At 71.8% G+C, this 43103-nt stretch carries 38 protein-coding genes and 3 pseudogenes; 30 read left to right on the forward strand and 11 right to left on the reverse strand.

The window, feature by feature from the left end; genetic code table 11:
• Positions 1 to 243: 243 nt before the first annotated feature.
• From ACWCXB_RS05995 to ACWCXB_RS06025, 7 genes are all read left to right on the forward strand, one after another.
• Positions 244 to 2592 (forward strand): MFS transporter, encoded by a 2349-nt coding sequence (locus ACWCXB_RS05995; protein ID WP_450719545.1) that lies wholly within the window; start codon positions 244 to 246, stop codon positions 2590 to 2592.
• A 148-nt stretch (positions 2593 to 2740) separates the two neighbouring features.
• Entirely contained in the window at positions 2741 to 5194 is a 2454-nt protein-coding gene (locus ACWCXB_RS06000) for a SpoIIE family protein phosphatase (protein ID WP_450719440.1), read from the forward strand.
• Positions 5195 to 5302: 108 nt separating this feature from the next.
• Positions 5303 to 6028, forward strand: a complete 726-nt coding sequence (locus ACWCXB_RS06005) for a class I SAM-dependent methyltransferase (RefSeq protein ID WP_450719442.1) — start codon at positions 5303 to 5305, stop codon at positions 6026 to 6028.
• Between the two features lie 117 nt (positions 6029 to 6145).
• Entirely contained in the window at positions 6146 to 6979 is an 834-nt protein-coding gene (locus ACWCXB_RS06010) for a M55 family metallopeptidase (RefSeq protein ID WP_450719444.1), read from the forward strand.
• A complete protein-coding gene (locus ACWCXB_RS06015; RefSeq protein ID WP_450719446.1) occupies positions 6972 to 8318 on the forward strand; it encodes a M20/M25/M40 family metallo-hydrolase in 1347 nt (448 codons plus the stop codon). The genes ACWCXB_RS06010 and ACWCXB_RS06015 overlap by 8 nt, the downstream gene beginning before the upstream one ends.
• 13 nt (positions 8319 to 8331) lie before the next feature.
• Positions 8332 to 10350 carry a prolyl oligopeptidase family serine peptidase gene (locus ACWCXB_RS06020; RefSeq protein WP_450719448.1) on the forward strand — a complete coding sequence of 673 codons (2019 nt, stop codon included), beginning with the start codon at positions 8332 to 8334 and terminating at the stop codon, positions 10348 to 10350.
• 21 nt (positions 10351 to 10371) lie between these two features.
• Positions 10372 to 11334, forward strand: a complete 963-nt coding sequence (locus ACWCXB_RS06025; RefSeq protein WP_450719450.1) for a S66 peptidase family protein — start codon at positions 10372 to 10374, stop codon at positions 11332 to 11334.
• Between the two features lie 87 nt (positions 11335 to 11421).
• Here the strand turns inward: ACWCXB_RS06025 and ACWCXB_RS06030 are convergent, their stop codons facing one another.
• Positions 11422 to 12540, reverse strand: a complete 1119-nt coding sequence (locus ACWCXB_RS06030) for an adenosine deaminase (protein ID WP_450719452.1) — start codon at positions 12538 to 12540, stop codon at positions 11422 to 11424.
• A 127-nt stretch (positions 12541 to 12667) separates the two neighbouring features.
• Positions 12668 to 13426 (reverse strand): GntR family transcriptional regulator, encoded by a 759-nt coding sequence (locus ACWCXB_RS06035; protein ID WP_450719454.1) that lies wholly within the window; start codon positions 13424 to 13426, stop codon positions 12668 to 12670.
• Positions 13427 to 13693: 267 nt separating this feature from the next.
• Between ACWCXB_RS06035 and ACWCXB_RS06040 the strand changes: the two genes are divergently transcribed.
• From ACWCXB_RS06040 to ACWCXB_RS06060, 5 genes and pseudogenes are all read left to right on the forward strand, one after another.
• A complete protein-coding gene (locus ACWCXB_RS06040; RefSeq protein ID WP_450719456.1) occupies positions 13694 to 14008 on the forward strand; it encodes a DUF1049 domain-containing protein in 315 nt (104 codons plus the stop codon).
• Positions 14009 to 14027: 19 nt separating this feature from the next.
• Positions 14028 to 14621: a GNAT family N-acetyltransferase gene (locus ACWCXB_RS06045; protein ID WP_450719458.1), complete on the forward strand. Its 594-nt coding sequence runs from the start codon at positions 14028 to 14030 to the stop codon at positions 14619 to 14621.
• Between the two features lie 33 nt (positions 14622 to 14654).
• Positions 14655 to 14845 (forward strand): annotated as a pseudogene (locus ACWCXB_RS06050) (arginase family protein); the annotation flags it as partial.
• 309 nt (positions 14846 to 15154) lie between these two features.
• The gene (locus tag ACWCXB_RS06055; RefSeq protein ID WP_450719460.1) at positions 15155 to 17128 is read left to right on the forward strand and encodes a DUF5107 domain-containing protein; all 1974 of its coding nucleotides are present in this window, start codon (positions 15155 to 15157) and stop codon (positions 17126 to 17128) included.
• 21 nt (positions 17129 to 17149) lie between these two features.
• Positions 17150 to 17470, forward strand: a complete 321-nt coding sequence (locus ACWCXB_RS06060; protein ID WP_450719462.1) for a hypothetical protein — start codon at positions 17150 to 17152, stop codon at positions 17468 to 17470.
• Here ACWCXB_RS06060 and ACWCXB_RS06065 read toward each other — a convergent pair.
• Both ACWCXB_RS06065 and ACWCXB_RS06070 read right to left on the reverse strand, forming a co-directional pair.
• Positions 17433 to 18242, reverse strand: coding sequence for a class I SAM-dependent methyltransferase (locus ACWCXB_RS06065; RefSeq protein ID WP_450719463.1), 810 nt, complete (start codon positions 18240 to 18242; stop codon positions 17433 to 17435). The two genes, ACWCXB_RS06060 and ACWCXB_RS06065, sit on opposite strands and share 38 nt — an antisense overlap.
• 84 nt (positions 18243 to 18326) lie before the next feature.
• Complete coding sequence (locus ACWCXB_RS06070; protein ID WP_450719547.1) at positions 18327 to 19859, reverse strand: phosphatase PAP2 family protein; 1533 nt, start codon at positions 19857 to 19859, stop codon at positions 18327 to 18329.
• A gap of 310 nt (positions 19860 to 20169) precedes the next feature.
• On the opposite strand from ACWCXB_RS06070, the gene ACWCXB_RS06075 reads away from it, so the two are divergent.
• From ACWCXB_RS06075 to ACWCXB_RS06085, 3 genes are all read left to right on the forward strand, one after another.
• Positions 20170 to 20742 (forward strand): TIGR03086 family metal-binding protein, encoded by a 573-nt coding sequence (locus tag ACWCXB_RS06075; protein ID WP_450719465.1) that lies wholly within the window; start codon positions 20170 to 20172, stop codon positions 20740 to 20742.
• Between the two features lie 112 nt (positions 20743 to 20854).
• Positions 20855 to 22075: an aminotransferase class I/II-fold pyridoxal phosphate-dependent enzyme gene (locus ACWCXB_RS06080; protein ID WP_450719467.1), complete on the forward strand. Its 1221-nt coding sequence runs from the start codon at positions 20855 to 20857 to the stop codon at positions 22073 to 22075.
• Between the two features lie 815 nt (positions 22076 to 22890).
• Entirely contained in the window at positions 22891 to 23934 is a 1044-nt protein-coding gene (locus ACWCXB_RS06085; RefSeq protein ID WP_450719469.1) for an MBL fold metallo-hydrolase, read from the forward strand.
• Between the two features lie 33 nt (positions 23935 to 23967).
• Here the strand turns inward: ACWCXB_RS06085 and ACWCXB_RS06090 are convergent, their stop codons facing one another.
• Positions 23968 to 24624: a DedA family protein gene (locus ACWCXB_RS06090; protein WP_450719471.1), complete on the reverse strand. Its 657-nt coding sequence runs from the start codon at positions 24622 to 24624 to the stop codon at positions 23968 to 23970.
• On the reverse strand, positions 24621 to 25394 hold the full coding sequence (locus ACWCXB_RS06095) for an MBL fold metallo-hydrolase (protein WP_450719473.1): 774 nt from the start codon (positions 25392 to 25394) through the stop codon (positions 24621 to 24623). Before ACWCXB_RS06095 ends, ACWCXB_RS06090 begins: the two co-directional genes overlap by 4 nt.
• A 190-nt stretch (positions 25395 to 25584) precedes the next feature.
• Between ACWCXB_RS06095 and ACWCXB_RS06100 the strand changes: the two genes are divergently transcribed.
• The 10 genes from ACWCXB_RS06100 to ACWCXB_RS06145 all read left to right on the forward strand — a co-directional run bounded on the left by ACWCXB_RS06100 (position 25585) and on the right by ACWCXB_RS06145 (position 36431).
• Complete coding sequence (locus ACWCXB_RS06100) at positions 25585 to 26013, forward strand: hypothetical protein (protein ID WP_450719475.1); 429 nt, start codon at positions 25585 to 25587, stop codon at positions 26011 to 26013.
• 109 nt (positions 26014 to 26122) lie between these two features.
• Positions 26123 to 28276, forward strand: coding sequence for an alkaline phosphatase family protein (locus ACWCXB_RS06105; RefSeq protein WP_450719477.1), 2154 nt, complete (start codon positions 26123 to 26125; stop codon positions 28274 to 28276).
• Positions 28277 to 28341: 65 nt separating this feature from the next.
• The gene (locus tag ACWCXB_RS06110; RefSeq protein ID WP_450719479.1) at positions 28342 to 29841 is read left to right on the forward strand and encodes an amino acid permease; all 1500 of its coding nucleotides are present in this window, start codon (positions 28342 to 28344) and stop codon (positions 29839 to 29841) included.
• 99 nt (positions 29842 to 29940) lie between these two features.
• Complete coding sequence (locus ACWCXB_RS06115; protein WP_450719481.1) at positions 29941 to 30303, forward strand: hypothetical protein; 363 nt, start codon at positions 29941 to 29943, stop codon at positions 30301 to 30303.
• A gap of 92 nt (positions 30304 to 30395) precedes the next feature.
• The gene (locus ACWCXB_RS06120; protein WP_450719483.1) at positions 30396 to 30566 is read left to right on the forward strand and encodes a hypothetical protein; all 171 of its coding nucleotides are present in this window, start codon (positions 30396 to 30398) and stop codon (positions 30564 to 30566) included.
• Positions 30567 to 31967: 1401 nt separating this feature from the next.
• Positions 31968 to 32786 (forward strand): CPBP family intramembrane glutamic endopeptidase, encoded by an 819-nt coding sequence (locus ACWCXB_RS06125; RefSeq protein ID WP_450719485.1) that lies wholly within the window; start codon positions 31968 to 31970, stop codon positions 32784 to 32786.
• The gene (locus tag ACWCXB_RS06130) at positions 32776 to 34050 is read left to right on the forward strand and encodes a sensor histidine kinase (protein ID WP_450719487.1); all 1275 of its coding nucleotides are present in this window, start codon (positions 32776 to 32778) and stop codon (positions 34048 to 34050) included. Before ACWCXB_RS06125 ends, ACWCXB_RS06130 begins: the two co-directional genes overlap by 11 nt.
• Positions 34014 to 34664: a response regulator transcription factor gene (locus ACWCXB_RS06135; RefSeq protein WP_450719489.1), complete on the forward strand. Its 651-nt coding sequence runs from the start codon at positions 34014 to 34016 to the stop codon at positions 34662 to 34664. Before ACWCXB_RS06130 ends, ACWCXB_RS06135 begins: the two co-directional genes overlap by 37 nt.
• 400 nt (positions 34665 to 35064) lie before the next feature.
• On the forward strand, positions 35065 to 35538 hold the full coding sequence (locus ACWCXB_RS06140) for a glyoxalase (protein ID WP_450719491.1): 474 nt from the start codon (positions 35065 to 35067) through the stop codon (positions 35536 to 35538).
• A gap of 131 nt (positions 35539 to 35669) precedes the next feature.
• On the forward strand, positions 35670 to 36431 hold the full coding sequence (locus ACWCXB_RS06145; RefSeq protein WP_450719493.1) for an SDR family oxidoreductase: 762 nt from the start codon (positions 35670 to 35672) through the stop codon (positions 36429 to 36431).
• 103 nt (positions 36432 to 36534) lie between these two features.
• Here ACWCXB_RS06145 and ACWCXB_RS06150 read toward each other — a convergent pair whose 3' ends face one another.
• From ACWCXB_RS06150 to ACWCXB_RS06160, 3 genes are all read right to left on the reverse strand, one after another.
• Positions 36535 to 37029, reverse strand: coding sequence for a DUF6650 family protein (locus ACWCXB_RS06150; RefSeq protein ID WP_450719495.1), 495 nt, complete (start codon positions 37027 to 37029; stop codon positions 36535 to 36537).
• A 301-nt stretch (positions 37030 to 37330) separates the two neighbouring features.
• On the reverse strand, positions 37331 to 37765 hold the full coding sequence (locus ACWCXB_RS06155) for a hypothetical protein (RefSeq protein WP_450719497.1): 435 nt from the start codon (positions 37763 to 37765) through the stop codon (positions 37331 to 37333).
• Between the two features lie 260 nt (positions 37766 to 38025).
• Complete coding sequence (locus tag ACWCXB_RS06160; RefSeq protein ID WP_450719499.1) at positions 38026 to 38235, reverse strand: hypothetical protein; 210 nt, start codon at positions 38233 to 38235, stop codon at positions 38026 to 38028.
• Positions 38236 to 38839: 604 nt separating this feature from the next.
• Between ACWCXB_RS06160 and ACWCXB_RS06165 the strand changes: the two genes are divergently transcribed.
• Positions 38840 to 39505 (forward strand): hypothetical protein, encoded by a 666-nt coding sequence (locus ACWCXB_RS06165; protein ID WP_450719501.1) that lies wholly within the window; start codon positions 38840 to 38842, stop codon positions 39503 to 39505.
• A gap of 95 nt (positions 39506 to 39600) precedes the next feature.
• Here the strand turns inward: ACWCXB_RS06165 and ACWCXB_RS06170 are convergent, their stop codons facing one another.
• Positions 39601 to 39954 (reverse strand): VOC family protein, encoded by a 354-nt coding sequence (locus ACWCXB_RS06170; RefSeq protein WP_450719503.1) that lies wholly within the window; start codon positions 39952 to 39954, stop codon positions 39601 to 39603.
• A 143-nt stretch (positions 39955 to 40097) separates the two neighbouring features.
• Here ACWCXB_RS06170 and ACWCXB_RS06175 point away from each other — a divergent pair, with 143 nt between their 5' ends.
• The 4 genes and pseudogenes from ACWCXB_RS06175 to ACWCXB_RS06190 all read left to right on the forward strand — a co-directional run bounded on the left by ACWCXB_RS06175 (position 40098) and on the right by ACWCXB_RS06190 (position 41883).
• Complete coding sequence (locus ACWCXB_RS06175; protein WP_450719549.1) at positions 40098 to 40436, forward strand: RRQRL motif-containing zinc-binding protein; 339 nt, start codon at positions 40098 to 40100, stop codon at positions 40434 to 40436.
• Between the two features lie 5 nt (positions 40437 to 40441).
• Positions 40442 to 40860, forward strand: a pseudogene (locus ACWCXB_RS06180) (cell division protein FtsK); the annotation flags it as partial.
• Positions 40855 to 41123, forward strand: a pseudogene (locus tag ACWCXB_RS06185) (transposase); the annotation flags it as partial. The pseudogenes ACWCXB_RS06180 and ACWCXB_RS06185, both read left to right, overlap by 6 nt.
• Before the next feature lie 211 nt (positions 41124 to 41334).
• Positions 41335 to 41883 carry a DUF1062 domain-containing protein gene (locus ACWCXB_RS06190; RefSeq protein ID WP_450719505.1) on the forward strand — a complete coding sequence of 183 codons (549 nt, stop codon included), beginning with the start codon at positions 41335 to 41337 and terminating at the stop codon, positions 41881 to 41883.
• Positions 41884 to 42207: 324 nt separating this feature from the next.
• Here the strand turns inward: ACWCXB_RS06190 and ACWCXB_RS06195 are convergent, their stop codons facing one another.
• A complete protein-coding gene (locus tag ACWCXB_RS06195) occupies positions 42208 to 42753 on the reverse strand; it encodes a GNAT family N-acetyltransferase (RefSeq protein ID WP_450719507.1) in 546 nt (181 codons plus the stop codon).
• Positions 42754 to 43103 lie beyond the last annotated feature (350 nt).

A 43103-nucleotide genomic window follows, 5' to 3' on the forward strand; every position in this document is an offset into this window, starting at 1 on the left:
GCGCCCGTGGTGCGCCCCGCGTGAACCCGGTCCGCCCACCGCCGCACCTTCTCCCGGTAACGTCCCGCTTGCTCCTTCTTGGCGCGTAATGCGAAGAATGGCGCCGCGCAGCCGCGACGAGGGGAGCAGTACGTGGGCGGGATCACGCTGGTGAAGGACGGTCAGGCCGACGGGGCGGCGGCCGGACCCCGGGACGCCAACCCCGCCGACGCGGACACCGCGGACAGCCCCCGGCCGGCCGATATCCCGGCCGAGGGGGCGCCGGCCCCGGCTCTCAGCCCCCGCCGCGTACGCCTCGTCTTCTTCGGCCTCATGCTCGCGCTGCTGCTCGCCGCGCTGGAGCAGATGATCGTCGCCACCGCCCTGCCGAAGATCGTCGGTGAACTCCAGGGCCTGGACCGGATGCCCTGGGCGATCACCGCCTATCTCCTCACCGCCACCATCGGCCTGCCCATCTACGGAAAGCTCGGCGATCTCTACGGCCGCAAGGGGGTCTTCCAGTTCGCCATCGTCGTCTTCGTCATCGGCTCCGCCCTCGCCGGCTGGTCGCGCACGATGGACGAGCTCATCGCCTTCCGCGCCATCCAGGGCATCGGCGCGGGCGGCCTCATGATCGGCGTGCAGGCGATCATCGCCGACATCGTCCCGGCCAGGGAGCGCGGCCGCTTCATGGGGCTGATCGGCGCCGCGTTCGGACTCGCGTCGGTCGCGGGCCCGCTGCTCGGCGGCTTCTTCACCGACCACGTCTCGTGGCGCTGGTGCTTCTACTTCAACGTGCCGTTCGGCCTCATCACGCTCGCCGTCGTCGCCGTCGTCCTCGAACTGCCGAAGCCGGCGGCGCGGGCGCGCTTCGACGTCCTCGGCGCCTTCTTCCTCACCGCCGCCTCGACCTGCCTGGTCCTGCTGACCAGTTGGGGCGGTACGGAGTACGCGTGGGACTCACGCGTCATCCTCGGACTCGCCGCGGGCGCCGCCGGAACCACCCTGCTCTTCCTGGTCGTCGAGCACTACGCGCCCGAACCGGTCATCCCCCTGCGGCTGTTCCGCGATTCGGTCTTCAACGTCACGAGCCTGGTCGGGGCCGTCGTCGGCGTCGCCCTCTTCGGCGCTGCCAGCTATCTGCCCACCTTCCTTCAGATGGTCGACGGCGCCAGCGCCACCGAGTCGGGGCTGCTGATGCTCCCCATGATGGGCGGCATCGTCGCCGCCTCGATCGCCTCCGGGCAGCTCATCAGCCGCACCGGCACCTACAAGGTGTACCCGGTGCTCGGCACCGCCGTCTCGGCCGTCGGCATGTGGCTGCTGTCGCGCCTGGAAAGCGACACCACGCGGCTCGAGTACTCGGTCTGGCAGGCGGTCCTCGGCATCGGCATCGGCCTCGTGATGCCCGTCCTCATCCTGGCCGTCCAGAACGCCGTGCCGCCCGCCGACCTCGGCACCGCCACCAGCGCCAACAACTACTTCCGGCAGATCGGCGGCAGCGTCGGCGCCGCCGTCTTCGGCACCCTCTTCGCCGACCGCCTCACCGACTCCCTCGCCGATCGGCTCCCGGCCGGAGCGGGGCTGCCCGCCCCGGAATCCATCACCCCACAGCTCGTCCATGCCATGCCGCCCGCAGTGCGCGACGGCTACATCCAGGCGTACGCGGACGCGATGCCGCGGATCTTCCTCTACCTCGTGCCGGTGCTCGTCCTCGGCCTCGTCCTCGCCTTCTTCCTCAAGGAGAAACCGCTGGTGTCCCACAACGCCCCCGCCACCGCCGAGCCCACGTCCGTACCGCACGCCCGGACCGGGCACCGGGTCCCCGCCCCCGCGCCCGCCCCGGCCTGCAACGCCGGAGTGCCCGTCTGCGGCACCGTCCAGCACCACGACGGCACCACCGTTCCGCGCGCAGCCCTCACCCTCATCGATGTGTACGGGCAGCAGGTCGGGCGCGGCGCGAGCGGGGAGGACGGGCGGTACGCGCTCAGCGTCCCCGGCTCCGGCTCGTACGTCCTCATCGCCGCGGCCGGCGGCCACCAGCCACAGGCCGTCTCGGTCACCGTCGGCGAACGGCCCGTCGAGCTCGATGTCGTCCTCGGCGGCGCCGGGCGGCTCGCCGGCAGCGTCGTGACCGCCGACGGCAGCCCGGTGCGCGACGCCGCGGTGACCCTCACCGACGTACGCGGCGAGGTCGTCGCCAGTACCCGCAGCGGACGCGAGGGCGGCTATGTGATCTCCGAGCTGGTGGCGGGGGAGTACACGCTCGCCGCGAGCGCCCCCGCCTTCCGCCCCGCCGCGCTCCCCGTGAGCGTCCAGGCTTCCCGCGAGACCCGGCAGGACATCGAACTCGCGGGCGGCGCCGTGCTGCGCGGCACCGTGAGGGCCGGGGGCGGACGGCCCGTCGAGGACGCGCGCGTGACGCTGCTCGACGCGGCCGGCAATGTCGTCGACACCCTCACCACGGGACCCGACGGAACCTTCCGCTTCGTCGACCTGTCCTCGGGCGAGTACACGGTCATCGCTGCAGGTTACCCGCCGGTCGCCACCGTGCTGCAGGTCGCAGGCGGTGGACGCACGGAGCGCGATCTCCAGCTGGGCCACGAGGACTGACGTTCCGTCGGCGGGTCCGCCCGGTCCGCGGTTCCGTGCGCGGGCGCACGACCGATTCCGTCGATGCCCGGCGCACCGCGGGCCCAGGGGCCTACCGTGGTGTAGGAAGCCGCACAGCCCGGGCGGCAGGGGAAGGAGCCTCCCACCCATGGACAGTGGCGTTCCGCCGCAGGTGCCACGGCAGTACGCCGCGGCCGGTCGGATTCCGCTCGCCGTGGTCGTCGTCGACAGTGACGGACTGGTGTCCCACTGGTCGACAGGTGCGCGGCGGCTGTTCGGCCACCCGAAGGAGGACGCGGTCGGCAGGCCCGCCGTCGAGTTACTCCCGGTCTCCGGCGCGCTCGCGGAGGACGGCCCTTACGAGTCGTACGAGAGCTACGGCGGCCTCGGCCCCGGGCTCAACGCCTCGATCAGCGGCCTGACTTCCTACCCGGCGGCCGGGCGCGCCCGGCTCTCCGTCGGCGGCGCTCCGGACCGGACCGACGTGGTGTGGTGGGCGTACCCCCTGGTGGGTCCAGGGCACGAGCGGCTGCTGGTGCTCGCCGCGGACGCCGCGCAGTTCGACCCGGGCGAGGGCGTGCCGGGCCCCGACGCGAGCGTGGAGCGCATCGCCCCCGGCTTCGCGCTGCACACCGAGTTCCCAGGCTCCGACGAACTGGCGCGCCGGTTCCCCGAGATCCTGCCGAGCATGAGCGTCCAGGAGTCCAGCCGGATCGTGGGCCAGGTCCTCGAACTGGGCTACCCCGTCCTTGAGTTCAGCCACCACGACCGGGTGCCGGTCACCCCCGACTGGGGCGTGCCCAAGCGCGCCGAGCGCAGGGAGCGCCGGCAGGCCGCGCGGGAGGCGGCGGCCGCGGGCCGTGCCATCGAGCCGGACGCGGCCGATCTCGAGGAGGACCTCGAATACGCCGCCGTGCGCGAGCGCCTCGAGTTCCTCAACGAAGTGAGCGGCCGCATCGGTTCCTCGCTCGACCTCGCCCGTACGATCCAGGAGGTCAGCGCGGCCGTCGTCCCCCGGTTCACGGACGTCGCGGGCACCTATCTGCGCGAGCAGGTCATCGCGGGCGAGGGCTTCCCGGACGGGCCGCCGGACGCGACCACGATGTGGCACCGCGTCGCCGTCGAGCACGTCGACGAGCCCGGCCGCTGGGACGATGTCGTTCCGGTCGGCGAGTCCATGCCGTTCCCCGAGCACACCCCGTTCTTCCAGTGCATGACCACCGGCGAGCCGGTCCTCGTGCCGCGCATCAGCGAACAGATGGGCACGGCCATCGCCTCCCAGTTCGAGAAGCGGGACATCCGGCCGTTGATCAACGGCCGGTCGATGCTGGTCGTGCCGCTCAAGGCGCGCCATGTGGTGCTGGGCTTCATGATCCTTCTGCGCCACCCGGAGCGCGCCCTGTTCAACGACATGGACCGGGTGACGGGCGCCGAACTCGCGGCCCGCGCGGGGCTCGTCCTCGACAACGCGCGGATGTACACGTACCAGGAGAACGTCGCCGAGACCCTGCAGGACTCGATGCTGCCGCAGATCACCCCGCGTATGGCGGGCTGCGACACGGCGACCCGCTATCTGCCCGGCACCCTTCTGGGCCGGGTCGGCGGTGACTGGTTCGACTCCATCAAACTGCCCGGCTCGCGCACCGCCCTGGTCGTCGGCGACGTGATGGGCCACGGCCTCAACTCTGCCGCGATGATGGGCCAGCTGCGCACGGCCGTCCAGACCATGGCCGCGCTCGACCTGCCGCCGGACCAGCTGCTGCGCAACCTCGACGACCTGGCGCAGCGGCTCGGCGAGCACTACCTGGCGACCTGTCTGTACGCCGTGTACGACCCGATCGCCGGTGAGCTGCAGCTGGCGAACGCGGGCCATGTCCCGCCGGTTGTGGTGCGCGCGGCGGACGGGCGCAGCGAGCTGCTCGATCTGCCGACCGGGGCGCCGATCGGGGTCGGCGGAGTGCCCTTCGAGACCGTGCGGATCGACGTCGAACCCGGCGACCGGCTCGTCATGTGCACGGACGGGCTCGTCGAGGTGCGCGGCGAGGACATCGGCGTCGGGCTCGCGACCCTCTGCGAATCGGCCGCGCACCCGGCGGCCTCGATGGACGACGCCTGCGACACCATCATCCGGTCCCTCAACACACGCGGCGGGCGCAAGGACGACGTCGCCCTGCTCATGGCCCGGCTGAACGGCATAGCGGCCGAGGACGTCGCCCGGTGGCAGCTCGCGCCGGAGCCGAGCGAGGTGCGCCGCGCCCGTCGGCTCGCACGCGAGCAGCTGGCGGCCTGGGGGCTGGACGAGCCCGCCGAGACGCTGGAACTGCTGGTGAGCGAGCTCGTGACCAATGCGGTACGGCACACGGCGGGCGGCGGCGGCCGGATCGAGCTGCGGCTCGTACGGAGCGACGCCCTGCTCTGCGAGGTCGCGGACGACGGGCACACGCTGCCCACGCTGCTCAGCGCCGGTCCCGGCGACGAGTCGGGGCGCGGGCTGCGGGTGGTCAGCAGCCTGGCGCGGGAGTGGGGCACGAGCCGGTCGGGCAGCGGCAAGTCGGTGTGGTTCGAACTGCCGCTGCCGCGCGCGAGGTCGAACGCCAGGTGAACGAATGCACCGGGGTTCTTGCCGCCGTAACCTCGGGGCGATAGACCGATCATGACGCGGCATCAGATGCCGGTGCCGCGCGTTTCCTTTTGCCCTGGGGAGCAGGTCATGAGCGTGACGAGCCGGTACAAGGACGCCTGGGAGGGCTTCTGGCGGGAGGCGCCGGACGAGCCGGGCGCGGTCTTCTGGGACGCCGAGCCGTCCGTCACCGCGGGCGTTCACCTCGCCCTCTTCGAGTCGCACCTGGCAGCGCCCGAGCTGCCACTGCTGGACCTCGGCTGTGGCAACGGCACGCAGACGCGCTACCTCGCGGAGCGCTTCCCCCAGGTGCTCGGCGTGGACCTCGCGGAGGCCGCGGTCGACCACGCCCGGCAGCAGGACAAGGGCGGCGAGGTGCGCTACCGCACCGTCGACGCGGTGGACGGGGCCGCGGTGGAGCAGCTGCACGCGGAGCTCGGCGACGCCAATGTGTACATGCGGGGCGTGCTGCACCAGTGCGAGGCCCAGGACCGTGGCGCTCTCGCCCGGTCCATCGCCACGCTCGTGGGAGACGGCGGGCGGGCCTTCGTGGTCGAGCTCGCGGAGGCGGCCGGGCGAGTCCTCATGGGCCTCGCCCAGGACCCGTCGGGCCCCCCGGCGAAGCTCCAGCCGGTCTTCCGCCACGGCATCGCACCGGGCGCGGTCGCCGACGCCGAGATGCCCGAGTACTTCCGCGCGGCCGGACTCGACGTGCTGGCGACCGGCGAACTGCCGCTCGCCACGACCGAGTACACGGCCGACGGCTCACGCCTCGAACTGCCGTCGACGTGGCTGGTCGTGGGGCGGAACGGGTGACTCGGTAGGGCCGGCGCGCAGGCTCCTGCGCCGCCCGGCCGGGGTCCGGGGCTGCCCTCCGGACACGTTGTCCACAGGGGTGGTGGGGGCGTCGGGCGGCGCGTACGGTTTCGAGGCATGAAGATCCTCATCAGCGCCGACATGGAAGGCGCCACGGGTGTCACCTGGCCCGCCGACGTGCTGCCCGGCACACCCCAGTGGGAGCGCTGCCGAGCGATGTTCACCTCCGACGTGAATGCGGCCGTGCTCGGCTTCTTCGACGGCGGCGCCGATGAGGTGCTCATCAACGAAGCGCACTGGACCATGCGCAATCTCCTGCTGGAGCGGCTGGACGACCGGGCCGAGATGCTCACGGGACGGCACAAGTCGCTGTCCATGGTGGAGGGCGTGCAGCACGGCGACGTGGACGGCATCGCCTTCGTCGGCTACCACACGGGCGCGGGCGCGGAGGGCGTGCTCGCGCACACGTACCTCGCGAACTCCATCACCGGCGTCTGGCTCAACGGCGAGCGGGCGAGCGAGGGCCTGCTCAACGCCCATGTGGTTGCGGAGTACGGTGTCCCGGTCATCCTGGTCACCGGAGATGACCTGACCTGCGAGGACGCCCTCGGCTACGCGCCGGGGGCCCGCAAGGTCGCGGTCAAGGACCATGTCTCGCGGTACGCGGCGGTGTGCCGCACCCCGGCCCGTACCGCCGCCGAGATCCGTGCCGCCGCCAAGGAGGCCACGGAGCTCGCCGTCCGCCACGAGCCGGTGCGGGGCGGGCCGTTCACCGTGGAGCTGGAGTTCGACGCCGAGCATCTCGCCGCGGCGGCGACGGTCGTTCCGGGCGCCGCCCGCAGCGGCGAACGGCGCGTCGCCCACACGAGCGCGACGATGTATGAGGCAATCCGCACCTTCAAGGCGGTCACGACGATCGTCTCCGCCGCGGTGGAGGAGCAGTATGGCTGACGTGACAGCTACCGAACATCCGGGCATCGACGCGATCGCCCTCGACGAAGTCGTGACCTTCACCTCCGAGCTGATCCGGATCGACACCACCAACCGCGGCGGCGGTGACTGCCGCGAGCGGCCCGCCGCGGAGTACGTCGCCGAGCGGCTCGCCGGAGCCGGCCTGGAGCCGCTCCTCCTGGAGCGCACCGCCGGCCGTACGAACGTGGTGGCCAGGATCGAGGGCACCGACCCCAGCGCGGACGCCCTGCTCGTCCACGGCCATCTCGACGTGGTCCCCGCCGAGCCCGCCGACTGGACCGTCCACCCCTTCTCCGGTGAGGTCCGCGACGGTGTCGTCTGGGGCCGCGGGGCGGTCGACATGAAGAACATGGACGCGATGGTCCTCGCGGTCGTACGGGCCTGGCAGCGCGCGGGGATCAGACCCCGCCGGGACATCGTCATCGCGTACACGGCGGACGAGGAGGCCAGCGCGATCGACGGCGCCGGCTTCCTCGCCGACCGGCACCCGGAGCTGTTCGAGGGCTGCACCGAAGGCATCAGCGAATCCGGGGCTTTCACGTTCCACGCCGGGCCCGGCATGGCGCTGTATCCGATCGGGGCGGGGGAGCGCGGGACCGCCTGGCTGAAGCTCACCGCCCACGGCAGGGCGGGCCACGGCTCCAAGGTCAACCGGGCCAACGCGGTGACCCGGCTCGCCGAGGCCATCGCCAGGATCGGCGCACACGAGTGGCCGGTGCGGCTCACCCCGACCGTGCGGGCGGCCCTGACCGAGCTGGCCGCGCTGCACGGCATCGCCGCCGATCCCGACGCGCCCGGCTTCGACGTGGACGCGCTGATGGACAAGCTGGGCCGGGCGGCCCTGCTGGTCGAGCCCGTCGTGCGCAACAGCACCAACCCGACCATGCTGGACGCCGGTTACAAGGTCAACGTCATCCCCGGACACGCCACCGCCTTCGTCGACGGGCGGATGCTGCCCGGCGGCGAGGACGAGTTCCGCGACACCCTCGACCGGCTCACCGGACCGGACGTCGACTGGGAGTTCCACCACCGGGAGACCGCCCTGGAAGCGCCCGTCGACTCCCCGACGTTCGCCAAGCTCCGCGCGGCCGTCGAGCGGTTCGACCCCGACGGTCACGTCGTCCCCTTCTGCATGTCCGGCGGCACGGACGCCAAGCAGTTCTCCCGGCTCGGCATCACGGGCTACGGCTTCTCACCGCTGAAGCTGCCCGAAGGCTTCGACTACGGCGCCATGTTCCACGGCGTCGACGAACGCGTCCCCGTCGAGGCGCTGCACTTCGGCGTCCGGGTACTCGACCACTATCTGAAGTCCGCATAGGGGGGAATGGGCAATGGCACCCACGGGGGCCTACGGGACCTGGCCGTCGCCGATCGATGCCGAGCTCGCCGCCTCGCACGACGGCCGTCCGGAATACGTGGGCACGGTCGGCGACGAGGTGTGGTGGACCGCTCCGCGCCCCGCCGAGGGCGGCAGGCGCGCCCTGATGCGGCGGCGGGCCGACGGCGTCGAGGAATCGGTGCTGCCCGCGCCGTGGAACGTCCGCAGCAGGGTCATCGAGTACGGTGGCCGCCCCTGGGCCGGGGTGCCGCGTGCCGCTGCCGGCCCGCTCGTGGTCTTCGTGCACCACCCCGACCAGCGGCTGTACGCATACGAGCCGGACGGCGGGGGCGAGCCCCGGCCGCTCACCCCGGTGTCCCGGGTCGGCGGCGGGCTGCGCTGGGTGGATCCGGTCGTCCGCGCCGACCGGGGCGAGGTCTGGTGCGTGCTGGAGGAGTTCACCGGACCGGCTGCGACCGATGTGCGACGGGTGATCGCGGCGGTGCCGCTGGACGGTTCGGCGGCCGACGACCGCGGCGCCGTACGGGAGCTCACCGACGACCGGCACCGCTTCGTCACCGGGCCCCGGCTGTCCCCCGACGGGCGGCACGCCGCATGGATCGCCTGGGACCATCCGCGTATGCCGTGGGACGGCACGACCGTGCTGCTCGGCGAGGTGGCCGAGGACGGCCCCTTCCGCGCGGTGCGGGCGGTCGCCGGGGGCGCCGACGAGTCGGTCCCCCAGGCCGACTGGGCCCCGGACGGTTCGCTGCTGTACGTCTCCGACCGGAGCAACTGGTGGGAATTGCAGCGCATCCGGCCCGATGACCTCGACGGCCTCGCCGGCCTCGAGGGTGGTGATGTGCCCGTCACGGGCCTCTGCACGGGCCGCGGCGAGGAGTTCGGCGGCCCGCTGTGGAAGATCGGACTCACCTGGTTCCAGCCGCTGGAGAACGGGCTGATCGCCGTCATCCACGGCAAGGGCGCCACCGCTCTCGGCATACTCGACCCGGAGACGGGCGAGCTCGTGGACGCCGCGGGCCCCTGGACCGAGTGGGCGTCGACGCTCGCGGTGCACGGCACCCGGGTCGTCGGAGTCGCGGCGAGCCCGCGCAGCGGTTACGAGATCGTGGAGCTCGACACCTGCACGGGCAGGACCCGCGTCATCGGCTCGGCCCACGACGACCCGGTCGACCCCGCCTACTACCCCGAGCCGCAGATCCGCACCTTCACCGGGCCCGACAACCGCGAGATCCACGCGCATGTCTATCCGCCCCACAACCCGGACCGCATCGCGCCGGGCGACGAACTGCCCCCCTACGTGGTGTGGGCCCACGGCGGCCCCACCGGCCACGCCCCGCTCGTCCTCGACCTGGAGATCGCCTACTTCACCTCGCGCGGAATCGGCGTCGCCGAGGTCAACTACGGCGGCTCGACCGGCTACGGCAGGGAGTACCGCAACCGGCTGCGCGAGCATTGGGGCGTCGTCGACGTCGAGGACTGCGCGGCGGTCGCCCAGGCCCTCGCCGCCGAAGGCACCGCCGATCCGCAGCGCCTCGCGATCCGCGGCGGCAGCGCCGGCGGATGGACCGCCGCCGCGTCCCTCACCGGCACCGACGTCTACGCCTGCGGCACGATCATCTACCCCATCCTCGATCTCCTGGGCTGGGCCACCGACGAGACCCATGACTTCGAGTCCCAGTACCTGGAGTCGCTGATCGGGCCGCTCGCCGAGGTCCCCGCCCGCTACCGGGAGCGGTCGCCGATCGAGCACGTGGACCGGATCACCTCCCCGTTCCTGCTGCTCCAGGGCCTGGACGACCCGATCTGTCCGCCCGCGCAGAGCGAGCGCTTCCTGGCGCGGATGGCGGGCCGCGGCATCCCCCACGCCTACATCGGCTTCGAGGGGGAGAGCCACGGCTTCCGCCGCGCCGGCACCCTGGTCCGCGCGCTGGAGGCCGAACTGTCCCTGTATGCCCGGACGTTCGGCGTCACCCGCACCGATGTCCCCTTGCTCGAACTGAAGAAGTGACACGCTCGCACTGAAGATGACATGCACGAGTTGAACCGGGAGCCCGAGACCGTGACCCTCACGCCCCTGACCCGGCCCGCGCGACTGCGGCCGGGCGCCAGGATCGCCGTCGTCGCCCCCAGCGGCCCCGTTCCGGCGGAACGGCTCGAAGCGGGACTGGACATCCTGCGCGGCTGGGAGCTGGAGCCGGTCGTGATGCCCCATGTCCTCGACGAGCACCCGCGGCTCGGCCATCTCGCGGGAGAGGACGCGGCCCGCGCCCGGGACCTCCAGGTGGCATGGTGCGACCCCTCGGTCTCCGCCGTGATGTGCGCCCGCGGAGGCTACGGCGCCCAGCGCATGGTCGACCTCGTCGACTGGGCGGCGATACGCGCGGCGGGACCGAAGGTCTTCGTCGGCTACAGCGATGTGACCGCGCTCCACGAGGCCTTCGCCGTACGGACCGGGCTGTCCACGCTGCACGGCCCGATGTCCGCGGCGGTGACCTTCCTCAAGGATCCACGCACCCAGGAGTCGCTGCGCGCCACACTCTTCGAGCCCGAGTCCGTCCGCACCCTCGGCCTGGAGACGGCCGGGCCGCTGGTGCCCGGCCGCGCGAGCGGCATCACCCTCGGCGGCTGTGTCAGCCTCCTCGCCGCCGACCTGGGCACCCCGCACGCCCGGCCCTCCGCCCGGGGCGGGCTGCTGCTCATCGAGGACGTCGGCGAGGAGCCGTACCGCCTGGACCGGATCCTCACCCAGCTGCTGCGCTCGGGCTGGCTGGACGGGGTCGCCGGCGTGGCCCTCGGCTCCTGGGCGGAGTGCGGCCCGTACGAGGAGGTCCGGGCCCTGCTCCAGGACCGGCTCGGCGGACTCGGCGTTCCGGTCGTGGAGGAGCTGGGCTTCGGGCACAGCCCGACGGCACTGACGATGCCGCTGGGGATCCCGGCGGTGCTGGACGCGGACGAGGGAACGCTGACGCTCGACGTGCCCGCACTGAGCTGACGCCTTCGGCCTGAGCCGGTGCGCTCTCCGGCCGGCCCGCCGCGCCCTCAGCCTGGGCCGATGCCCTCCGGCCGAGTGGTCGTACGGTCAGCGCAGGCCGAGGGCCGCGTAACCCGGCCGGATGACCTCGTCGATGATGCGGCGGCGTTCCGGCAGCGGCAGGAAGGCCGACTCGACGGCGGCGGCCGTGAACTGCTCGAAGACCTCGGGGCCGTAACCGAAGGCGTCCACCATGTGCTGGAACTCGCGGCTCATGGTGGTACCCGAGACCAGGCGGTTGTCGGTGTTGAGGGTGATCCGGAAGCCGAGGCGCCGCAGCAGGTCGATCGGGTGCGTGGCGTAGTCCTTCGCGGCGCCCGTCTGGAGGTTGGACGTCGGGCAGACCTCCAGCGCGATGCGGTTGTCGCGGACGTACGCGGCGAGGTGGCCGAGCGTCGCCGTGCCGTCGTCGTGGACCCGGATGTCGTCGGTGATACGCACCCCGTGACCGATCCGCTCGGCGCCGCAGACCTGGACCGCCTCGTGGACGGACTCGGCGCCGACGGCCTCGCCCGCGTGGATCGTGAAGTGGCAGTTGTGCCGCTTCAGGTGCTGGAAGGCGGGGAGGTGGTTGGCAGGCGGGTTGCCGATCTCGCCGCCCGCGATGTCGAAGCCCGCCACCCCGCGGTCCCGGTGGGCGACCGTGAGCTCGGCTATCTCCAGGGAGCGCCGCGTGTGCCGCATGCCCGTGAGCAGCGCGCGGACCGTGATCCGGCCGCCCGCGCGGCGCTCACCCTCGCGGAAGCCCTCGTTCACGGCCTCGACGACCTCGTCCAGGCTCAGGCCCCGCTCCAGATGCTGCTCCGGCGCGTATCGCACCTCGGCGTAGACGACCCCGTCGGCAGCCAGGTCCTCGGCGCACTCGGCGGCGATGCGGAAGAGCGCCTCGCGGGTCTGCATCACCGCGCAGGTGTGGGCGAAGGTCTCCAGATACCGCTCCAGTGATCCGGAGTCCGCGGCGTCGCGGAACCAGACGGCGAGCGCGTCCGGGTCCTCGGTGGGAAGGGCGTCGTAGCCGCACTCCCGGGCCAGCTCGATGATCGTGGCGGGGCGCAGACCACCGTCCAGGTGGTCGTGCAGGACGGCCTTGGGGGCGCGGCGGATCCAGTCCGCGACGGGGGCGAGGGCGGTAGCGAGGTCGGTCGCGGAGTTGTCAGACAAGTGCATGCAGCGGGAGTGTACGGCACGGGGTCGCCCGGCGCCGTGACGGGGCGCACGGGCGGCCGGGCGAGCCCCGCCACCGGCGCCCCGCGCGCCCGCGGCGCGCGGGATCCGGCCGGCGAGGGCCGGGCGGTCAGTTCGACTGCAGCACCGGCAGCGCGGGTGCCCCCGTCGGCAGCATGTGCTTGGCCGCCAGGATCGGCATGTCCCCGGCGCGCACGACCTGCGTGATCAGCACCGCCGGCGTGTCGGCGGGCCGCTCCAGCTGCGCCCCACGCCGTCGCCCGAGCACCGTCGCGGTCACCCCGGAGTGTGCCGTGAGCGTCATCCCGCGCGACGCCTCCACCAGCACCGCCAGCATCGAGGTCCGGTCGGCGCGACCGGCCTCCCGCAGTGCGTGCGCGAACGCCGGATGCGCCCGTTCCAGTACGTCGTCGGCCGCCGCCCACTCCTGGCTGAGCGCCGCTGCGGCGTCCCCGTACAGCAGGGACTCCCAGAACCGCAGCTCCGCTCGGGCGGGCGCGAGCAGATGCTGGGTGGTGAAGTCGGTCGGTTCCTCGACGGCCCGTCGCAGCGCGCGCACCCGCAGCGGCGCGCCGGCCGACAGCTGCTCCTCCAGCGGCTGGATGTGCTCGAAGCCGCGCCGGGGCGGCCGGTCGTTCACGGTCCTGCCGACACCTCGGCGGACGGTGAGCAGCCCGTCCTCCTGGAGCAGCAGCAGAGCCTCGCGCAGAGCGGGCCTGCTGACCCCGAGCTCGGCCGCGAGGCGCGGCTCGGACGGCAGGGTGGAGCCCGGGGGATAGGTGCCGTCGTGGATGGCGTCCGCGATCCGCTCGTACAGCACGACGACCGGCCTGCGCTGCGGTCCGCTCGCCGGTCCGCTGACTGCCATGGTCTCTCCCCGGCTCACTTGTCCGCTCACGTCCCTGTCCACGCGTGCGGCTATGTCTTTGTATGTGCCTTGTACGCGCCTTGTACGTGCCTTCATCCTCCCGCTCACGGTAGTTCACGTAGCTGCAGGTGGGACACAGCTTGTCTGACAAGGCCGAGGGGCGGGGTGGGTGGCCCACGGGTGCCCGGGGCGGGGCGGCTCACGTTCTCTCACTCGTACGGCCCGCTCCCGAGCCTCACGGGGCCAGGATCCGTCCATCCTGGTCCCATGACCCCGAAGGACGCATCGACAGGCGGCACGGCCGGCGGCAAAGGCGGGTCCAAGGGGGGTGGGACCAGAAGCGGCAGCGCCACAAGCGGCGGCGCCAGGGGCGGCGGCCTGGGCGGCCGGTTCACCCTGGCCAGGATCGCGTTTCTCGTGCTCGCGGCCCTCACGCTGATCTTCATCTTCGAGAACACCCGGCGGGTGAAGGTCAGGCTGCTGGTCCCGGAGGTCGTCATGCCGCTGTATCTGGGCCTGCTGGGCGCGACGCTCCTGGGCGTGCTCTGCGGTGCGTACCTCTTCCGGCGCCGCGGCAAGTGACGGCGGTTAGCCTGGCGCCATGTCCGCCCACCCCACCCACCCCCCGCACGACCGCGAACCTCCGCGCCTGCTCGCCAAGGGACCGCGTGTAGGCATACGGCACTACCGTCCCGGCGACGCCGAGGAGTTCACCGCGTGTGCCCGCGCGAGCAGGCACTTGCACCATCCCTGGCTCTTCCTGCCGGAGACGCCCACCGAGTACGGCGCCTACACGCTCAAGCTCTTCGACGATCCGGCAAAGGTCGGCTTCCTCGTCTGCGACCGCGACGACGGCAGCATCGTCGGATTCATCAACATCAACAACATCGTCCGCGGTGGCTTCCAGAGCGGAGACGTCGGCTACGGCGCCTTCGCGCACGCCGCGGGCCGCGGCCTGATGACCGAGGGCCTGGGCCTGGTCGTCCGGTACGCCTTCGGCCCGCTCGGCCTGCACCGTCTCGAGGCCAACATCCAGCCCGGCAACGCCGCGTCCATCGCCCTCGTCCGCGGTCTGGGCTTCCGGCTGGAGGGTTTCTCCCCCGACTTCCTCTTCATCGACGGCGAATGGCGCGACCACGAACGGTGGGCGATCACCTCCGAGATGGCGCTCCGGACGGACCCGCGAACCGATTGATCGCCCGGTGCACGGTGGGTGAGCACGAGCCGCATGCGGAACATCGTCGTGATCGACGCCCCTTCCAACCTCGGCCTGCGCCCGCCCGCCCCGGCACCGTGCCGGCTGTTACAAGCTCGCCGGAGCCCTCCGTGAACAGCGCTCATTCAACGGCTCGGGCCTTCGAGGGCGGAGTCGTCGTTCCGCCGCGCTACGACCGGGGCGACTGGAAGGAGGGCGACGGGACTGATGCCCGCCGTCGACAGCCCCGACCCGGACGGGCTGCTGCCCGACGAACTCCTGCCGTTGCTACGGACCTTGGTGCGCTCCGAACCGGCCTCAACGTCACCTCTACGACCCCGACCTCGACCCGGACGGCACCGCGGGCGCCCTCCTCACGGACCTCGTGGTCGCGGCCCTTTGCCGAAGACTGACCTGCTGAGCCCCTGGTCGGGGCGGCCTCCACCGTGTTCCATGGTCATCGCGCGCACCATGCGATCGAAGTGGGATCTACGTGTGAACGTGCGAAAGTGCGATCGAAAAGCGAGGTTGCCGTGGCCACGACCGTGCGACGTGCCGTACTGACCCTGCCCGCCGCCCCGTTGGGGCCCGAGAACCCGCTGCCGGCCCTCCGCCCCCTCGACGAGCTCCATGCGCTCGACGAACGGGCCAAGGAAGGCCTGCCGCGGGACATGGCCCGCCAGATCGGCTACGAGCCGCTGCGCACCGTCCTGCCCACGAGACTGCGCGACGGCTACGGGCGCGAGCGCGCCGCGACGGACCTCGACACGATCGTGATCGAGAACGAACGGCTGCGGGTCACCGTCCTGCCCGGACTCGGCGGCCGGATCCACTCCCTCCACCACAAACCCACCGGCCGCGAACTCGTCTACGCCAACCCGGTGTTCCAGCCCGCCGCCTTCGCTCTCAACGGCGCCTGGTTCTCCGGCGGCATCGAGTGGAACATCGGCGCCACAGGCCACACCACCCTCTCCTGCGCACCGCTGCACGCCGCCGTGGTCCCCGCCCCCGACGGCGGCGAGATGGTCCGGCTGTGGGAGTGGGAGCGGCTGCGTGATCTGCCGTTCCAGGTCGACCTCTGGCTGCCCGACGGCTCCGACTTCCTCTACGTCGGCGTCCGGATCCGCAACCCGCACGAGCGGCCCGCCCCCGTCTACTGGTGGTCCAACATCGCCGTACCGGAGGACGAGCGCACCCGGGTCGTCGCCCCGGCCGACGAGGCCTGGCACTTCGGTTACGAACGTGCGCTGCGGCAGGTTGCGGTGCCCGGGCACGAGGGCGTCGACCGCACGTACCCGCTGCGCAGCGAGTATCCCGCCGACTACTTCTACGACGTGCCGCGTGACGCCCGTAAGTGGATCGCCTCGCTCGACGAGGACGGGCACGGTCTCGTCCAGACCTCCACCGACCTGCTGCGCGGGCGCAAGCTCTTCCTCTGGGGAGCGGGGAGCGGCGGCCGGCGCTGGCAGGAGTGGCTGACCGAACCCGGCACGCCCGGTTACGCCGAGATCCAGGCCGGGCTCGCCCGCACCCAGCTGGAGCATGTACGGCTCGACGCGGAGGAGGAGTTCAGCTGGCTGGAGGCGTACGGACCGCTGTCCGCCGACCCGGCCGCGGTGCACGGCGACGACTGGGCAGCGGCCCGCGCCGAGACCGCCGCACGACTGGAGGCGGCCCTGCCCCGCGCGCACGTCGACGCGGCCTACGAGGCGTGGCAGCGGTGCGCGGACACCGAGCCGGGCGAGATCCTGGCCACCGGCTCGGGCTGGGGCGCGCTCGAAGTGCTGCGTGCCGGGTACAAGTTGCCGGGCACGCCGTTCCCCGAAGCCACCCTCGGTGAGGAGCAGGCGCCCTGGCTGGAGCTCCTGCGCACCGGCGTCCTGCCCACGCCGCGCCGCGTCGCCCCGCCGGGCCCCACCCTCGTCGCCCCGCACTGGCGCGACATGCTGGAGACCGCACCCGCCGAACCTCTCACCGAATACCACCTCGGTGTCGCCCAGTGGCACGCGGGCGACTTCGCCCAGGCCGTACGGAGCTGGGAGCGCGGCCTCCAACTCGCCCCCTCGCGCTGGCCGTTGCTGCGCGGCCTCGCCGTCGCCGACCTCACGAGCGGTCACATCGAGCGCGCCGCCGAGCTGTACGCGGAGGCTTTCGACGACCTGTGCGCGGAACGCCGCGACGACGGCGAGGCCTGGACGGCGGCGACGGCGGCGCTGGCCCGCGAGACCATCGAGGCCCTCCTGGCCGCCCGCCGCCCCGCGGCCGCCCGCGCGGTGCTGACCCGCCTGTGGCCCGGCATACGCAACCGCGGCCGCTTCCGCTTGCTGGAGGCCCGCCTCCTCCTCGCCGAGGGCGACCGCGACGCCGCCCGGGCGATCTTCGACGAGGGTTTCGAGGTGGCGGACCTGCGCGAGGGCGCGGAGATCCTCGGCGAGGTGTGGTCGGCGCTCACGGACGAGCCGCTCCCGGAGAGGTACGACTACCGGATGCGCCCGGTACTTACGTGAGGCCCCGCCGTCAGCGGTTCGGTGCGCGGCCATGCCGACGAACTGCTCGGGGCGGACCACCTGGGACTGTTCGTCTCCGTGCTCTGCCAGGCTGCGTGGAGGGCGAACCTCCAGCTCGACACCGATGGCGTCCCCCACGGCACCTGCTCGCCGTTCGCCCTCCACTTCGTCTTCCTGCTGGACCGCACCCGGCCCGCGGCCTTTGCGGAAGCGGTGGTGAGGGGGCAGGACGTGGGCGTCGCCCACGCGGACGGCCGGCTGACCGCCACCCTCACCGGTGAGGACTGGCCCGGTGCAGACCAGCCTAGGCGCGGCAGAGCAGTTCGCCGTGCGGGACCATGAACCAGGCGTCGTCCTCCGCGCCCCATTGCCGCCAGCCGTCGGCAATCGCTGCCAGTTCCGCCGGGCTCGCGTGGCCGCCGGCGACCGCCAGTTCCGCGTAGGACGATGCCGTCGTGCGGTCCGCCCAGAGCCTGCTCCACCAGGCGCGCTCCTCCGGCGTGGAGAAGCACCAGGCGGAGCCGGTCGCCGTGATGTCCGTGAAGCCCGCGCGGCGCGCCCAGGAGTGGAGCCGGCGGCCGGCGTCGGGTTCGCCGCCACCTGCGCGGGCGACGCGGTGGTAGAGCTCCAGCCAGTTGTCCAGAGCCGGTACTTCCGGGTACCAGGTGAAGGCACCGTAGTCGCTGTCGCGGACGGCGACCACGCCGCCAGGGCTGCAGACCCGCCGCATCTCGCGCAGCGCCTGCACCGGATCGCCGACGTGCTGCAGCACCTGGTGGGCGTGGACGACGTCGAAGGAGTCGTCCGGAAAGTCCAGGGCATGGACATCTGCGACCGCGAAGCGGACGTTGTCCAGCCCCCGCTCCGTCACCACCTCACGGGCGTCGTCGAGGACGGTCACGGCGGCGTCCACCGCCGTGACCGCACCGGGTGCGACGAGCGCGGCCAGGTCGGCCGTGATCGTGCCGGGCCCGCAGCCGACGTCGAGCAGGGCCATGCCTGGGTGCAGTTCGGGGACGAGGTAGGCCGCGGAGTTGGCGGCGGTCCGCCAGCGGTGCGAGCGCAGCACCGACTCGTGGTGCCCATGGGTGTAGACAGCGGTGTCCTTCGGCATGGCCGTACTCCCTCTCCCTCTCCCTCGCCTGAAGCAGTACGGCCACGGTACGCGCCTGGACCGAATAATGAGACCTGCGTTTTGCTATGTGGACATGTGCGAGGGTGTCAGCCCCACCACGACCGGCGGGACCGTGGTGGAGGATGCATCCGATGACGCCGGTCGGTACACGACGAGCGCCTCAGGCTTCTTCTCCAGGACCAACTCGCCCGCGGCCTCGCTCACTTCACCGTCGTACGCAAACGGTGTGCCCGGCGCCAGGCCGGAGATCCGCAGCTGCCGCAGCCGCACCGCCGCGTGGAAGGGGGAGCGGCTCAACGGCCCCGCGAGCGCCGCCGCGAGCAGCCGGAGCCCCGGGCCCCGGCCGCCGTGCACCACGCGCACGTCGAGCAGACCGTCCGCCAGGTTCCGCCGCCGGCCGGGCGCGGGGCCGACGCGCTGGTAGAGACAGTTCCCCGCGAACAGCAGCCACAACGGGCGCCGGGCCCCATGGAATTCGGCCTCCAGCGGACGGTCCCCGCGCAGCGTCCGCAGCGCCGCCAGAACTCCGGCGGGCCAGCTGCCGATGCGGGGAGACCAGCGCTCGCGGATCCGTACGAGTTCCGGATACACGCCGAGACTGAAGGTGTTGATGAAGTGCCCTTCGGCCGCGCCCTCCGGACCCGGCGTGAACCGGCAGAGGTCGACCCGTACGGCGTCGCCCGACGCCAGTGCCCGGCAGGTGTCGTCCACCGTCTCCACGCCGAGGTCGTGTGCGAAGTGGTTCAGCGTGCCGCCCGGGAACACGGCGAGCGGCAGCCCGCGCCGGGCGGCGAGGCTCGCCGCCCGGTTGACCGTGCCGTCCCCGCCCATGATCCCGAGCGCCCGGCAGCCGTCGGCGGCCTGCTCCAGGGCGGCGTCGAGCTCGTCCGGCGCGCACTCCACGATCCGCGCGAGCGGCAGGGCGTCCCGTACGAGCGCGGCGCCCGTCTCCGCACCTCCCGGCAGGACGGTCGTCGCACCTGCCGAGCGGTTGACGACGACCACCAGGTCCTTGCCACCCGGCAGGGCCGGGGCTTCGCCGTGCGGCCGACCCGGCAGCGGCAGCGGTTCACGGGTCGGCACCAGCGCGCGCACCGCGAACGCCGCGCCCACGCCCAGCGCCGTGCCCGCCAGTACATCGCTCGGATAGTGCGCACCCGTGTACACGCGCGACAGTGCGACCGCGAGCGCGGCGGGTGCGACCACCGCGCCCCACGCCTTCGACTCCATCGCCACCCCGGTCGCGAAGGCCGCGGCGGATGCCGAGTGCCCGGACGGGAAGGACGTGGTGAACGGCTGCCTTTTCAGCCGCCGGATGAGCGGCACGGCGTCGATCACCGGCCGGGCGCGGCGTACCGACCGCTTGCCCACGGTGTTGATCGTCGCGGAGGCGAGCGCCAGCGACGCGACGCCGCGCAACGCGGCCCGGCGGGCCCGCGGGCTGCCCCCGAGAGCCGCGATGCCGGCCGCCGTGCCGAACCAGAGGAGACCGTGGTTGGCCGCATGGCTGAGCCTGGGCAGGAACGGATGGGCGCCGGGCCAGTGCCGGGTCGCGACCGCGTGGAAGAGGCGCCGGTCCCAGTCCGCCGCCCGCATCAGGAGGTCGGGTTTCCGGATGCGCTTCGGGGCGCCCGGCGCGCCGGCCGTGAGGGTGGCGAGGTGGGCGGCGGTGTGGGCGGGCGCGTGCGCGGACGTGTGGGCGGCCTTCGGGGCTGAGGCGGACATGGAACGCGGGTACCCCGCCAGTCCGCGGCCCAAGCCGGACGTACGGCGAAGTTCCCCGAAGGGCCGACTCGGTGCCGACTCGGTGCCGCGGCGCTCCGCCGCGTCCCGGGCCGTCCCGGGCGTCCCGAGCCCCGTCGTGGACCGTTAGCGTCGGTCGCCGGGCAGGCGCAGAGTTGTCCGTATGGACAATCGCCTTCTGGACCGGCATGCCGAGGCGCTCGCGCTCTTCACCGAACGGGTGCACGCCGTGCGGCCCGACCAGTGGGACGCCCCGACGCCCTGCACCGAATGGTCCGTCCGGGATCTGGTGAACCATCTGACCGCGGAGCAGCTCTGGGTATCGCCCCTGGTCAGCGAGGGCCGGACCATGGCCGACGTCGGTGACGCCTTCGACGACGACGTACTCGGCGAGCACCCCGCCGTCACCTGGGACCGCGCCGCCTCCGCCGCGAAGGCGGCCTTCAACGAGCCGGGCGCACTGGACCGCACGGTGGAGCTGTCGTACGGCGAGTGCACGGTGGCCGCCTACTGCGCCCAGATGGTGGCCGACGCCACCGTGCACGCCTGGGATCTCTCCAGGGCCATCGGCGCGGACGAGGCGCTTCCCGGCGCGCTCGTCGACTTCACCGAACGTGAGGTCGCGCCATATGCCGCGGGGTTGGCCAAGAGCGGGCTGTTCGCACCGGCCGTGAATCCTCCCGCGGGAGCGGACGTGCAGACGCAGCTGCTCTGCCTGCTGGGGCGCAACCCGTGAGCGCGCGGATCACGGGAATGGGCTGACCGGAGCGGCGGGCCGGGCCGAACCTCCGTATAAAGGGCACGTGGACCGGGCAGGGTTCCCGGGCGCGAGCACGGGAGGTGGGCTTATGGAGCGGACCGATCCGGAAGACCACGGTCCGGTCCGTTACGGCCCGCACGCACCGGAGCCCGGCCTGCCCGTACTGCCCGAGCTCGCGGAGGTGCTCGCGGCCGCGGCCGGGCGCACATCGGACCCCGAGCCGCCCGGCGGAGGACCGATCCTGCGGGAGGCCGCCGCCGGCTACTGGTGGCGGCGGGGGCTGCGCAGCCACGCCGAGGACATCGCGGCCGCACCGGGCGCCCAGCCCCTGTTGCTCGCCCTGCTGGCCGCACACGGCGGCGACGTGCTGATGCCCCGGCCGTGCCCCGCCTGGTGGACGCCGCAGGCCCGGCTCCTCGGGCGGCCCGCGTACCACGTGCCCACGCCCGCGGAGTGCGGTGGCGTGCCGGATCCGTACGCCCTGCTGGAGACCGTGCGCAGGGTGCGGGCAGAGGGCGGTGCGCCGCACCTGCTGCTGCTCTCCGTCGCCGACGACCCGACCGCCACGGTCGCTCCTCCGGAGCTGGTACGTGAGGCCTGCGAGGCCGCCGTCGACGAGGGGCTGCACATCGTCAGCGACGAGACCTGGCGGGACACGCTGCACCGGCCGCACGAGCGGGTGCTGCTGAGCCCCGCCGAGATGTGCCCCGACGACGTGACCGTGCTCTGCGACCTGTCGGGCGCGCTCGCCCCGCCCGCGTGGCCGGCGGCGGTCGCCCGCTTCCCCGCCACGGAGCGCGCGGCGGGCCGACGGGCCAGGGTCCTCGACATCCTCACCGCGCTCGGGGCGTTCGTCGCCGGCCCGGTCGCCGTCGCCGCCGCGCACGCCCTCGGCGAGCCCGGACCGGTCACCACGCGGGCCGCCCGTGCGGCCGCCCTCCACGCACAGGTCGCGGCCGCGGTCCATCGCGCGGTCCTCACCGCGGGCGCCCTCGCCCGCCCCCCGCAGGCGGGCCGCCATCTGTACGCCGACCTGGGCCCGCTGCGCGCCCGGCTCGCCGCGCGCGGCGTGACCGACTCCATGGAACTCGAGGACTACCTCAGCGCCCGCCTCGGCACCCTGTCGCCCGGCGGCCACCGCTTCGGCGACGAACTCGGCGCCCTCCGCGTCCGCCTGGGCACGGGCCCGCTGCTCGGGACGACGCCGGCGGAGCGCCTGGAAGCGCTCGCCGCCGAACAACCATTGGAACTGCCCCATGTGGCCGGGGCATTGACCTTCTTCGGATCGGCCTTCGACGAACTCCGCTGACCCACCCGCGAACCGCGAACCGCACCCCGCGATGAACGGAGCCGCAGATGACGGACCACCCGGAGCCCCCGCCCCCGCACCATCCCGCCCGCCCCGAGGGCCGCCCGGCCGCGTCGGGCGGGCCGTACCCCGCCCATTCCTCAGGGGCCGCCGCAGATACGGGACCGACGCCCCGGCCGGCGTCGCCGAGCGGTGCGGCGCCCGCTGCCGGGGCCGGGCGCCCGGCAGGCTCCCCGCAGCTCGAGCCCGGCTCGTCCGGGGTGCGCTCCTCCGGTACGTCCGCCGCGCAGGTCTCCCCACGTACCGGCGAGGCCGGAGCTCCGCCCGGGGACACGGAGACGGCCGGGCCCGAGCGCGCGGCGCACACCGCGCGCCCGGAGTCCGACGCCCCCACCGTGCAGGCGGGCCCTTCGCCGCGTCCGGCGCCGACCGGGGGAGCGGGCACCGACAGGGGCGGAGACCGTGCGGGTTCCGTGGGAGCGACCGAAGTCTCAGGCACCGGGGGAGCTGCTGGTACGACCGGGTGCACGAGCGCGGCGGGCTCTGTCGGCGCAACGTGGCCCGTCGCCCCAGCGGGTTCCGTCGGCGCATCCGGGCCCAGCGGCGCGCAGGCAGCTGCTGATGCGACCGGGGCCGCGAGCCCGGTGGGGGCCCGTTCCGTGGCGCGGCCGACCGGTCCGGCGGGGTCCTTCGGCGCATCTGGGGCTGCGAGCCCGGCGGGAACCGCCGGCGCAACCCGGTCCGCGAGCTCGGCGCGGTCCGTCGGCGCATCCGAGGCCGCGAGCCCCGCGCGGTCCGTCGGCGCACCCGAGGCCGTGAGCGCGGACGGAGGCCGCCCCACGGGCGGGCTCCGGCCTCTTGGCGTCGTCCGCCGGTGGCCCTACTCGTTCGCCGACCGGCTCACCTCGCCGCTGCCCGGGGTGCGGGCCATGGCCAGACTGGCCAGGGACGGGGCGCTGCGGCCGGCCGCAGCGGGGCTGGCGGACATTCCGCAGCTGCCGTTCGCGCCCGGGCCGCTGCCCGCCGCGGAGCCGGGGACCGTCGCCGTCACCTGGGCCGGGCACGCAAGTTGGGTGGTCGCGATCGGAGGTCTGACCGTGCTCACCGATCCCGTGTGGTCGCGCAGGATTCTCGGTACCCCGGCCCGTCTCACCCCGGTCGGCGTCCGCTGGGAGGACCTGCCGCCCGTCGACGCCGTGGTCATCAGCCACAACCACTACGACCACCTCGACGCCCCCACCATCGCCCGTCTCCCCAGACGCACCCCGCTGTTCGTACCGGCCGGGCTCGGACGCTGGTTCCGACGCCGCAGGTTCACCCGGGTCACCGAGCTCGACTGGTGGGAGGCCGCCGAACTGCCAGCGCCTGGCGGGGGAGCGGTGCGGTTCGACTTCGTACCGGCACATCACTGGTCCAAGCGCACCCTCACCGACAGCTGCCGTTCCCTCTGGGGCGGCTGGGTCCTCACCGACCAGCAGGGCCGTCGGATCTACTTCGCGGGCGACACCGGATACGGCCACTGGTTCAAGGAGATCGGCCGGCGCCACCAGGACATCGATCTGGCCCTGCTGCCCATCGGGGCGTACGCGCCGCGCTGGTGGCTCAGCACCGTGCACACCGACCCGGAGGAGGCCGTGCAGGCCTTCCAGGACCTCGGGGCCCGGAACATGGCGCCGATGCACTGGGCGACGTTCGTGCTCTCCGCCGAGCCCGTCCTGGAGCCGCTCACCCGGCTGCTGGCGGCCTGGGAGCACACCGGCCTCGCGCGCGAGCGGCTCTGGGACCTCCCGGTCGGCGGCTCACGTGTGCTGTCTGTGACCGAACGGAGCCGCGCCGCCCGCCTGCTTGCCTCCGAATGAACCAGCCGGCGGCTCGCGCCTCCCGCCCGGGCCTCACGCCCGCTGCCCGTCCGACGAGCCCGGGCCCGGCCCCGGCCGCCCCGGCCCCCGCAGCCTGCGCCACAGCGCGGGCGCCGCGCTGATCAGCACCGTCAGTGCCACCGCTGCCACGACGCCCTGCCACGGCTCCGGGAACAGCGAGCCGCCGAGGATCCCGATGAGGCCGTACGTCGCCGCCCACGCCAGGCACGCCGGCGCATCGCCCCGCGCGAACCACGCTGTCGGCATCCTGGCCAGCAGACACGCCAGCATCACCGGAATACGTCCGGCAGGCACCAGTCGCGACAGCACGAGCACCTGTGCCCCGTGCTCGTCGAGCTTGCGCTGCGCCAGCGCCAGCCGGTCCGGAGCCGCCCGGTCCCGCAGGGCTCCCAGCCACTTCGAACCGTTCTTCGAGCCGACCCCGCGCCGCCCCAGCCAGTACAACGTGATGTCCCCGACGAACGCCGCGAGCGCCGCCACCAGGAAGACGAAAAGCAGCGCGAACGGCGCCGTCTGATGGAACGCCACCACCGCGGCCGAACTCACCAGCGCTCCCGTCGGTACCACCGGCACCAGCGCACCCAGCGCCACCAGCAGAAACAGCGACGGATAGCCGACGACCTGCTGTGTCTCCGGCGGCACCTGGCCCACGACGTCCTGGAGGGTCATGGGGCGACCTCCGGCCGGACACTCTCGCCGTGCCCCAGCCGGTGCACCGCCACCTCCGGCGCCAGCCGCGCCGCCTTCCGCACGAACTCGTCCCCGGGCGAGTGGAACTCGTGCGGCCTGATCGCGTCCATCCCGATCGGCCAGTACGTGCCGTAGTGCACCGGCACGGCCGAGCGGGGCGCCAGCGCGGCGAGGGCGCGCGCCGCGCGGTCCGGGTTCAGGTGCTTGTGCCCCAGGAACGGCCCCCAGCCGCCCACCGGCAGCAACGCCACATCCACCGGGCCGACCGCGTCCGCCATGGTGTCGAACAGCCCGGTGTCCCCGGCGAAGTACGTGCTCACCGCACCACGGATCACATAGCCGAGCGCCGGCGAGCGATGCGGGCCCACCGGGAGCCGCCGCCCGTCGTGCAGTGCGGGAACGGCTCGTACGCACAGACCCTCCACCGCCACCTCGTCGCCCGGCGCCACCTCGGTGATCCGGAGCCCGTCGAGTCTCCGGAGCCCCGGCACCGCGCGCTGAGCGCCGCGCGGCACGATCAGTCGGGTGCCGGGTGCGAGCCGGGCCAGCGACGGCAGATGCAGATGGTCGGAGTGCAGATGCGACACGACGACGGCCTCGGCGATCGCGGCCTCGGGCGGCGGCAGTTCACCGCGCCGACGCCGCAGATGCGCGAGCCTGCCCACGAACAGCGGGTCGGTGAGCACCCGGACCCCGGAGTCCTCGACCGTACAGGTGGCGTGACCCCACCAGGTGACCTCCACCGGCACGCACCGCCTCCTCACTCCCCGAGATCCGTGCACAAGCCTGCACAAGCCTGCACGAGCCAGCACGAGCCCGTGTACGAGAGTAGGCGTTGCGCGACCGCGCGGTCCTCCGGCAGCCCCCGATGTGCGCCTGTCTCGCGCTGCCGCACCCGGAGTAGGGTCGGCGACGACAGCCGACGCAGAGGGACGGTCCATGGACGACGTACGAAGCGATGCGCGAAGCGACGTACGAGTGGCGGCGATCGCCAGTCTGACCCCGCTCGAGGAGCTCGACAGCGATCCCTTCATCGTCGACACCCGCACCCAGCACGCCATGTGCGCACGCTGGGCCGCGGACAAGGGGTACGTGGTCACCCGGGAACTGCTGTTCTACGGGCTGCGCCCCGACCACTGCGGGCTCTGGGCGGATGTCGATGCGGGCCTCGTCGATCTCTTCGTCGCCCCCAACGAGCGGGTGCTCGCCCGCGCGCTCACCTCCGTGCCGGCGTTCTCCGCGGAATGCGAACGGCGCGGCGTGCGGCTCGAGACCGCAGGGCTCGACGAGCCGTCCTACGACGCCGCCATGAAGGCGAGCGTGCACCGCAGGCTCTCGATGCCGACGGCCGGATACGACGGCTGCTGAGCCGAGCCCCCGCCCCCGCCCCCGGTCCGCGGACGAAAAGGGACCGTGCCCGGGGTTGTGTCACGCTGGACACCGAGCGAATCGTGCGGGCGAGAGGCAGTGACCGGGCGTGGGCGAGCGGCGATGGCGGACGGCCGGCGGCGCCCTGTTGCGAGTGATCGTGGTGTGGGCCGTGTCCACGCTCACGATGCTCGCGCTCGCCGGGATCCTGCCCGACTTCGAGCTCCAGTCCGCCGACGGGGACAGCGCCACCCGGACGGCGATCACCGCGGCGTGGGGTGCGGGCGCCTTCGGTCTGCTCAGCGCACTCGTGTGGCCCGTGGTGGTCCGTGCGCTCCTGCTCGTCCCGGCCCTCGTACTCGGGCTCCTGGTGTTCTTCCTCAACGGCTCGCTGCTGCTGTTCGCCCTGTGGCTGATCCCCGACGGGCGCGGCGCCGCCGAACCGGAGACCGCGGTCGTGGTCGCCGCCGTGATGTCGGCGGTCGCCTCCGCCACCTCCACCGGACTCGCCGTCCGTGACGACAACGCCTACCGCCGCCGCCTCTCCCGCCTCGCCGACCGGCGCCGCCGCAGACGCGGTGAACGCATCGCGGGCAGCGCGCCGCCCGGCACGGTGTTCCTGCAGCTCGACGGGGTCGGGCACGCCGTCCTCGTACAGGCGGTCGAGGGCGGGCTGATGCCGACCGTGGCGAGCTGGCTCGACACCTCCCACCGGCTCACCCGCTGGCGCACCGACTGGTCGAGCCAGACCGGCGCCAGCCAACTCGGCATCCTGCACGGCTCGAACCACGACGTCCCCGGATTCCGCTGGTACGAGAAGGACACCGGCCGGATCATGGTCAGCAACCGGCCGGCGAGCGCCGCCGAACTCCAGCGCCGTGCCGTCGCCCGCACGCGCGACGCCGGACTGCTCGGCCTCGACGGGGCCAGCCGCGGAAACCTCTTCAGCGGCGGCGCCGACCAGCTCGCGCTCGTGCTCTCGGTGGCCGCCCGCCGCGGTCGCGCCAACCGCTCCCGGGCCGGATACTTCGCGTACTTCTCCGACCCCGCCAACGCCGTCCGTACCGCGGTCTCCTTCGTCGCGGAAGCCGTCCGCGAGATCGGCCAGTCGATCCGCTCCCGGCTGCGCGGCGACGAGCCGCGCGTCGGCCGCGGCGGCCTCTACCCCTTCATCCGGGCCTTCGCGACCGTCGTCGAACGAGACGTGGTGATCGCCGCCGTGATCGGGGACATGCTCGCCGGACGCACGGCCGTGTACGCGGACCTCGTCGCGTACGACGAGGTCGCCCACCACTCCGGACCGCACAGCCGGGACGCGGCGAAGGTGCTGGCGCGGATCGACCGCGCCGTCGCGCTGATCGCCACGGTCGCCGACCACGCGCCCCGCAGGTACCGGATCGTGCTGCTCTCCGACCACGGTCAGAGCCCCGGGGAGACCTTCGAGGGCGCCTACGGGCTGACGCTGAAGGATCTGGTGCGGGCCGGCTGCGGCCTGCCGGTGTCGCGCCGCGCCGGGCGCACCAGGAGCGGCGCGGAGGCCCGTGACGCCGCCCGTGACGCGCTGCGCAGCGCCCTGCACCGGCCGGTCGGGGACGAGAACGAGGACGAGGACGCCGCGGAACGGCAGACGGGCGGCTCCGATCCGCTCGTCCTCGCGTCCGGCAACCTCGGCCTGATCTCCTTCCCGGGTCTGCCGGGGCGGCTCAGCCGGGAGCAGATCGACCGCCACCATCCGGCCCTGCTGCGCACCCTCGCCAACCATCCGGGCATCGGCTTCCTGCTCGTGCGCAGCGAGCAGCACGGATCCGTCGTGCTCGGCAGGGACGGGGCGGAGCTTCCGGTGGACACGCTCGACGGCTCCGGGCCGCTGGCCGCGTTCGGGCCGGGGGCGGCGGACGCCGTCCGGCGCACCGATTGCTTCCCGCATGTCGCGGACATCATGGTCAACTCGATGTACGACCCCGACAGCGGTCGGGTGCATGCCTTCGAGCAGCAGATCGGCTCGCACGGCGGCCTCGGCGGTGAGCAGTCCCATCCGTTTCTGCTGTCGCCGTACGAGTTCTCCGAGCCGGTCGCCGACGGCGGCGAGCCGGCCGGGGCGGAGCAGGTGCACGAGGTGTTGCGGCGCTGGCTCGGCGAGTCCCTGGGCGATGCGCACGGCCCGCAGGTGCCGCTCGGCAGCGTGGAGGATCACCGGCCGGCGGGTGGCACGGAAGAAGCTTTTCCGGTCACCGGCGGGGCCGTACAGGACAAAAGCGAGTGATTTGGTGCAGCCTGCACCGTCCCTGACCATGGACGGGTTTGCACGAAGAAAGGCGCACCACCCTCATGACCACCACCGTTCCCCCCAGGGACACGATCGCAACCGTTTCCGGGGAACAGAGCAAAGAGCAGAAGCACACGCGGGGCGAGCACACGCGGGGCGAGCACACGCAGGGCGGTCACGCGCAGGGCGAGCACACGGACGCCGAGCGCACGGACGGCGAGCGCACGCAGAGCAAGCACACCCGGCGCTTCGGACTCCCCGTCGCCACGGCACTGGTCATGGGCAACATCATCGGCGGCGGGATCTTCCTGCTCCCCGCCTCCGTCGCCCCCTTCGGCACGATCAGCCTCGTCGCCTTCGCCGTCCTCACCGTCGGCGCGATCGCCCTCGCCCTCGTCTTCGGCCGGCTCGCCGAGCGCCATCCGCGCACCGGCGGACCCTACGTCTACGCACGCGAGGCCTTCGGGGACTTCGCCGGTTTCCTCGCCGCCTGGTCGTACTGGATCACCGCCTGGGTGTCGAACGCCGCGCTGGCCGTGGCCGCGGTCGGCTACCTCGACGTGCTCGTACCGCTCCATGACTCCAAGCCGGCCACGATCGGGGCGGTCCTGCTCCTGCAGTGGCTGCCCGCCCTCGCGAATCTGGCCGGCACGCGGTACGTCGGTGCCGTCCAGCTCGTGGCGACCGTCATGAAGTTCGTGCCCCTGCTCCTCGTCGCCGTCGGCGGGCTCTTCTTCTTCGACGCGGACAACCTGGGCCCGTTCGAGGCGAGCGGCAGCGGGACTGTCGGGGCGCTCTCCGCATCCGCGGCGATCCTGCTGTTCAGCTACCTGGGCGTGGAGTCGGCGGCCGTGAGCGCGGGCGAGGTCCGTGACCCCCAGCGCAACGTCGGACGCGCCACGATCCTCGGTACGGCCGGGGCCGCCGTGCTCTATCTGCTGGGCACGGTCGCGGTGTTCGGCACCGTCGCACACGACAGGCTCATCTCGTCCACGGCGCCGTTCTCCGATGCCGTCAACGCCATGTTCGGCGGTGCCTGGGGCGGCGCGGCCGTGGCATGCATGGCGCTCGTCTCGATTGTCGGCGCACTGAACGGGTGGACGCTGCTGAGCGCCCAGACGCCCTACGCGGCCGCCCAGGACGGCCTGTTCCCCGCGGTCTTCGCGCGCAAGCGGCGCGGGGTGCCGACGACGGGCGTGGTCGTGACCGTCGTCCTGGCCTCGCTGCTGACGGTTTACAACTACACCGCCGGCTCGGACGGCGTGTTCGAGATCCTGGTCCTGGTCACCACGTTCACGGCCACGGTGCCGTATCTCCTGTCCACGGCGGCGCAGATCCACTACCTGGCCTCGGGGCAGTCGCACCGCGTCAGCCGCGCCCGGCTCGTGCGCGACGGGGTGCTCGCGGCGGTCGCCGCCGCCTTCTCGGTGTGGCTGGTCGCGGGTTCCGGCTACGCGGCGGTCTACCAGGGCGTGCTGTTCCTCTTCGCCGGTGTCCTGGTCTACGCGTGGATGTCGGCGCGCAACCACAGGGCGGCCACCCGGGCGGCGAATTCGGCGTAACGGGTGCAGCGGGTGTAGGCCGGAGAGCGGATCCCGGCCCGAGGGGGGCGGACCGGGGACGGTTCGCGGGCACATCTGACATGTGCAGGAGGTGCGCCCGTGAACCGTTCCGCGCGCTGTGCAGTTGTTCGTGCCGTGCTCGTCGTGCTGCTGACCCTCATCGCCCTGTGGGGTACGCAGGCGGGCGCGGGCGCCGCGGCCGTACCGCTCCAGGGATCCGACACCCGGACCCCGGGCTCCTCCTCCCCGGCCGATCCGGTCGATCCGGCCGGGGAAGGCCAGCAGGACACCGCCGAGACGGAGCAGCCCGTCCCGCCCTGCCGCGCGGAACGGCGCGGCGCACAGGCCCGTGACCGGCAGGCCCCCGTGGTCATGCCTCGCCCGGACCCCCGCGGCGCGGCGGCCCCCGTGACGCCGCCGCCCGCACCGCTCCCGACGAGGTCCGTGGTCCTGCGCTGCTGAGGGAGCCGTACGGGCGGCCGGCCAGCACCTGCCCTACGGCCTTCCCGCTCACGACGGCCCATCACCCCTCGTCACACGTAAGGACCACAGCCATGCCCATCGACCCCTTCGCAGCCCTGAACGCCATGATCCGAGCCGAGGCCGCCCGCACGGGCCCGACCCCCGAAGCACACGAGTCGTCCAGGACCACCGCGCCGGAACCCGAACCGGCGAAGCGCGGCGACGCGCACCATCGCGACTCCGAGGACGACAGGACCCGCTGACCGGAAAGCGGGGACTGCACCACATCGCGCGGCATCCCACAGCACAGCACAGCACCGCACCGCACCCGTGCCGGCTCGCCCCGGCGGGTGCGGCGGGCGCCATCCGTCAGCCGCCTCGTTCGAACTATCGTGCCCCTGTGGGTTCACTCGTCGACCGCGCCCTGAACGGCCTCGCGGTCAACCCGGCGGCACCTTCGTCCGTTCTGCTGCGCCTGCTGCGCTGGGACGACGACTCGATCCGCTTCATCCTTCCCCGGCGCGGGAACCTGCCCGACGACGTCTTCGACGCGCTCCTGGCCCACCCGGAGGACAGGGTCCGCCTGAGCCTCGCCGAGAGCTGGACCGCGCCGCCGGAGGTGCGCGCCCGGCTTCTCGACGACCCCAGCCCGAAGGCGGCCCTGGCCCTCGCACTCGGACCCACCCCCTACCGGGAAGCGATCCCGCCGCTGCCCGACCACGCCTACGAACGTCTGCTCACCCATCCCCGCGAACTGGTGCGCCACGAGACGGCCTTCTCACCCACGGTCGCGCCCCACATCCTGGTGGGCCTGGCAGGGCATGACGACCCCGTCCTCCGCAGGGCGTCCTGCCGCGTCTGGGACAGGCTTCCCGCGACCGTGCGCCGGGCCCTGCTGGAGGACGACGACCCCGAGGTCCGGAACGCCGCACAGGTCCAGGCATGCCAGGACGGCGCCGCGCTGACCCTGGAGGCAGCGGACGAACTGGCCACCAGCGCATGGTTCCCCGAGATCGTGGCGCGGGCTTCGATCAGTGCCGAGGTGGCCGAGCACATCCTGCGGGCCGAGCGCCGGCCTGCCGCGCTCGCCGGGAACCCGTCGCTGCCCGCCGGCCTCGTGGAGCGGCTCGCCGCCGACCCCGATCCGAAGGTGCGTCTGCATGTGTCGGCACGCCCCGAACTCACCGAGGAGCAACGCGCCGCCATCGACTGGACCGTCGGGCCCGAGGACAGACTGGGCACCCTGGACTGGGTGTGGAAGGCCCGCGAGGACCCCGAAGTGCTCCGCCGGTGTGCGGCCTCCGCGCACGTGTGGCTGCGCCGCAGCGCGGCCGTGTGTCCGGAACTGCCCGCCGACATGGTGGAACTCCTCGCCGAGGACGAGGACTTCGCGGTCCGCCTGCTGCTGGCCGAATGCCACCCGGAACCACCTCCGGAGCGCGCGGGCCGACTCGCCGGCCGCTCGGCACTCGGCGCTGGTCACCCGGCGTCGGCGAGGTCGAGCCGTGCTCCCTGCGTGGCTTCGGCAGACGAAGAGCCGTCCGGGGCAACTCGGGTTCGGGCAGGGGGACTTCCCGCAGCCGCTCGGGGGTGTACCTGCCTACACCCCGGTCCGGCATCCAGACGCAAGGGCAGCGGCTCCGCCGGGCGGCATCGTCGACGGCATGCGAATGACACCTGTCGACATCAGGGCGATGGCCCTGTTCCTCGCCGTCACCTTTCTTACGGCCGGCGCGCTCGGCGCGCTCCAGCCGGTGACACGGATCCCCGGCGAGGTCATCCAGCTGACACAGTTCGGACCCGCACTCGGCGTGGGAGTTGCCGCACTGCTGTGGCCGGGGCGTGTACGGGCACTGCTCGCCGGCGCCCTGTCGGGCCGCAGCAGTCATGGGCTGCTCCTGATCGTCACGGCACCGCTGATCATCGCGCTGAGCGTCGGCGCGTACGCGGCGCTCACCGGGAACGTGCGATTGACGCGTCCGGATGCCCCGTTCGCGTTGATCGCCTCGGCACAACTGATCGGCGCGTGCGCCGAGGAGATCGGCTGGCGCTGCTTCCTGCAACCACTGCTGCGCACCCGCTTCGGCCCCCTTGCCGCCTCGGTCGCGGTGGGCGTGGCCTGGGGCGTCTGGCACGTCCAGGTTTTCGCGAGACACCCTGTGTACGCAGGGGCGTTCTTGACGGCGGCCGTGTCCATGTCGGTCGTGATGGGGTGGGCCCTCGAAGAGGTGCGGGCTTCCAGGCTGCTGTTCGCGGGGGGCTTCCACGCCCTGATCAACCTCGGCATGCTGCTGTTCATGGACGAGGAGTCGGGCGCGGTGCTTCCCATGGTGGTGTTCGGCGCGTCCTGCCTGGTCGCAGCGGGTCTGTGGACATGGGCGGGCGTCCGCAGGGCACGGTCGACGACGCCCGCGTCAGCACTGGCACCGGGGACGGAAGCGGCACCGGCTAAGCTCCACTCGATCATGGAAGATGTTCGATAAGCCACGCACGGTCGTCTCCCGCGCCTGCGTCGCGGTCGGCCGGTGCCAGCTGGCGAGCCTGCATGCCATCGCGGTGTCGGCGGTCGGCTCGCTCGTGGTGCTCGCCCTGCTGCTGGTGCCCGTGGGCGTCGGTTTCCGGCTGCTGCCGCCCGCCGCGCGGGCCTTGCGCACCCTGTCCGATCGCTCCCGCTCACGCGCCGCCCGATGGACGGGCGTCCATGTCAGTCCGCCCGAGCCCCTGCCCGCGGACCGCGCCCTCAACGCCCGCAAGAGGTCCGGCGCGATCCTCGCCGATGAGGGATTCTGGCGCGACCTGGCGTGGGCCTGGCTGGAGCCGGTGACCGGCGGGCTCCTCGTCGCCGTTCCCCTCGCGCTGATCCAGTACGGGGCGTTCGGCGCGCTGGTGCAGCCGTTCATCTGGCGGCTCATCGACGACGGCAACTGGTACGCGTTCGTCCCGATGCACAGCACCGCGACCATGCTTGCCGCGCTTGTCCTGGGGCTCGCCTTCATGGCCGCCGGCCTGCTCGCCGCCCCCGTCGCGCTCCGGCTGCACACCCGGGTGAACCGACCTCTGCTCTCGGCGCCCCGCAGCACCCAGCTCACCCGGCGGGTCGAGCGGCTCACCGACACCCGTGCCAGCGCCCTGGACGCTCTGGCCGCCGAACTGCGGCGCATCGAACGGAACCTGCACGACGGTGCGCAGGCTCGGCTGGTCTCCCTGGGGATGACGCTGGACCGTGCCACGCGCCTGCTGGAGACGGACCCGGCGGCGGCACGCCAGCTCCTGCTGGACGTCCGCAGATCGTCCGAGCGCGCCCTGCAGGACCTGCGCGACCTCGTCCACGGCATCCACCCGCCGGTCCTCGCCGACCGAGGCCTCGGCGACGCCGTCCGCTCGCTGGCGCTCGACAGCTTCCTCGACGTCCACGTCGAGGCCCGGCTGCCGGGTCGGCTCCCGGCACCGGTCGAGTCCGCCGCCTACTTCGCTGTGAGCGAGACGCTGACGAACGCGGCGAAACACTCCGGCGCCCGCGAGGTCGGCATAGCCCTGACGTACGAGAACGGCGTGCTGCGCGCGACCGTCACCGACAACGGTCACGGCGGCGCCGACCCGTCACGGGGCACCGGGCTGAGCGGCGTGCGACGGCGGTTGGATACCTTCGACGGCACCCTCGACCTGCACAGCCCGCAGGGCGGACCGACCACCGTGACGATGGAGATTCCGTGCGCGTTGTCCTCGCCGAAGACCTCTTCCTGCTGAGAGACGGGCTGACACGCACACTCCAGGAGCACGGCTGCGAGGTCGTCGCGGTGGACAACGGCCCCTCTCTGCTGCGCGCGCTCCTCGACGAGGGGGACACTGCACCGGATGTCGCGGTGGTCGATGTGCGGCTGCCGCCGACCTTCACCGACGAGGGCCTGCAGGCCGCGCTGGAAGCCCGTCGCCGACGGCCCGGCCTGCCCGTGCTCGTACTCTCCCAGTACGTCGAGCAGCTCTACGCGAACGAACTGCTGGCCGGGGGCGAAGGTGCCGTCGGGTATCTGCTCAAGGACCGGGTCACGAACACCGAGCAGTTCGTGGACGCGGTCCGCCGCGTGGCTGCCGGAGGCACGGTGATGGACCCTCAGGTCATCTCCAGGCTGCTGTCGCGCGGCGACGCCCGTGGCACGATCGGCAGCCTTACACCGCGCGAGCGCGACGTCCTCGAGCTGATGGCCGAGGGCAGGTCGAACGCGGCCATCGCCGGCGGCCTGCACATCAGCGAGAGCGCCGTCGCCAAGCACACGGCGAGCATCTTCGCCAAGCTGCGGATCAACCCGTCGGCGGACGACAACCGCAGAGTGCTGGCCGTTCTGGCCTATCTCAAGCGCTGAGGGCCGGCCACGGCCCTGACCGTCTCCGTGGTCCGGAACCGCTCACGGGTCTGATCACTCGCGGGATCAGACCCTTGACCTGGTACGCCGCGCGATGGATCGCACAAACCGGTACGTTGAGGTGCGAAGGGCATATCTCCGCCCTATATGGAGACGCACCATGCGCAAGATCGATACACGCTGCCTGAGTGCGGCCGTCGGCCTGGCCGCCACCTCTCGCCGTTATGCGGCTCACCTTCCACATCACCGTTGACGATCAATCAGGAAACCAGGCCCTGCGGTTGGCGGACGTGCCGCCGGACTGGGGCCGTGCTGCTGGATCGGGCGAGTGGAATGCGCGTAGCCACTGTGGAACATGGCGTATGCGGACGGCGCCTCTGCGAAACGGAAGGACATCCGCATGGATCTGAAACTCGAAGTCATCGTGCTGCCTGTCTCCGACGTCGATCGGGCCAAGAGTTTCTACGAGGCGGCGGGATTCCGGATGGACATCGACAGCGTCGCCAGTGAGGACTACCGGTGTGTGCAGTTCACGCCGCCCGGCTCCGAGTGCTCGATCATCATCGGCAAGGGGGTCACCTCCGCAGCGCCCGGCTCGGTCCAGGGCCTGTACCTCATCGTCTTCGACATCGAGGAGGCCCGCGCGGAGCTCGTCGGCCGCGGCGTCGAGGTGGGCGAGGTCTTCCACGATGCCGAAGGGCTCTTCCACCACGGCCACGATGCCGGAAGGGTCGTCCACCACGCCGGGGACGAGGGGCGGGTGGCCGGCCCGCACCCCGACCGTGCCGACTACGGCTCCTACGCCACCTTCAGCGACCCGGACGGCAACGGCTGGGTGCTCCAGGAGGTGAAGAAGCGGGCCCCTGGCCGCTGACGTGACAGGCGGGCGATCAGCAGCCTGAAGCGCGACAACACGACCAGAGACTGATACCCGGAGGTAAGGAAGGCGGGCAGCAAAATGAACCACGACGGCGACCCGACCGTCCTCGGCGGCGGGGCTTCGTCATGACTGCCGCACCCGGCGTCCCCGGCACCCACCGACGGCCTGACCTCGCCGACCAGACCGTCGTGGTGATCGGCGCCAGCGCGGGTATCGGACTCGAAACCGCCCGCCAGGTACGCGCCGACGGCGGCCAGGTGGTCATCGTGGGCCGCAACCCCGAACGGCTACAGCAAGCTGCGCTCGAGCTCAACCCCCTCAGCACAGCAGCGTTCGACGCCACCGACACCGACCGCCTCGAGCAGTTCTTCCAGGATCTGCCCGGCCCGGTCGACCATGTGATGCTCACAGCCGGCAGCCCCTCCTACATTCCCTTGGCAGACATGGACCTCGCTGCCGCCCGCCGTGAGTTCGACGAGCGCCTCGCCACGACACTCGGGGTCGCCCTCTACAGCCGTGACAAGGTCCGCGCCGGAGGCACGCTGCTCTTCATGGGCGGCACCGGCGGTCGGCGCCACGGTGTCGGCATGACTGTCGTTTCCGCCCTCACCGCGGCTCTGCCCGCCCTCACCGCCAACCTCGCGCTCGAACTGGCGCCGATCCGGGTGAATCTCATCGCAGCCGGATTCGTCGACACGCCCCTGTCGGCCTCGCTCCTGGGCGATCAGCTCGATGCCCGGCGCGAGGAACTGCGTGCCACGCTTCCCATCCGACGGGTCGTCGGCCCGGCCGACGTTGCCGCTCTGGCGGTACACATCATGTGCAACGACGCGCTCACCGGCGCAACGTACGACATCGACGGCGGCCAGCAGCTCATCTCCCACTGACTACCAGGGAAGAGCATCTCAGGTCACGGACGCGTCGAGGCGGGCGCAGACCGGATCAGCGCCGGGCGGCCGACGGCCGCCGAAGGCAGCGCCCAGATACCACTCAAGCATCGTCATCGGAGTCAGCAGCGGGTAGCAGGGCTTCCAGACCGTCCGAGAGCTCAAGTTTGTAGCACGCAGCAATCACCCCAAGTTGAATGCCGAACACTGCTCGGAGCTCACCGAGGGCTGCACCGAAGGAAGCGCTTCTCAGGCGGGTTGGCCTGCCAGCTGGTGAGTGGTTGGGGCCGACGATGTTCAAGAACTTTCGGCATGCGGCGCGCATCACCTTGAGGTGATCAGCAAGCTCTTCGCCTGTGTCGGGCTCCATCAGGATCTGGGTCAGCGTCTCCCGTATCTGCAGCACCGACGCGACACAATGCTCCGGGTCCCGAAGCGACTCCGCGAACCCGCGCTCGGTTGTTAAGACCCTTCGATCCTCCAGGTAAACGATGACCTTGTTGGCGACGACCCGTTGGGGCACGGGCGCCTCCCAGTCCAGGCCGCCAATTGGTGTGCTGAAGCCTTTGATACGACGCATGATCTCTGAAGCCCTCATGCCGGCATCGTATGAGGGGCTGCTGGCTGTACACCGACGTTGCTGTAGGTCGCGTGCTCTTCGGGGATGTGTGCGGCGCTGCCCGCAGCAACGCTGGCTCGCCCGCGCGTCGTACGACCTCCAACAGGTCATGCCAGGTCAACAGATCTACAACGGTGCTGATGCGGGTCCTTGTCTGCGCCTCACGCCCCAAACTGACCCCGGCTGAACGCTCGACCCTGCACGGAACTGCCACGCCTGCTGCTTCCCGTCAGATGGGGCACGCGAGGGGCATGAGCTCTTACAGCCGCGTCATGGCCGGTCAGTACCCCAAGATCTCGATGGGTTCGTACGTTCCATGGCGGAACGTGAAGACGGTCACCGCAGTGCCGTAATAGTTGCGGAAGTGGCCCCCGTAGCCGGGACCCGCCACATGTGGGGCGAGCAGGTCCAGGAGGTCACGGAGGTAGAGCATGGAGTCGTCGACCCAGTCCTTGCGTGCGAAGAGCTCCCACTCATACCGCTCGCCCGACTTGGTGAACTCCTGCACTGTGCGGCGCAAGGACACGACGTCCCCTCCGGGCAGACAACTGTTGTCGTTGTCCGGAGCGAGTAGCGGGTAGAGCTGCCCGTCGTCGTCGAGCTCCTCGGGGTACTCGGCATCCATGCCCAGATGCCAGCGCAAGGCCGTCATGACCGACTCTGGGGTGTCGTCGCGCAAGAAGCAGGAGAAGACGACTTCGTAGTGATCACTCATGGGCGCATTGTGTACGGCGGCACTGACACCGGGCACGACGGTCCAGGCCGGCGGAGTCTCAATCGCTCAGTCAAGCGCCATCGCGCGGCTCCTGGAGCACGAGTTCGGAAGACGCCGTATGCGGATGTCTGCTGAGCTTCGGTGGTGCTTGACCTGCACGGTAGGGGCTGTCGCCTCCGGTTCCCCGTGGTTCCCCGCTCGTCCCCGACTGATCGGGCACGCGTCGGGCACGCAGCTGAGGTGATCGCCTCGACCGCTCGTCATCCCGGATAGTCGGCTCGCCATGGGTAGTCGAAGGCTGCAACCCCGCCGAACTGTGTCGCTACTGACTTGAGCTCGTCCTCGCCGCGCGAGGCGGTGCGCTGGAGCGTGTGCATGCCGTCGCCTTCCGCCCAGCAGAGGTCGTCGGCGATGTAATCGGGGTGCCACTCGCGGACGACCCAGACCAGATCGAGATGAGGGTTCCGCACCCCGAGACGATCTTCGAGGTGGATTCCGGGACTCACAGCGACCCAGGCCTGCCACGTCGGCTCCGCGGCAGGACAGCCAGCTACCAGAGTTGTTCCGCGCCGGAGAGCGGCTAGGAGCTCTATCGGTTCCAAAGTGGACTCCGAGCTGGTGGACGGGGATGGAGGACAGCAGGGTAGAGGCGTTGGGCGTCGGCGGCCCAGTGAGGTCGATGGAGTCTGATTCGAAAATCCAGCACTTCCGCAGCTCAGGCCGGTTCCAAGGGACGCTCGCCGACGTTCCCCGCTGTTCTCCGTGGCTCGCCGTCCAGCCGGGCACGCAGGGGGCACTCATGCCCTTCCCGCTGTAAGTCGACGGTGGCTAGTGTTGTGACCGCCAAGGCTTGCCGACTTGGCTGGGCTGCGGGCCACCTACACGATTCGAACGTGTTCAATATGGGTTGATGGTCCTGGACACAGGCGGCTGCCTGGGCGTGTGGGGAACGATGGACGTTGACGAGGCATCCGTCCACCGTTGGACGGCACAGGCACCGCCGCAGTTCCAGGCAGACCTTCACACCTGGGTTGCCGTGCTTCGGGGAAACGGAGCAAACGACCGTCGCCGGCCATGCCCCTGGAACACGATCCGCGGCTACATGCTCCACGTCGTGGCCGTCCTGGATACCTGGACCACCTCACCTCGCTCAACGAAGTCACTGAGAACGAGGTGAAGTCGGCCGCCGTCAACTACTCGTACTTCACCGGGCTGCGGTCGCTCTTCAGGGCCTTGCGGCGCGAGCGCCGGATCCTCCGCGACCCAGCCCGGAACGTGCACCTCACAGCCCCCGTCAGGGTCCCCCGGGCCATTCCGTCGGACCGGCTCAGGGGGCTCCTGGAGCAAGTCCCGGGCGCTAAGGACAAGCTCGCCCTCGTCCTGGTCGCTGTCTATGCCATCCGCCCCAAGCAGGTTGCCGAGATCCGGCTGGACGATCTCAACCGATCGACAGGACGTCTGCGGATCCGCAGACCGAACCGGCTCGACCACGAGGTCTGCCTGGACGAGTTCGCCCTGCAGCTGGTCAAGCACTGGCTGGTCGAGCGCCATCACCGCTGGCCGCTGAGCGCCAATCCCTATCTGATCGTCAGCCCCATCACCGCATGCACGTCGACCGGCCCGCCGTCGGTGTCTCCAACTTCCAAGCGCTCCGCGATCGCATCGGAATCAACTTCACACGGCTTCGGCAGGACCGATTCCTCGACGAGGCACGAGAGACCGCGGACCCGGTCCGGCTGATGCGCTTGTTCGGAATCACCTCGCACACCGCGATCCACTACGTCCGCGCCGCCCACCCCGAGCGCTTCACCATCGACCCGACCCAGGCGTGAGCCTCACTGACGCCGCTGGCCAAGGACACAGAACTCGTTACCTTCGGGGTCTGCCAATACAACCCACGATTGATCACCCTGGCCAATATCAACACGCTGTGCGCCATGAGCCACCAGACGAGCCACCTCGGCGTCCTGGTCATCAGGCCTGAAGTCGAGATGCAGTCGGCTCTTGGCCTTCTTGCTCTCATCAAGCCGGACGAAGTCCAACCCCGGCAGGCGATCCGGCTCCGGGCGGATCTCGAACTCCTCATCAGAGGAGTGGACCACAACCCAACCAAGAGCCGTAGCCCACCACTGCCCCAAGGCCACCGGATCTTCCGAGTGAACAATTACCTGTTCCCATTCCAAGGTCATCTGCCGAGCTTAGACCTGCCAGGGCTTCGAAGAATAGGCACTCAGGCCTCTCTCATCGGGCTGAACCCGAGCGCGCTTCCCCTCGCGGAGCCACCGCCACCCGCAGGTTCGGCACACACCAGCGTTCAGATTCCGCGAACCCGCTGGTTTCCAACTACCCGTGGCGCCGTGCCCCGGACGGATACGCCACCCGGCGTCAGCTCCGTGCCCCTGGGCTGCGGTTCGGCGGGCAGCCCGTCGCCGCGCAGCTCATGCGCCGCTCACCTCGCCGCAAGTCGGGCGTCATGGTCGCTCACCTGTACCGGATCGACCGGGCCAAGCCGGTGAGGCCGATGACCTCTCGCAAGTGGGGCGCGCTCGCTCTGGCGATGCTCGCCCGCCGCACCTGCCCCCAGCGCCGACGCGATGCCGGATACGTCATTCCAACCTCGCTCGGCGCGTGCGTGACCTGCGCCTACCCGGAGGCAAAGCGCGCCGCCTGACCGAAGCGGGCCCGGGCTACCTGGGTCGACTCATGGGCCCCCGCCGCCGGGACGTCATTCCGGTGTGGCTGCGGTCGACGGCAGAGCTGAAAACCGCCGCGGCGTGGGTGGCCCGCCACTACGCGCACGCGACCGGGTATCACGCGCTGCGTGCCCCCATCTATGCCGCCCGCCTCACCTTCCAAGCCCCGGCCGGCGCGGCCCGGTTCATCGTTGGGACGACCTGAAGCTGTCGCGGCAGCGGGACGGCCGGGTGCGGCCGCGCACCCTCATCACGGTGCTGGCAATGTTCGTCGGCCTCGGGGCGGCGCTCGCCATCTACGTGCTCGCCCCGGGGTGGCTTCAGGCCCTGTCCGTTTCGGTGCTGGTGATGGCACTCGGGTTCAACGGCCGGCAGGCGGATGCGCCGGTGATCCACCGCTCCCGCCGTAACTGCCGCTACCTGCGCAGACGCTACATCAAGCACACCATCCCCGTGCCGCAGGACCAGCGGGCCAACCGCAAGCGCCGGGGCAGCAAAGGCGGTCGGCCCGCCGGCTTCGACAAGACGATCTACAAGCGTAGGAGCGAGGTCGAGCGGACGATCAACAGGCTCAAGAACTTCCGGGCCGTGGCCACGAGGTACGGCAAGCGGTCTTCCACGGCACCGTCACCGTCGCCGCGATCTGGCTCTGGCTTCGTCCATGATCCGCCGGACAGAACCTGGCGGTGAGGCGCTCGAAAACCAGTGGAGCAGCGCCGCTGTGCGCCATTACCGTGCTGCCGAACCAAGTCGTCTAGTCAAGGACGTGCCGTTGTACACCCTGTGAGACCTCCCGAGCGCTGAATCGTCGCGCGTCGCGCATGTGCGCCGCGCTCCTTTTTGCTGCGGACTTCTCACTGAAACCGGTGTACTTCTGTGCTCGAAAACTGGGTGGTCGTGCCCACCTGCCTGCCGCTCGTTCTCCGCCGTTGCCACGCGTGCGCGTCCGAACGCTTCCGGGCAAGCGGTAAATTTCGCGTCAACGCAAACCACAAGCTCATCGACGCCTGGCTCCTCGCGCTCTGTACCGCTTGCGGGGAAACTGCAAAGCTCACGGTCCTGGAGCGGATGAATGTGCGCTCCGTACGGCCTGAGCTGCTGGACCGGCTGCATGACAACGACCCTGGCCTGACAGCTGAGCTGCTCCAGGATCCGGTCGTGCGGCGCCGTAATCGCATCGCCCTCGACTGGGACAACGCCTGGCGCCTCGACACCGGCGGATCGGATTACCTGGACCGCGAGGTGATCGACGTCTCGGTCCGCTTTGCGGCGCGGATCCCTGTCCGGCCGGTGCGACTGATCGCTGAAGGTTGCGGTCTTTCGCGGGCCGAGGTCGAGAGACTGATCACGGAGGGGAAACTCGTTTCGGCAGTCCAGCTGAGCGGCAAGCTCTCCGGCGACTTCACCTTCATGCTCAAGCGCTGAGCCTTCCTCGGGACCAGGGGCCTGTCCGGCAAGATCCGCCGGACAGGCCCCAACGGCCGCGGGGGATGCTTTCGGCCGGCACCCTCCCCCGCCGACGCTCCCCGCCCCGGGCCTCGCGGAGCGCGGACTGCCGCGCGGCCTCCCACGCACTCGCGAGCTCGGCGAACAACTCGCCGAAATGTGCGCGTGAGACACCAGACAGAGCAGGACGGGAACAGGCCGCACGGGCCCAGGTCAGCTTCATAACTCACCCAACCCGTGCGGCCCTTCTCATGTCACGGCCCGACCAGGACGCTCACCATGTGCGCCGAGGCCGTAAAGCTGCTAGGCCTGAATCGCGTCTGCCGGGACCTCGAAGATGATCTCGAGCCCGTCGCGCTCGTCTCCCCGTTCGCCGACGCGCGTGAAACCGAAGCCCGTGATGGTGGCCAGAGACGCGTCGTTGTCGGATCTGATAGTGGCCCGCACGGTCCTGACATTGGGTTCGGCGGCGGCCCTGACGAGCAGCGCCCTCAGCATGGCGCGGGCGTAGCCCTGGCGGCGGTACCCGGGTATGACGGTGTAGCCGACCTCGACCATGCCGGCCTCGTCCGGCGGCCCGTGGAACCCGGCGTCGCCGACGACGGCCCCGTCCGGCTCGGACACCGCGGCCCGCGTGATCCAGGGCGCGGCAGACGGGTCCTTGGCGAGTTGGTCAGCGCGATGGCCGAAGATCCAGCGGGCCCGGTCGCAGACGAAGTATTCGTCAAGGGCGACCCCGGCCTCGGCGCTGCCGCCGGCGAGATCACCGTCGGCAAGCGCCCGCAGCGCCTTTGCGCTGAGCTCGACGAAGCGGACGCGTTTGGGGATGGAGAGAGGTTCGTTGTTCATCGCGGAGATGCTCGCCCCAGCACCGGAGGGCTGTCCACAGCTTTACGGCCTCGGCGGACATGGTGATCGTCCCGGGCGGGCCGTGACCTGAGAAGGGCCGCACGGACGCCGCGATACCTACGCCGAGACCCCTCTCGCGATCGCCTCACTCGTCTCCGACCGATCCGCGCAGCGGGCCACCCGCCGCCGGACGAGCCCGTTACTGCTTCTCACAACCCCGCGAGGCCACGCCATCGACTGGCGCGGCCTCGCCCGTTCCATCCTTGATCTTGCGTGGGTATCCCCGGCTTCGGCCGGGGAGGGAAACGCATCCTTGGCGCGGAGGTGCGAAGCGCCGGAGTTCTCTTCGT

Source organism: Streptomyces sp. NPDC001514 (genome assembly GCF_053597075.1).

Coding starts and splice junctions, on each gene's coding strand:
- ACWCXB_RS06080 (WP_450719467.1), top strand. CDS start 20,855: ATGGAGCGGACCGATCCGGAAGACCACGGTCCGGTCCGTTACGGCCCG.
- ACWCXB_RS06035 (WP_450719454.1), bottom strand. CDS start 13,426: ATGGCAGTCAGCGGACCGGCGAGCGGACCGCAGCGCAGGCCGGTCGTC.
- ACWCXB_RS06070 (WP_450719547.1), bottom strand. CDS start 19,859: ATGCGGGCGGCGGACTGGGACCGGCGCCTCTTCCACGCGGTCGCGACC.
- ACWCXB_RS06005 (WP_450719442.1), top strand. CDS start 5,303: ATGAGCGTGACGAGCCGGTACAAGGACGCCTGGGAGGGCTTCTGGCGG.
- ACWCXB_RS06110 (WP_450719479.1), top strand. CDS start 28,342: ATGACCACCACCGTTCCCCCCAGGGACACGATCGCAACCGTTTCCGGG.
- ACWCXB_RS06195 (WP_450719507.1), bottom strand. CDS start 42,753: ATGAACAACGAACCTCTCTCCATCCCCAAACGCGTCCGCTTCGTCGAG.
- ACWCXB_RS06155 (WP_450719497.1), bottom strand. CDS start 37,765: ATGAGTGATCACTACGAAGTCGTCTTCTCCTGCTTCTTGCGCGACGAC.
- ACWCXB_RS06025 (WP_450719450.1), top strand. CDS start 10,372: ATGCACGAGTTGAACCGGGAGCCCGAGACCGTGACCCTCACGCCCCTG.
- ACWCXB_RS06040 (WP_450719456.1), top strand. CDS start 13,694: ATGACCCCGAAGGACGCATCGACAGGCGGCACGGCCGGCGGCAAAGGC.
- ACWCXB_RS06100 (WP_450719475.1), top strand. CDS start 25,585: ATGGACGACGTACGAAGCGATGCGCGAAGCGACGTACGAGTGGCGGCG.
- ACWCXB_RS06075 (WP_450719465.1), top strand. CDS start 20,170: ATGGACAATCGCCTTCTGGACCGGCATGCCGAGGCGCTCGCGCTCTTC.
- ACWCXB_RS06125 (WP_450719485.1), top strand. CDS start 31,968: ATGCGAATGACACCTGTCGACATCAGGGCGATGGCCCTGTTCCTCGCC.
- ACWCXB_RS06030 (WP_450719452.1), bottom strand. CDS start 12,540: ATGCACTTGTCTGACAACTCCGCGACCGACCTCGCTACCGCCCTCGCC.
- ACWCXB_RS06090 (WP_450719471.1), bottom strand. CDS start 24,624: ATGACCCTCCAGGACGTCGTGGGCCAGGTGCCGCCGGAGACACAGCAG.
- ACWCXB_RS06130 (WP_450719487.1), top strand. CDS start 32,776: ATGTTCGATAAGCCACGCACGGTCGTCTCCCGCGCCTGCGTCGCGGTC.
- ACWCXB_RS06145 (WP_450719493.1), top strand. CDS start 35,670: ATGACTGCCGCACCCGGCGTCCCCGGCACCCACCGACGGCCTGACCTC.
- ACWCXB_RS06000 (WP_450719440.1), top strand. CDS start 2,741: ATGGACAGTGGCGTTCCGCCGCAGGTGCCACGGCAGTACGCCGCGGCC.
- ACWCXB_RS06150 (WP_450719495.1), bottom strand. CDS start 37,029: ATGAGGGCTTCAGAGATCATGCGTCGTATCAAAGGCTTCAGCACACCA.
- ACWCXB_RS06010 (WP_450719444.1), top strand. CDS start 6,146: ATGAAGATCCTCATCAGCGCCGACATGGAAGGCGCCACGGGTGTCACC.
- ACWCXB_RS06140 (WP_450719491.1), top strand. CDS start 35,065: ATGGATCTGAAACTCGAAGTCATCGTGCTGCCTGTCTCCGACGTCGAT.
- ACWCXB_RS06165 (WP_450719501.1), top strand. CDS start 38,840: ATGCCCCTGGAACACGATCCGCGGCTACATGCTCCACGTCGTGGCCGT.
- ACWCXB_RS06015 (WP_450719446.1), top strand. CDS start 6,972: ATGGCTGACGTGACAGCTACCGAACATCCGGGCATCGACGCGATCGCC.
- ACWCXB_RS06120 (WP_450719483.1), top strand. CDS start 30,396: ATGCCCATCGACCCCTTCGCAGCCCTGAACGCCATGATCCGAGCCGAG.
- ACWCXB_RS06045 (WP_450719458.1), top strand. CDS start 14,028: ATGTCCGCCCACCCCACCCACCCCCCGCACGACCGCGAACCTCCGCGC.
- ACWCXB_RS06065 (WP_450719463.1), bottom strand. CDS start 18,242: ATGCCGAAGGACACCGCTGTCTACACCCATGGGCACCACGAGTCGGTG.
- ACWCXB_RS06020 (WP_450719448.1), top strand. CDS start 8,332: ATGGCACCCACGGGGGCCTACGGGACCTGGCCGTCGCCGATCGATGCC.
- ACWCXB_RS06170 (WP_450719503.1), bottom strand. CDS start 39,954: ATGACCTTGGAATGGGAACAGGTAATTGTTCACTCGGAAGATCCGGTG.